This window comes from Pseudomonas sp. FW215-R2 (assembly GCF_058789255.1).
Genome location: NZ_JBYTBO010000006.1, coordinates 277,356 through 323,751 on the forward strand (window position 1 = coordinate 277,356; position 46,396 = coordinate 323,751).

43 protein-coding genes (1 of these 43 running past the window's edge) are annotated in these 46,396 nt (G+C 60.4%); 17 read left to right on the forward strand and 26 right to left on the reverse strand.

Features of this window, described 5'->3' with window-relative positions:
• The 5 genes in view from yacG to pilB are tightly spaced (at most 2 nt apart) and all read right to left on the reverse strand, a layout consistent with a single transcriptional unit that may run on beyond the window.
• A protein-coding gene (gene yacG / locus AC3WRD_RS11460) for a DNA gyrase inhibitor YacG (protein WP_096820889.1) crosses the window boundary here: on the reverse strand, positions 1–175 show its 5' portion. It extends 26 nt beyond the left edge of the window; only the first 175 of its 201 coding nucleotides appear in the window; its start codon is at positions 173–175; its stop codon lies beyond the left edge, outside the window.
• The gene (coaE, locus tag AC3WRD_RS11465) at positions 172–795 is read right to left on the reverse strand and encodes a dephospho-CoA kinase (RefSeq protein ID WP_102621090.1); all 624 of its coding nucleotides are present in this window, start codon (positions 793–795) and stop codon (positions 172–174) included. Before coaE ends, yacG begins: the two co-directional genes overlap by 4 nt.
• Positions 792–1,664 (reverse strand): prepilin peptidase, encoded by an 873-nt coding sequence (locus tag AC3WRD_RS11470; RefSeq protein WP_102621089.1) that lies wholly within the window; start codon positions 1,662–1,664, stop codon positions 792–794. Before AC3WRD_RS11470 ends, coaE begins: the two co-directional genes overlap by 4 nt.
• A gap of 1 nt (position 1,665) precedes the next feature.
• The gene (locus AC3WRD_RS11475) at positions 1,666–2,883 is read right to left on the reverse strand and encodes a type II secretion system F family protein (RefSeq protein ID WP_102621088.1); all 1,218 of its coding nucleotides are present in this window, start codon (positions 2,881–2,883) and stop codon (positions 1,666–1,668) included.
• 2 nt (positions 2,884–2,885) lie between these two features.
• Positions 2,886–4,586, reverse strand: a complete 1,701-nt coding sequence (gene pilB, locus AC3WRD_RS11480) for a type IV-A pilus assembly ATPase PilB (RefSeq protein ID WP_096820893.1) — start codon at positions 4,584–4,586, stop codon at positions 2,886–2,888.
• 226 nt (positions 4,587–4,812) lie between these two features.
• On the opposite strand from pilB, the gene AC3WRD_RS11485 reads away from it, so the two are divergent.
• Both AC3WRD_RS11485 and AC3WRD_RS11490 read left to right on the forward strand, forming a co-directional pair.
• A complete protein-coding gene (locus tag AC3WRD_RS11485; protein ID WP_096820894.1) occupies positions 4,813–5,253 on the forward strand; it encodes a pilin in 441 nt (146 codons plus the stop codon).
• Positions 5,254–5,551: 298 nt separating this feature from the next.
• Complete coding sequence (locus AC3WRD_RS11490) at positions 5,552–5,908, forward strand: BON domain-containing protein (RefSeq protein ID WP_096820895.1); 357 nt, start codon at positions 5,552–5,554, stop codon at positions 5,906–5,908.
• A gap of 168 nt (positions 5,909–6,076) precedes the next feature.
• Here AC3WRD_RS11490 and AC3WRD_RS11495 read toward each other — a convergent pair whose 3' ends face one another.
• The 15 genes from AC3WRD_RS11495 to dksA all read right to left on the reverse strand — a co-directional run bounded on the left by AC3WRD_RS11495 (position 6,077) and on the right by dksA (position 26,189).
• Entirely contained in the window at positions 6,077–6,373 is a 297-nt protein-coding gene (locus tag AC3WRD_RS11495; protein WP_102621087.1) for a DUF2845 domain-containing protein, read from the reverse strand.
• Positions 6,373–9,324, reverse strand: a complete 2,952-nt coding sequence (locus AC3WRD_RS11500; RefSeq protein ID WP_102621086.1) for a DUF748 domain-containing protein — start codon at positions 9,322–9,324, stop codon at positions 6,373–6,375. The genes AC3WRD_RS11495 and AC3WRD_RS11500 overlap by 1 nt, the downstream gene beginning before the upstream one ends.
• A gap of 122 nt (positions 9,325–9,446) precedes the next feature.
• On the reverse strand, positions 9,447–10,463 hold the full coding sequence (locus AC3WRD_RS11505) for a class I SAM-dependent rRNA methyltransferase (protein WP_102621085.1): 1,017 nt from the start codon (positions 10,461–10,463) through the stop codon (positions 9,447–9,449).
• A gap of 54 nt (positions 10,464–10,517) precedes the next feature.
• Positions 10,518–11,387: an oxygenase MpaB family protein gene (locus AC3WRD_RS11510; protein WP_102621084.1), complete on the reverse strand. Its 870-nt coding sequence runs from the start codon at positions 11,385–11,387 to the stop codon at positions 10,518–10,520.
• A gap of 50 nt (positions 11,388–11,437) precedes the next feature.
• On the reverse strand, positions 11,438–13,375 hold the full coding sequence (acs, locus tag AC3WRD_RS11515; RefSeq protein WP_102621083.1) for an acetate--CoA ligase: 1,938 nt from the start codon (positions 13,373–13,375) through the stop codon (positions 11,438–11,440).
• A 114-nt stretch (positions 13,376–13,489) separates the two neighbouring features.
• On the reverse strand, positions 13,490–15,154 hold the full coding sequence (pgi, locus tag AC3WRD_RS11520) for a glucose-6-phosphate isomerase (RefSeq protein WP_096820901.1): 1,665 nt from the start codon (positions 15,152–15,154) through the stop codon (positions 13,490–13,492).
• A gap of 358 nt (positions 15,155–15,512) precedes the next feature.
• Entirely contained in the window at positions 15,513–16,373 is an 861-nt protein-coding gene (gene panC / locus AC3WRD_RS11525; RefSeq protein ID WP_102621082.1) for a pantoate--beta-alanine ligase, read from the reverse strand.
• Positions 16,370–17,170 (reverse strand): 3-methyl-2-oxobutanoate hydroxymethyltransferase, encoded by an 801-nt coding sequence (gene panB / locus AC3WRD_RS11530; protein WP_096820903.1) that lies wholly within the window; start codon positions 17,168–17,170, stop codon positions 16,370–16,372. Before panB ends, panC begins: the two co-directional genes overlap by 4 nt.
• 320 nt (positions 17,171–17,490) lie before the next feature.
• Positions 17,491–17,976: a 2-amino-4-hydroxy-6-hydroxymethyldihydropteridine diphosphokinase gene (gene folK, locus AC3WRD_RS11535; protein ID WP_102621081.1), complete on the reverse strand. Its 486-nt coding sequence runs from the start codon at positions 17,974–17,976 to the stop codon at positions 17,491–17,493.
• A 3-nt stretch (positions 17,977–17,979) separates the two neighbouring features.
• On the reverse strand, positions 17,980–19,380 hold the full coding sequence (locus AC3WRD_RS11540) for a polynucleotide adenylyltransferase PcnB (protein ID WP_096820905.1): 1,401 nt from the start codon (positions 19,378–19,380) through the stop codon (positions 17,980–17,982).
• A 734-nt stretch (positions 19,381–20,114) separates the two neighbouring features.
• Complete coding sequence (locus AC3WRD_RS11545; RefSeq protein WP_096820907.1) at positions 20,115–21,551, reverse strand: sigma-54-dependent transcriptional regulator; 1,437 nt, start codon at positions 21,549–21,551, stop codon at positions 20,115–20,117.
• A 22-nt stretch (positions 21,552–21,573) separates the two neighbouring features.
• The gene (locus AC3WRD_RS11550; RefSeq protein ID WP_173861356.1) at positions 21,574–24,528 is read right to left on the reverse strand and encodes a sensor histidine kinase; all 2,955 of its coding nucleotides are present in this window, start codon (positions 24,526–24,528) and stop codon (positions 21,574–21,576) included.
• On the reverse strand, positions 24,512–24,688 hold the full coding sequence (locus AC3WRD_RS11555; protein ID WP_003176118.1) for a hypothetical protein: 177 nt from the start codon (positions 24,686–24,688) through the stop codon (positions 24,512–24,514). The genes AC3WRD_RS11550 and AC3WRD_RS11555 overlap by 17 nt, the downstream gene beginning before the upstream one ends.
• A gap of 77 nt (positions 24,689–24,765) precedes the next feature.
• Positions 24,766–25,662, reverse strand: coding sequence for a tRNA glutamyl-Q(34) synthetase GluQRS (gluQRS, locus tag AC3WRD_RS11560; RefSeq protein WP_096820909.1), 897 nt, complete (start codon positions 25,660–25,662; stop codon positions 24,766–24,768).
• 83 nt (positions 25,663–25,745) lie between these two features.
• Entirely contained in the window at positions 25,746–26,189 is a 444-nt protein-coding gene (gene dksA / locus AC3WRD_RS11565) for an RNA polymerase-binding protein DksA (protein ID WP_085712147.1), read from the reverse strand.
• Positions 26,190–26,522: 333 nt separating this feature from the next.
• On the opposite strand from dksA, the gene AC3WRD_RS11570 reads away from it, so the two are divergent.
• On the forward strand, positions 26,523–27,695 hold the full coding sequence (locus AC3WRD_RS11570; protein ID WP_102621080.1) for a pyridoxal phosphate-dependent aminotransferase: 1,173 nt from the start codon (positions 26,523–26,525) through the stop codon (positions 27,693–27,695).
• Positions 27,695–28,408, forward strand: coding sequence for a DNA/RNA nuclease SfsA (gene sfsA / locus AC3WRD_RS11575; RefSeq protein ID WP_096820911.1), 714 nt, complete (start codon positions 27,695–27,697; stop codon positions 28,406–28,408). Before AC3WRD_RS11570 ends, sfsA begins: the two co-directional genes overlap by 1 nt.
• Here the strand turns inward: sfsA and AC3WRD_RS11580 are convergent.
• Complete coding sequence (locus tag AC3WRD_RS11580; RefSeq protein ID WP_102621079.1) at positions 28,405–28,722, reverse strand: Rieske (2Fe-2S) protein; 318 nt, start codon at positions 28,720–28,722, stop codon at positions 28,405–28,407. The two genes, sfsA and AC3WRD_RS11580, sit on opposite strands and share 4 nt — an antisense overlap.
• A 162-nt stretch (positions 28,723–28,884) precedes the next feature.
• Here AC3WRD_RS11580 and AC3WRD_RS11585 point away from each other — a divergent pair, with 162 nt between their 5' ends.
• Genes AC3WRD_RS11585 through AC3WRD_RS11600 form a run of 4 tightly spaced genes read left to right on the forward strand, consistent with a single transcriptional unit; the run spans position 28,885 to position 32,428 of the window.
• Positions 28,885–29,757: a heme/hemin ABC transporter substrate-binding protein gene (locus AC3WRD_RS11585; RefSeq protein ID WP_102621078.1), complete on the forward strand. Its 873-nt coding sequence runs from the start codon at positions 28,885–28,887 to the stop codon at positions 29,755–29,757.
• Positions 29,758–29,807: 50 nt separating this feature from the next.
• Positions 29,808–30,791, forward strand: a complete 984-nt coding sequence (locus tag AC3WRD_RS11590) for a FecCD family ABC transporter permease (protein ID WP_173861358.1) — start codon at positions 29,808–29,810, stop codon at positions 30,789–30,791.
• Positions 30,791–31,558: a heme ABC transporter ATP-binding protein gene (locus AC3WRD_RS11595; protein WP_102621076.1), complete on the forward strand. Its 768-nt coding sequence runs from the start codon at positions 30,791–30,793 to the stop codon at positions 31,556–31,558. Before AC3WRD_RS11590 ends, AC3WRD_RS11595 begins: the two co-directional genes overlap by 1 nt.
• A gap of 21 nt (positions 31,559–31,579) precedes the next feature.
• A complete protein-coding gene (locus AC3WRD_RS11600) occupies positions 31,580–32,428 on the forward strand; it encodes a ChaN family lipoprotein (protein ID WP_102621075.1) in 849 nt (282 codons plus the stop codon).
• 228 nt (positions 32,429–32,656) lie between these two features.
• On the opposite strand, the gene AC3WRD_RS11605 is transcribed toward AC3WRD_RS11600, so the two are convergent.
• The 4 genes from AC3WRD_RS11605 to AC3WRD_RS11620 form a co-directional block, all read right to left on the reverse strand.
• Positions 32,657–33,448, reverse strand: coding sequence for a Crp/Fnr family transcriptional regulator (locus tag AC3WRD_RS11605; RefSeq protein ID WP_102621074.1), 792 nt, complete (start codon positions 33,446–33,448; stop codon positions 32,657–32,659).
• A gap of 15 nt (positions 33,449–33,463) precedes the next feature.
• Complete coding sequence (locus tag AC3WRD_RS11610) at positions 33,464–33,736, reverse strand: TfoX/Sxy family protein (RefSeq protein WP_003228231.1); 273 nt, start codon at positions 33,734–33,736, stop codon at positions 33,464–33,466.
• Positions 33,737–33,956: 220 nt separating this feature from the next.
• The gene (locus AC3WRD_RS11615) at positions 33,957–34,301 is read right to left on the reverse strand and encodes a pentapeptide repeat-containing protein (protein ID WP_096820917.1); all 345 of its coding nucleotides are present in this window, start codon (positions 34,299–34,301) and stop codon (positions 33,957–33,959) included.
• Positions 34,302–34,392: 91 nt separating this feature from the next.
• Complete coding sequence (locus tag AC3WRD_RS11620; RefSeq protein WP_102621073.1) at positions 34,393–35,949, reverse strand: bifunctional aminoglycoside phosphotransferase/ATP-binding protein; 1,557 nt, start codon at positions 35,947–35,949, stop codon at positions 34,393–34,395.
• Positions 35,950–36,066: 117 nt separating this feature from the next.
• Here AC3WRD_RS11620 and mrcB point away from each other — a divergent pair, with 117 nt between their 5' ends.
• The 3 genes from mrcB to AC3WRD_RS11635 are packed head-to-tail and all read left to right on the forward strand — an operon-like array spanning position 36,067 to position 39,492.
• Positions 36,067–38,391 carry a penicillin-binding protein 1B gene (mrcB, locus tag AC3WRD_RS11625; protein WP_102621072.1) on the forward strand — a complete coding sequence of 775 codons (2,325 nt, stop codon included), beginning with the start codon at positions 36,067–36,069 and terminating at the stop codon, positions 38,389–38,391.
• 16 nt (positions 38,392–38,407) lie between these two features.
• Positions 38,408–39,157 (forward strand): tetratricopeptide repeat protein, encoded by a 750-nt coding sequence (locus AC3WRD_RS11630; protein WP_102621071.1) that lies wholly within the window; start codon positions 38,408–38,410, stop codon positions 39,155–39,157.
• Positions 39,157–39,492 carry a YqcC family protein gene (locus tag AC3WRD_RS11635; RefSeq protein ID WP_102621070.1) on the forward strand — a complete coding sequence of 112 codons (336 nt, stop codon included), beginning with the start codon at positions 39,157–39,159 and terminating at the stop codon, positions 39,490–39,492. Before AC3WRD_RS11630 ends, AC3WRD_RS11635 begins: the two co-directional genes overlap by 1 nt.
• 18 nt (positions 39,493–39,510) lie before the next feature.
• Here AC3WRD_RS11635 and AC3WRD_RS11640 read toward each other — a convergent pair whose 3' ends face one another.
• On the reverse strand, positions 39,511–39,927 hold the full coding sequence (locus tag AC3WRD_RS11640; RefSeq protein WP_102621069.1) for a DUF4124 domain-containing protein: 417 nt from the start codon (positions 39,925–39,927) through the stop codon (positions 39,511–39,513).
• Positions 39,928–40,328: 401 nt separating this feature from the next.
• On the opposite strand from AC3WRD_RS11640, the gene AC3WRD_RS11645 reads away from it, so the two are divergent.
• The 6 genes from AC3WRD_RS11645 to msrQ all read left to right on the forward strand — a co-directional run bounded on the left by AC3WRD_RS11645 (position 40,329) and on the right by msrQ (position 46,317).
• Entirely contained in the window at positions 40,329–42,053 is a 1,725-nt protein-coding gene (locus tag AC3WRD_RS11645) for an acetolactate synthase 3 large subunit (RefSeq protein WP_102621134.1), read from the forward strand.
• A 2-nt stretch (positions 42,054–42,055) separates the two neighbouring features.
• On the forward strand, positions 42,056–42,547 hold the full coding sequence (gene ilvN / locus AC3WRD_RS11650) for an acetolactate synthase small subunit (RefSeq protein ID WP_003205610.1): 492 nt from the start codon (positions 42,056–42,058) through the stop codon (positions 42,545–42,547).
• A 48-nt stretch (positions 42,548–42,595) separates the two neighbouring features.
• Positions 42,596–43,612, forward strand: a complete 1,017-nt coding sequence (gene ilvC / locus AC3WRD_RS11655; protein WP_003228216.1) for a ketol-acid reductoisomerase — start codon at positions 42,596–42,598, stop codon at positions 43,610–43,612.
• Positions 43,613–43,759: 147 nt separating this feature from the next.
• Positions 43,760–44,617, forward strand: a complete 858-nt coding sequence (gene pssA / locus AC3WRD_RS11660; RefSeq protein ID WP_085712132.1) for a CDP-diacylglycerol--serine O-phosphatidyltransferase — start codon at positions 43,760–43,762, stop codon at positions 44,615–44,617.
• A gap of 63 nt (positions 44,618–44,680) precedes the next feature.
• A complete protein-coding gene (gene msrP / locus AC3WRD_RS11665) occupies positions 44,681–45,694 on the forward strand; it encodes a protein-methionine-sulfoxide reductase catalytic subunit MsrP (protein ID WP_102621068.1) in 1,014 nt (337 codons plus the stop codon).
• A complete protein-coding gene (gene msrQ, locus AC3WRD_RS11670; protein WP_102621067.1) occupies positions 45,694–46,317 on the forward strand; it encodes a protein-methionine-sulfoxide reductase heme-binding subunit MsrQ in 624 nt (207 codons plus the stop codon). Before msrP ends, msrQ begins: the two co-directional genes overlap by 1 nt.
• Positions 46,318–46,396: the final 79 nt, after the last annotated feature.

Consider the following 46,396-nt stretch of genomic DNA (forward strand, 5'->3'; position numbering starts at 1 on the left):
AAAACAGTTCGTCCTCGGCATCCGGGGCGACCGGGATCTTGTGTTCTTCCGACGCCCAGGCGCCCAGGTCGATCAGTTTGCAGCGGTCCGAGCAGAACGGCCGGAATTTGTTCTCGGGGGTGAATTCCACCGGGGCGCCGCAGGTCGGGCATTCAACGGTCGGGATCGGGCTCATGACTGGCCTCCAGATAAAGTCAGGTAAAAGTGATGCAGGCGCTCGACCTCGCTGTGCAGCCAGGCGAGGTCGCGGTCGTTGACCACCACATCGTCGGCGCGGCTGACGCGGTCTTCGCGGCTGGATTGAGCCTTGAGGATGGCCTGGACCTGCTGTTCGCTGGTCTGGTCACGCTGCAAGGTGCGTTCGATCTGCAGTTGCTGCGGAGCATCGATCACCAGGATCCGCTGGGTCATCGCGTACTGTCCGGACTCGATCAACAGCGGCGAAACCAGAATCGCGTAAGGCGATTTTGCCAGCGCCAGGTGATGGGCGATTTCCTCGGCGATCAGCGGATGCAACAGCGCTTCGAGCCAGCGGCGTTGCTCCGGTACTTCGAAGATCAGCTTGCGCAACGCCGCGCGATCCAGCGTGCCATCGGCCTGCAGGACATCCGGACCGAAGTGCTCGGCGATTTTTGCCAGCGCCGGGCGCCCCGGCTCAACCACCCAGCGTGCCGCATGATCGGCGTCCACCACATGGATGCCGAGGTCGATGAAGTGCTGGGCGGCTGCGCTTTTGCCGCTGCCGATGCCGCCGGTCAGGCCGAGAATCCAGGGTTTTTCCACAGGGGTATTCATTTCAAACCGACAAACTGCCAATAGAAGTCGGTTATTTGACCACCCCAGAGCAAGGCAATCCAGCCGGCAATTGCCAGGTACGGTCCGAAGGGGATCGGCGTCGAGGTTTTCCGGTCGCGCAGTTTGAGCAGAATCACCCCCAGCACCGCCCCTACCAACGAAGACAGGAGGATGGTCAGCGGCAGAATCTGCCAGCCACCCCAGGCCCCGAGCAACGCCAGCAACTTGAAATCACCGTGACCGATGCCGTCCTTGCCGGTGAGCAGCTTGAACAGCCAGAACACCGACCACAGCGCCATATAACCGGCCACTGCCCCCCACAACGCGTCGTGCAGCGAGACGAACAGGCCGAAGCTGTTGACGATCAACCCCAGCCACAGCAGCGGCAGCACCAGTATATCGGGCAACAGCTGATGCTCGGTGTCGATCAGACTCATCGCCAGCAAGCCCCAGGTCAGGACGATCATCAGACAGGCCGGCCAGCCAAAACCCAGATGCCAGGCGATGAACGCCGACAGCACGCCACAGGCCAGTTCGGTCAGTGGATAACGCTTGCTGATCGGCGCCGCGCATGACGAGCAGCGACCGCGCAAAAACAGGTAGCTGAGCAGCGGAATGTTTTCCCACGCACGAATGCGGTGGGCGCAATGCGGGCACTGCGAGTGCGGCAGCATCAGGTTGTAGACCGGCAGCGGCGTTTCGACGGGCAGCCCGAGCACGTCGTGGGCCTGCTGGCGCCATTCGCGTTCGAGCATTTTCGGCAGGCGCCAGATCACCACATTGAGGAAGCTGCCGACCACCAGCCCGAGTACAAGGGCGGTGAAGACAAAGGCCAGCGGATAGAGGGCGAAGAGTTCGTCGATGGGCATGTCAGATCGCTGAGCCGAGTTGGAAGATCGGCAGGTACATGGCCACGACCAGCCCGCCGACGATCACCCCGAGTACCACCATGACGAAAGGCTCCATCAGGCTGGTGAGGTTGTCGACCATGTTATCCACTTCTTCCTCGTAGAACCCGGCAACCTTGTCGAGCATATCGTCCAGGGCGCCGGACTCTTCGCCGATGGCGGTCATTTGCACGGCCATGTTCGGAAAGATTCCGGTGGTGCGCATCGAAAAGTTCAGTTGCATGCCGGTGGCCACGTCCTGGCGAATGCGCAGCACCGCGCGTTTGAACACCACATTGCCGGTGGCCCCGGCAACCGAGTCCAGCGCTTCGACCAGCGGCACGCCGGCGGCAAACGTGGTCGACAGGGTTCGGGCGAAACGGGCCACGGCGGACTTGTACATCATGGTGCCCACCAGCGGCAGTTTCAGCAGCCAGGCATCACGCCGGTCACGCAGGGCCTGGGATTTCTTCAGGGCATGGCGGGTGCCGAAAAACGCCGCGACCAGCACGCCGAGAATCGCCCACCACCATTGCTGCATGAACTCCGAGAGGCCGATCACCATCAGGGTGAACGCAGGCAGTTCGGCACCGAACCCGGAAAACACCGACTGGAACTGCGGCACCACTTTCACCAGCAGAATCCCGGTGACGACCGCCGCCACCAGGATCACGGCGGTGGGGTAGGTCATGGCTTTCTTGATCTTGGCCTTGAGGCTTTCGCTCTTTTCCTTGTAGGTCGCTACGCGTTCCAAAAGGGTATCGAGGGCGCCGGATTGCTCGCCGGCATCGACCAGGTTGCAGTACAACTCGTCGAAGTATTGCGGCTTCTTTCGCAGGGCCGCGGCGAAGCTGTTGCCGGCGGCGACTTCCTGTTTCACCTCGTCCACCAGTTTGCGCATCGCCGGGTTTTCAAAGCCTTCGCCGATGATGTCGAACGACTGCAGCAACGGCACGCCGGCTTTCATCATGGTTGCCATCTGCCGGGTGAAGAGGGCGATGTCCAGCGGCTTGATGCGTTTGCCGAAATTCAGCAACGACGCGGATTTCTTGCGCACCTTGCCGGGGTTGATGCCCTGCTTGCGCAACTGTGCCTTGATCAGTGCGGGGTTTTGCCCGCTCAACTCGCCGGTGATCCTGCTGCCTTTCTTGTCCGTGCCTTCCCAGGCATAGACGCTGATTTTCGCTGCCTTGACGGCCATGTTCAGTCCTTGGTGACCCGGTTGATTTCTTCAAGGCTGGTGATGCCTTGCATCGCCTTGATCAGTCCCGAGGTGCGCAGGTCGTTGAAGCCGTCCAGGCGCATCTGGCTGTCGATTTCCAATGAGTTGCCCTCGGCCATGATCAGCCGTTGCAGCTCGGGGGTGTTTTTCACCACTTCATAAATCCCGGTGCGTCCCTTGTAGCCGCCGTTGCATTGATCGCAACCGGCGGGCTCATAGATCGTGAAACTGCCGATGCGTTCCTCGGGAAAACCTTCCTTGAGCAAGGTTTCGCGGGGAATCTCGATGGGCTTTTTGCAGTGGCTGCAGAGTTTTCGCGCCAGACGCTGGGCGATGATCAGGCTGACCGACGTGGCGATGTTGAAGCCGGGAATGCCCATGTTGTGCAAGCGGGTGAGTGTCTCGGCGGCGCTGTTGGTGTGCAGCGTGGAGAGTACAAGGTGACCGGTCTGCGCTGCCTTGATGGCGATTTCCGCAGTCTCGAGATCGCGGATCTCACCGACCATGATCACGTCCGGGTCCTGGCGCAGGAACGAGCGCAGGGCCTGGGCGAAGTCCAGCCCCTGCTTAGGATTGACGTTGACCTGATTGATGCCTTCCATGTTGATCTCCACCGGGTCTTCGGCAGTGGAGATGTTGATGTCGACGGTATTGAGAATGTTGAGCCCGGTGTACAGCGACACGGTCTTGCCGGAACCGGTGGGACCGGTGACCAGGATCATGCCTTGTGGTTGCTTCAGGGCAGCGAGGTACAGGTCTTTCTGTTCCGGCTCGTAGCCGAGGGCGTCGATGCCTATCTGCGCGCTGGACGGGTCGAGGATCCGGATCACCACTTTCTCGCCCCACAGGGTTGGCAAGGTGTTGACCCGGAAATCGATCGACTTGCTCTTCGACAGGCGCATCTTCAGTCGCCCGTCCTGAGGTTTGCGGCGCTCCGAGATGTCGAGGCTGGCCATGACCTTCAGGCGTGCGGCGATGCGTCCGGCCAGTTGAATCGGCGGCTTGGCCACTTCGCGCAGGATGCCGTCGGTACGTACGCGCACCCGGTAGTTTTTTTCGTAGGGTTCAAAGTGCAGGTCGGAAGAACCGCTCTTGATCGCGTCCAGCAGCATCTTGTGGACGAAGCGCACCACCGGCGCGTCGTCGGCGTCCAGCCCACCGATGGCGTCCTGCTTGCTGTCATCGATGGACTCGACGTCCAGCCCGTCGAGGTCGACATCGGCCATGTCTTCCAGGCCGGAGGCGTGGGTGTCGAAGAACTTCTCGATGGCGTCGGTGAGCTTGTCGTCCTCCACCAGAATCGCTTCGGTGGTCAGCCCGGTGCTGAACTGAATATCGTTGATTGCCTGATGATTGCTCGGGTCGGAGATCCCCACGAACAACTTGTTGCCGCGCCGCCACAGGGGCAGGGCATGGTGCTGGCGCACCAGTTTTTCGCTGACCAGGCCCTTGGGCTGGGTTTCCTTGTCCAGGCAGTTGAGGTCGAGGAACGCCATGCCGAAATGTTCCGAGGCGATCTCGGCAACCTGCGAACTCTTCACCAGTTTGTTCTGTACCAGATAGCTGACCAGCGACAGACGATTGCGCTGGGCCTGCTGCCAGGCTTGCTGGGCGCTTTTTTCCGTGAGCAGTTCGGCCTGTACCAATTGCTTGGCCAGACCGCTCAGAGCGATGTCATTCATGGGAATCCCGGATGCAGACAGTTCATGACTTATAGCCTAGTCAAGTGACAGCGCCAAACCGCCTCGGTGCAGGTGACAAAAAGTGTCAGATAGTGCGGTTACAGGTTGTAGGAAACGCCGCGATAGCGTGATCGCGCCCAGCCTGCGCGGGTGCGGGCGCCTTGGCACGGGCTGTGCTGAGTCCTGTTCAGATCATGAGATTCCGACTCATGCATGGAGCGTGTCTATGAAGAAACAACAAGGTTTCACTCTGATCGAGCTGCTGATCGTCGTGGCGATCATCGGCATTCTGGCCACCATCGCGTTGCCGCAATACACCAAGTACCAGGCACGGTCGAAGGTGACGGCAGGGCTGGCGGAAATCAGCGCACTCAAAGTGCCGTTCGAGGACACCATTAATCAAGGTACCGACCCGACCCTGTTGCTGGTGGCCGGTAACGCGGCAGCCACCACCTCCAACTGCACGTTGGCGGCGTCGGGCACGGCTTCGACAGGGGCCGGCACGATTACCTGCACGCTGGTGAACGCACCAGGCCCGGTGCTGGGCAAGACCATCACGCTCTCCCGCACGGGTGCTGCTACCGGCAACACCGCCGGTGTCTGGAGTTGCGCATCCACGGTCAACCCGGACTACGCGCCTAAAGGTTGCCCGGGCAGCGGTGCCTGATCGGCTGGCCAGGTGTCATGAAATGCCCCGCTTCGCGGGGCATTTTCTTTTGCCCGGCACTTCACAAAAGCTTCAATCATTTCAGCGTGTTAGGAACTTTTCCAAAAGCCGCAACTTGCATGCAGATAATTCGAACGTCATGCAATTTGCATGATTCCGAAAATGTTCATGATTTATAACTTATTGATTTATAAAGAATTATTGTCTTTTGAAAACTTGGCACAGCGTTCGCAATATCTCCAGTAACCCTGCTGACAAGACACGCAGCAGACTTTCCAGAAAAACAGGAGTTACTCGTATGAAGAAGTTCGCTATCACTGCCGCTGCTGCTACCGCGCTGACCCTGACCATGGCCACCGGCGCATTCGCACAATCCACTCAGGCAACCCAGGCGCCAATGACCCTGGCCGCCGGTGAAATGACCAAGGCGAAAGAGGCCACTTCCGACACCTGGATCACCACTAAAGTCAAAAGCGACCTGGTCACCGAAAAAGGCATTCCAGGCACTGATATCAAAGTAGAAACCAACAAAGGCGTCGTTTCCCTGTCTTCGACCGTTGCCATCACCGAAGCTCAGAAAACCACCGCCGTGGCCATCGCCAAGAAAATCAAAGGCGTGAAAGCGGTCTCCGCTGACGGCCTGAAAGCCGAGTAAGGCAAGACTTCTCGCCTGGACCGGGAGAAGACGCGACAGGCGGGCCGAGTCATACGTCTGCCGCACTTTAGAGTTCATGCGAACGGCCACAGGGAGTGGCCATTACAGGCCCCGGCATTCGTGTCGGGGCCTGTTCTATTTCAGGGACGGGAAAACCAATGGGGGAGGTCAGTTGCCACGTTTGCTGTTGATCTGCCGCAGGCGATTACCTTCGAACCGCAGGTATTGGTACATGCCGTTGCTCGGGCCGTAGGTCCATTCCTCGACCTGAAACTCTTCCCGGCGATTGGCGCTGCGCTTGTAACCCAGTACGTCACGGCTGACCGGTTCACCGCACTTTTGCAGCACCTCGCTGGAACGGTCGCCAAGGCTGACCAACTGGCTGCCGCAGCGCAGCGTATCGGATGCTGACGCCTGGCTGGCGACGAGCGCCAGCACTATTGCCGCCAGCCATTGGCTGTTCATCACTCGGCGTCCAGATGCATTTGCGTCACCACGCGGCCGTCGCTCTCCGCTTCGCCGAGATTGGCGTCGATGAAGTACACGCGGTCGTCGGCCAGTTGGCCTTTGTCCACCAGGTAATCCTTGATGCTGCTGGCACGGTCCTGACCGAGCTGGCGCAGCAGCACATCGCTGGAGCTCCAGAACTTGATCACGTCCGCACGCATTTTCGCGGTGCGCTCTTCCTTGCCCAGATCTTTCCATTCAGCCGGCGGCTGGGTTTTCAGACGAGTGCGGTAGATGCCTTCGAGCAGCGGGCCTTTTTCGTTATCCGGGACCTGGATCAGTGATGCTTGGGCCGGCACCTTGTCGCCACGGCGCTGCAGCATCTTGTAGTAGTTGTACTGGTATTCACGTTCCAGACGCTGTTCGGCAATCAGCGGGCCGTCGCTGCTCTGGGCGGCGGTGCCTTCGATTTCCAGGCGCAGGGCCGGACGTTCCTTCAAGGCCTGGGACAGTTTGACCAGCGCGGCTTCGGCGTCCTTGTTCAGTTCGCTGGAACCCGGTGCGAATGACACGGTGCCGAGGTCTTCGGAACCGCCCCCGTTGATCAGCCCGCCAATCATCTTGAACGGTGCGGCGGCGGCTTTGACGACCAGATTGCGCAGGGTCTGCCAGATAATCGGCATCACACTGAATTGCGGGTTGTTCAGGTCGCCGGTAACCGGCAGCTCGATGGAAATCTTGCCGTCCACGTCCTTGAGCAACGCAATCGCCAGTTTCAGCGGCAGGCTCACGGCATCCGGGCTGTCGACTTTCTCACCCAGTTGCAACTGCTCGACCACCACTTTGTTCTCGGCCTTGAGCTGGCCCTTGGTGATCAGGTAGTGCAGGTCGAGATTGAGCCGGCCCTTGCGGATCCGGTAACCGGCGAACTTGCCGGAGTAGGGCGTCAGGGTGGTCAGTTCGACCCGTTTGAAGCTGGTGGCGATGTCGAGACTGGCCATCGGATCGAACGGGTTGACGGCGCCCTTGATGGTCACCGGCGCATAGCGGTCGACCTTGCCTTTGACGTCGACGCTGGCGGGTTTCGCCTGACGGCTGTCGATGGTGCCGATCTGGCCGTTGAGCTGCTGGACTGCGGTGGCGAAATTCGGGGTCAGGCTGAAGTCGGCGAAGTTGGCCGAGCCGTCATTGATCGCGATACCGCCGATATGAATGCCCAGCGGTTTCGAGTTGCCGGCTGGTTTGGCCGCTGCGGTTTTCGCCCCGGAATCGGCAGGTTGCGGAATCAGCAAGTCGTCGATGTTGGTGGTGCGGTCATCGTTGATCATGAATCGCACATAGGGCTGGAACAGGTTGATTCTGTCGATCGACAGGTTGTCGCCGTGCTGATAGTTCAGGCCTTCGACCACCACTTGCTGCCACTTGAGGAAGTCGCGGGTCTTCAGGGTGTCGAGGGTGTGCAACTGATCGACCTGGGCGCGACCGGTGACACTGAGTGCCAGAGGTGTGACGCTTTTCAGATTCACTTTCAGATCGCTGCCGAGCATGCCGCTGCGCAGTTCCAGGCGAATGAACGGGTTGATGTAGGACTGGGCGACGCGAAGGTCGATGTCCTGCGTCTTCACGTTGAGCTGGGCCGTGACCGGTGCCAGATTGACCACGCCGTCGGCGCTGATCTTGCCTTGCTTGCCCAGGCCGGTGTCCAGTTTGACGTTGAAGGGCGAGCCGTTGAGGCTGTCGAAATTCTGCAGGTCGAGGTTCAGCGGCGTGACATCCAGCGTGACTTCCGGCTTCGCCGAGCGGTCGGCCAGATGCACTTTGTAGTCACGCAGTTGCACGTCCTTGAGCAGCACCTGCCACGGTTTGCCCGGTGCGGCCGGTTCCGGTTTCGGTGAGTCGGCAGCCGCCGGAGTGCTTTTCGGTTCCGCCGCCGCTTTGGCGGCAGGTTTCGACGGCTGGCTGGCGAACAGTTTCTGCCAGTCCAGTTGCCCGTCCGCCTCAAGGGCGGCCCAGGTTTCGAGTTTCTGGCTGCGGATCTTGCCGACCACCACTTGCTGTTTGGCCAGGTCCACCGTGGTTTCGCTGACGTCGAGGCGGTCGAGTTTCGCCAGCGGGCGCCCGTCCGGGGCCTTGATCGCAAACGGCGCGACACTGACCGAGACGTTGCTCAACAGCAGTTCGGTTTCCTTGGACAGGTTGAGCTTGTAGTCGGTGCTCAGGCTGACTACGCCGTTTTCCAGTACCAATGGCACCGCATCGCGCACGTAGGGCCAGAAGGCTTTCATCTGGCCATCGGTGACTTTGAGCGTGCCTTCGGAGGCGATCGGGATCAGGCTGAAGTTGCCTTTCCAGTCGATCTGTCCACCGGCCGGGCCGATGGCGACAAGGGTCATGTCGGCGTTGTCGTCGGGCAGGGTGCTGAGGTTGTTCAGTTCGAAATCGAGCTTGTCGTAGAGGAACTCGATCGGTTCACTCGGGCGTGCATCCTCGAAATGCACGTTGCCGCCGGCCAGTTTGATCCGGTCGATGCGCAGCGGAAACGGTTTGGCATTCGGATCGGCCGGCGTCGGTTCACTGGCCGGCAACTTGAACAGACCCAGCAGATTGAGTTTGCCGTCTTGGGCGAACAGGACTTCGGTCTTGGGTTTGTCCAGTTCGATGTCGGACAGGTGCAGCGCTTTTGTCCACAGGCTGTCGAGTTGCAGGTTGGCGTACAGGCGTTCGAAACCGACCTGTTCCTTGCCCGGCTCGCCGATGACCAGGCCCCAAAGCGTGACTTCGAGGCTGAACGGATTGAGTTCGATACGCTGGATGTGCGCAGGCACCGTCGCGTAGTTGGCCAGTTGCTGGTTGGCCACGCGGAGCGCAATGCCCGGCAAAATCAGAAACCCCAGCAGGCTGTAGAGGGCCAGAGCGGTCAACAAGGCGCCAATCGCGCGAATCAATCCTTTGGGCATGTGCGGCTTCATCTGTCTGAATCGGAGTGCCTTGGAGTATGGCACGCGATTCCGGTTCCGAAGTAATAGCCTGTGATCAGGATTGTTCAGATTTTTCTGTGGGAAATTTCCTGCGCGACTTTAGAACCAGAAAATCAGAGCTGAAGAATCAGGGTCTTCAGCGGCGGTTGTTGATCCTGCGAAGGGAAGTCGGCACCCGGCGTCATCACACTCCACTCACGTACCGGGCGCCCGGCTTTCTCGGCGCAGCGCAGCACCTGTTCGCGCCAGTCGTCCATGCTGACTTTCGCCAGGTTGTTGCAGCAGATCAGCACGCCATTTTCGGCGGTGGTCAGCAGGGCTGGCTTGAGCAGGCTTTGATAATCGCGCAGCAGATCGACCGTGCCGAACGCACTTTTGGCCCACGCGGGAGGGTCGAGCAGCACCAGATCGTATTGGCGCTGTTCGAGGCGCTGATAGCTCGGCAGTTTCTGCCCGCGACGCTGACTGATCGGCAGACCGGCCAACTGGCGAATCGCCGGGAAGTAGTCGGACTGGATGAACTCCATGGTCGGCAGTTGCGGATTGAGCAAACCGTTCGCGCGCCCGACCGCCAGATTGCCCTCGGCGAAGTCCAGGTTGCATACCTCGCGGGCACCGCCGGCGGCCGCACTGAGACCGACGCCGCAGGTGTAGGCGAACAGGTTGAGCACGCTTTTGCCCTTGGCGTGATCCTTGACCCAGCCGCGGGCGTTGCGCAGGTCGAGGAACAGCAGAGGATCCTGACCGGCGTGGCGCCCGCGCACACGGTAGTTCAGGCCCCATTCGTGGCCGACCAGATCAACCAGCGCAGCATCGTCGGCGCGGTACACGCTGTCTTCACGATCGATGCGCGAGTTGCCACGGGAGCGGTCGTTGTAAACCAGCAAGGTTTGCAATCCCAACGTTTCATTCACCGTGGCGTGCAGTTGCAGCAGGTCGGCGAGTTCCAGCGTCTGGTGGAAGCTCTGCACCATCAGTTGCGGGCCGTAGCGATCGATAGTCAGGCCGCCGGCGCCTTCCTGGCTGCCGTGGAACAGGCGATAGCAGTCGGTGCCCTGGCGGTGCAGCTCGGCGAGCAGATCCTGGCGTTGATCGAGGGCGGCGCGCAGCGCCTGATTCAGGGAAGACATGCTTGCGCCTTGCTGGAGGGAATCGGGGCGCGGGAGTTTAGCAGTTACTGAGCTTCAGCTCAGCCCCATCCGCCGCTGGGCCCGCTGAACCGATCCATTGCGCATCGCCCAGCGCAGCATTGGCGCGCTGCGTTTGACACTGGCGCGGATCAACTGGCGTTGCAGCGGGTTCTGGCGGGCATCCAGCATGTCGCTGGCCCAGTCCGGCAGCAGGTCGATGCCGGCCTTCATCATCAGGTCGCCAAACGGCCGCGCCAGAACGCTGGGCGCCGGGGCATCGAGCAGCAGGCGCAAGACTTCGCGGCTGCGTTCGTCACACAGCAACTGCGGGCGCATCCGTTGCAGGTAATCGGCCACGGCCTGGCGTGATTTCGGTACATCCCGGGCACCCAGTCGTTCAGCGACCACGGCGATTTCCGCGTAGTAACGATCCTGGTCCACCGGCGACAACTGCGGGTTGCGGTAACGCAAATGAGCGGCGAGAAAGTTGCTGACTTCGGCCACGTGCACCCAGGTCAGCAGATCCGGATCGCTGGCCGCATAGGGCCGGCCATCCGGCGCGGTGCCGACGACTTGCAGGTGAATGGTGCGGACTTTTTCGATCAGCCATTCGGCGTCCCGTTTCGAGCCGAACGTAGTGCCGGAGACAAACTGGCTGGTACGGCGCAAGCGGCCGAGCATGTCCTGGCGAAAGTTCGAGTGGTCCCAGACGCCGGCCAGTGCCAGTGGGTGCAAGGCTTGCAGCAACAAGGCACTGATGCCGCCGATCAACATGCTGCTGAAGTCGCCGTGCACTTGCCAACTGATCGAGTCCGGGCCGAACAGGCCGGGATCGCCCTTGGGGTTTTCCAGATCGAGCTGGCCGAGGGACAGACCGGTCAGGCTCATGAGTTGGTTTTCGATACGGCTGCGGATGAATTCCATGGCAACTCAGTGATGAAGGGCGGCGCGGCCGGTTGACCGCGCCCGTGATTCTACTGGTTAAGGCGTTTGTCGATCAGCCCCTGCACCACGCTCGGGTCAGCCAGGGTCGAGGTGTCGCCGAGGCTGTCGAGTTCGTTGCAGGCAATCTTGCGCAGGATCCGCCGCATGATCTTGCCCGAACGGGTTTTCGGCAGGGCCGGGGCCCACTGGATCAGGTCCGGTTTGGCAAAACTGCCGATCTCCTTGCTGACGTGGGCCAGCAGTTCCTTTTTCAGATCGTCGTTGGGTTCGGCACCGTTCATGGGCGTGACGAAGGCATAGATGCCCTGGCCTTTGACGTCATGGGGATAACCGACCACGGCGGCCTCGGCAATGCTGTCGTGCAGCACCAGGGCGCTCTCGACCTCGGCGGTGCCGATGCGGTGGCCGGAGACATTGATCACGTCGTCGATGCGCCCGGTGATCCAGTAGTCGCCGTCCTCGTCGCGGCGGGCGCCGTCGCCGGTGAAGTAGTAGCCGGGGTAGGGCTTGAAGTAAGTGTCGACCATGCGCTGCGGATCACCGTAGACGCTGCGGATCTGCGCCGGCCAACTGGACTTGATCGCCAGCACGCCGCTGCCGGCGCCTTTGATTTCCTTGCCGTGCTCATCGAGCAGCACCGGTTGCACGCCGAACATCGGTTGGGTGGCGCAGCCCGGTTTTATCCGCTGGGCGCTGACCAGCGGGCTGAGCATGATGCCGCCGGTTTCGGTCTGCCACCAGGTATCGACTATCGGGCAGCGCTGTTCGCCTACGACGTTGAAATACCATTCCCACGCTTCCGGGTTGATCGGCTCACCGACGCTGCCGAGCAATCTGAGGCTCTGTCGCGACGTTTCCTGCAAGGGACCTGCTCCTTCGCGCATCAGTGCGCGCAGGGCAGTGGGGGCGGTGTAGAAGATGTTGACCTTGTGTTTGTCGATCACCTGCCAGAACCGCGAAGTGCTTGGGTAGCTTGGTACGCCTTCGAAGATCAGCGTAGTCGCGCCGTTGGCCAGCGGGCCATAGACGATGTAACTGTGGCCGGTGACCCAGCCGACGTCGGCGGTACACCAGAACACTTCGCCTTCGCGGTAGTCGAGGACGTACTTGAAGGTCATCGCCGCTTGCAGCAGGTAACCGCCGGTGGTGTGCAGCACGCCCTTGGGTTTGCCGGTGCTGCCGGAGGTGTAGAGGATGAACAGCGGATCTTCGGCGTCCATCGGTTCCGGAGGGCAATCGTCGCTGACGTCCCGTACGGCCTGGTGATACCAGAGGTCGCGGCCTTCGACCCAGTCGATCTTGTTCTGGGTGCGTTCGACCACCACGACGGTGCTGACGTCCGGGCAACTCTGCAGGGCCTTGTCGACATTCTGTTTCAGCGGCACGAACTTGCCACCGCGCACGCCCTCGTCGGCGGTGATCACGGTGCGGCAGTCGGCGTCGAGAATGCGGTCGCGCAACGAGTCCGGGGAGAAACCGCCAAACACCACCGAGTGAATCGCGCCGATCCGAGTGCAGGCGAGCATGGCGTAGGCCGCTTCGGGGATCATCGGCATGTAGATGCACACCCGGTCGCCTTTCTTCACGCCACGGCTTTTCAGCACGTTGGCCAGGCGGCAGACGTGGTGATGGAGTTTGTTGTAGGTGATTTGCGTCGATTCGGCAGGGTCGTCACCTTCCCAGAGGATGGCGATCTGATCGCCGCGCTTTTCCAGGTGACGGTCGATGCAGTTGTAGCTGACGTTCAGTTTCGCCCCGGCAAACCAGGAAGCCTCGCCGGTCTTCAGGTCATAGCGCTGGACGGTCTGCCACGGTGTGCTCCAGTCGAGGAAGCGCGTGGCCTGTTCGGCCCAGAAGGTGCTGGGGTGTTCAATGGATTCGCGGTACAGGCGATGGTAGTCGTCCTGACTCAACTGGGCAGCCCGGCGGACGGCATCGGCTTTGGGGAACGTGCTGATATCGAACATGACGGTTCCTTATTCTTGTTATGCGACAAGGATAAAGATGCGCCGAGAGCGGGGAGGGTTCAAGACCCGTAAACAAACACCCCCTCATGGCGAGGGGGTGTGTTCAGTGCAGGATCAGCCGCGGTGACGGCCGCGGAAGTAGTTGATCAGGCCCTGGGTGGAAGCATCTTCGGCGGCGGTTTCTTCGCTGCCGACCAGGCGGTTGTAGACGCCCTTGCCCAGTTCCTTGCCCAGTTCCACGCCCCACTGGTCGAAGGCGTTGATGCCCCAGACCACGCTTTGCACGAAGACTTTGTGTTCGTACATCGCCACCAGTGCGCCGAGACGACGCGGGCTGATGCGCTCGACCACGATGGTGTTGCTCGGACGGTTGCCCGGGATCACCTTGTGCGGTGCCAGTTTCTGTACTTCGGCTTCGCTCATGCCCTTGTCGCGTAGTTCGGCTTCGGCTTCCGGCAGGGTCTTGCCGAGCATCAGCGCCTGGCTCTGGGACAGGCAGTTGGCGTACAGCCACTGATGGTGGTCGGACACCGGGTTGAAGCTGACGATCGGCACGATGAAGTCGGCCGGGATCAGTTGGGTGCCTTGGTGCAGCAACTGGTGGTAAGCATGCTGACCGTTGCAACCTACGCCACCCCAGATCACCGGACCGGTATCGGTCGATACAGGGGTGCCGTCCTGACGCACGCTCTTGCCGTTGGATTCCATGTCCAGCTGTTGCAAGTGCTTGGTGATGTTACGCAGGTAGTGGTCGTACGGCAGGATCGCGTGACTCTGCGCGCCCCAGAAGTTGCCGTACCACACACCGAGCAGGGCCAGCAGCACCGGCATGTTCTGTTCGAACGGCGCGCTCTGGAAATGCTGGTCCATGGTGTAGGCACCGGACAGCAGTTCCTTGAAGTTGGACATGCCGATGGCCAGGGCGATTGGCAGACCGATGGCCGACCACAGCGAATAACGACCGCCGACCCAGTCCCACATCGGGAAGATGTTTTCTTCGCGGATACCGAAGGCCACGGCTGCCGCGTTGTTGCTCGATACGGCGATGAAGTGACGATACAGCTCGGCTTCCGAACCGCCCTGAGCCAGGTACCAGGCGCGCGCGGCCTGGGCGTTTTTCAGGGTTTCGAGGGTGTTGAACGACTTCGAAGAAACGATGAACAGCGTGGTCTCTGCGCGCAGTTTTTGCGTCAGCTCGTGGAATTCGCTGCCGTCGATGTTTGCCAGGTAATGGCAACGCACGCCTTTCTGGGCGTAGGACAGCAGGGCTTCGGAGACCAGCTCAGGGCCGAGGAACGAACCACCGATGCCGATGTTCACCACGTCAGTGATCGGCTTCTCGGTGTAACCGCGCCACAGACCGTCGTGGATACGGCCCACGAGATCGGTGATCTGGTTCAGCACCTTGTGTACTTCAGGCATCACGTTGACGCCGTTGACCGACAGCTTGTCGCCGACCGGGCGACGCAGGGCGGTGTGCAGCGCCGGGCGGCCTTCGGAGGAGTTGACGATTTCGCCGTCGAACAGCGCCTTGATCGCGCCCTTGAGATCGACTTCATTGGCCAGGCCCACCAGCAGGTTGCGGGTCTCGGCGTTGATCAGATTCTTCGAATAGTCGAGAAACAGTCCGCAGCTGCTGAGGGTGAACTGATTGAAGCGCTGCGGATCGGCGTTGAAGGCTTCGCGCATGCTGAAATCCTGCATGGCTTGGCGGTGGTCTTTCAACGCTTGCCAGGCAGGCAGAGCGGTAACGTCATGAGGAGTGCGGTAGTACGCCATCGCTGCGGTTTTCCTTTTTACTTGAACGGCCTTTTGAACACTGAAAAGACCTCCCCGCCATGTTTGGGCGAGGGGGCAACTGCGTCGACACGATTACACGGGCGCAGGGCGAATACAGTAAACCTAGCGCTGCGATCTGTCTTGGCTTCTTCTGACCTGTTACCTGTACTTTTTTAACATCGATAACAGCAGACGCCGACAGACGGCGGGTAATACGAGCAAGTCCCTGCTTTTCGCGCGCAGTGGATCGGCGGGCAGTTTGCCCGATGGTCTGGTGGTCAGCAATACGGTTTGGAAGAGGAGGTGACACGAATGTGAGAGCGAGCAGGCTCACTCTCACATTCTGATATTGCGGTGCTCAGGCGGGGGTATCGAGATTCAGGTGCAGGTTGTCGATCAACCGGGTAGTGCCGAGGAACGCAGCCACCAGAATCACCAGGTCACGATCTTCCGCCGTCGCCGGACGCAGGGTCAGGGCGTGGCGGATTTCCAGGTAGTCCGGACGCAGGCCGGCGGCTTCCAGCTGTTGCCGCTGTGCCTGGATCAGGGCCGGGAAGTCGCGCTCGCCCTGCTTGATCGACTCGGCGATGCTGCTCAGGGCGCGATAGACCACGGGCGCCACGGCACGTTGTTCCTCGCTGAGGAAACCGTTGCGCGACGACAGCGCCAAGCCGTCGGCGGCACGCACGGTCGGCTCGCCAATGATCTGGATCGGCATGTTCAGGTCATGCACCAGCGCACGGATCACCGCCAGTTGCTGGTAGTCCTTCTGACCGAAGATCGCCAGATCCGGCTGAACCATGTTGAACAGTTTGCTGACCACGGTCGCCACGCCTTCGAAGTGCCCCGGACGGCTGGCGCCGCACAGGCCTTCGGACAAGTGCGGCACGCTGACCCGGGTCTGGCCGGCCATGCCGTCGGGGTACATCTCTTCGACGGTCGGGGCGAACAGCAGGGAGCAGCCGGCGTCCAGCAGTTTTTCCTGATCCGCCGCCAGGGTGCGCGGGTATTTGTCGAGGTCTTCGCCGGCGCCGAATTGCAGCGGGTTGACGAAAATGCTCGCGACCACGAAGTCCACTCGCTGCCTGGCCTTGGTGATCAGTGCGATGTGGCCGCTGTGCAGGTTGCCCATGGTCGGCACGAAGCCGATGCGCTTGCCTTCGCTGCGGGCGCGCGCCACGGCAGCGCGCAGTTCACGTACGGTTTTAACGGTGTTCATGCAGAGAATCCGTGTTCGATCCCAGGGAAAGTGGCGGCTTTGACTTCGCTGACGTACGCCTTCAATGCGGACTGGATGCTGTCCTGACCCTGCATGAAGTTCTTCACGAATTTCGGTACGCGGCCGCTGATCGACAGGCCGAGCATGTCGTGCAGCACCAGGACCTGACCGTCGGTGTCGGCGCCGGCGCCGATGCCGATCACCGGGATTTTTACTGCGCTGGTGATTTCGGCAGCCAGTTCGCTCGGCACGCATTCCAGCAGCAGCATGGCCGCGCCGGCCTGCTCCAGGGAAATCGCGTCGGCGCGCATCTGGCGTGCCTGGTTTTCGTTGCGACCCTGCACTTTATAGCCGCCGAGAATGTTCACGGCTTGCGGGGTCAGGCCCATGTGGGCGCAGACCGGAACGCCGCGTTCGGCCAGCAGGCGGATCGACTCCGCCAGCCACAGCGCGCCTTCGACCTTGACCATGTGTGCGCCGGCCTGCATCAGCATGGCGCTGTTGGTCATGGTTTGTTCAAGGGTGGCGTTGGCCATGAAAGGCAGGTCGGCCAGGATCAGGGCGTCGGTGTTGCCGCGCTTGACGCTGGCGGTGTGGTAGGCCATTTCCGCAATGGTCACCGGCAGGGTGCTGTCGTGACCTTGCAGGACCATGCCGAGGGAGTCGCCCACCAGCAGCACTTCGACACCGGCCTCGTTGCAGGCGTGGGCGAAGGTCGCGTCATAGCAGGTCAGCATGGTGATCTTTTCACCTTTCTGCTTGAGGCTCTGGAGCGTGGTCAGGGTGATGGCTGGCATGTAAGAAATCCTCGTTCAGGCGCTTTGGAAACTACTGCGAGTAACGCGCGTGATTCGTCATCTACTCAGGCGCACGCTCTTTTGTCGTGCTTATAAGGCCTGGATTGCGCCCTTGTATGCCGGGTTGGCGGCAGCGGGACGCCTATAGTCGTGATGAGGCCTCAGGAAGTCAATTGCATGTGTTACCGCATTGTTACGACGGGAGTGTTACCGGCGTTACTGATGCGATTCAGCGGGCCGGCGGGCCTGATCTGCGGAGTTTTTGTCCTACAAGAACGCAAAATGCGGGAGTCAGTTTGCTCCCGCATCAGCGGTTTGTGTCAGGCGTGGGCGAGGCGTTCGAGGCCGACGAACGGGCAGGCTTTCAGAAGATCGGCAAGGGTGCGGCCATCAGCCAGGTGCAGATCTTCGGGGGCCAGTTCGGCCAGGGGATACAGAACGAAGGCGCGTTCCTGCATGTGGTAATGCGGGACTTTGAGGCGCGGCTCGTCGATCAGTCGGTCACCGAACAACAGGATGTCCAGGTCCAGCGTGCGCGGGCCCCAGCGCTCCAGGCGTTCGCGGCCCTGACCGTTTTCGATGGCTTGTAGGGCATCGAGCAGTTCCAGCGGGGCGAGTGTGCTGTCGAGCGCCGCGACCGCGTTGGTGTAACGCGGTTGGCCCGGCAGCAACGAATCGCTCTGGTAAAAGGCCGAGACGCCGACCAGCGCGCTGTCTGGCAATTGCCCCAGCGCGTCGACCGCGCTGCGCAGTTGTTCGGCGGGGTCAGCCAGATTGCTGCCCATGCCGATGTAGATGCGTTCCATGCCTTATTCGCCCGTGGCGCTCGGTGCGCCTGCGCGCTTGCGCTTGGAACCGCTGCTGCGGCGACGCTTGCGCGGAGCACCGCTGGCGCCGTCATCCTTGCCGCTGAGGTCGCGGATCATGTCGCGGCGCTCGCTGTCATTGGCGTCTTGATAATCGGTCCACCATTCGCCCAGGCCATCGGTCTGCTCGCCGGCGCTTTCACGCAGCAGCAGGAAGTCGTAGCCGGCGCGGAAGCGCGGATTGTCCAGCAACAGGTCGGCGCGTTTGCCGCTGCGGCGCGGCAGGCGTTCCTGCATGTCCCAGATCTCGCGGATCGGCATGGTGAAGCGTTTTGGAATCGCAATGCGCTGGCACTGTTCGGCGATCAGCTCGTGGGCGGCTTCCTGCATCGCCGGAATCGGCGGCATGCCACGCTCTTGCAGACGCAACACGCGGGCCGGCAGGGCAGGCCACAGCAATGCGGCAAACAGGAACGCCGGGGTCACCGGTTTGTTCTGCTTGATCCGCAGATCGGTGTTGGTCAGCGCTTCGCTGATCAGCGTGTGGGTGTATTCCGGGTTGTATTCCAGCGCATCGGCACTGGCCGGGAACAACGGCGCGAACAGTTGCAGGTCGACCAGCATTTCGAAGGTGATGGCGCCATGTCCGGAGAGGAACAGCTTGAGCACTTCCTCGAACAGCCGGGCCGACGGAATCTCGCGCAGCATCGGTGCCAGCTCGCGGATCGGCTGGACGGTGTGCTTTTCGATGCCGAAGTTGAGCTTGGCGGCGAAACGCACGGCTCGCAGCATCCGCACCGGGTCTTCCTGGTAACGCTGCTTCGGGTCGCCGATCAGGCGGATCAGATGATTGCGGATGTCGTGCACGCCGTTGGCGTAATCGAGAATGCGCTCGCTGACCGGATCGTAATACAGGGCGTTGATGGTGAAGTCGCGGCGTTGCGCGTCTTCTTCCAGCGTGCCGTAGACGTTGTCGCGCAGAATGCGCCCGCTCTCGTTGCGCGAAGACTGGTTGCTGTCTTCGTCATCTTCGTTTTGCGGGTGATTGGCGCGGAAGGTCGCGACCTCGATGATTTCGCGACCGAAATGGATGTGCACCAGCTTGAAGCGGCGGCCGATGATCCGCGCATTGCGGAATTCGGCGCGGACCTGCTCGGGAGTGGCGCTGGTGGCGACGTCAAAGTCTTTGGGCGTGATGCCCAGCAGCATGTCGCGCACGCAACCGCCGACCAGATAAGCCTGGTAACCGGCGCCTTGCAGACGTTCGACGATATTGACCGCGTAACGGCTGAATTGGCCTTTTTGCAGCGAATGTTGGCCGCTGTTGAGGACTTCAGGCGTGCTACGGATGTGTTGAGTACGACGAACGGGAGTTCGGAATGACTGGAACAACTTCTTCAGCATGGGATGCACTGTTTGAAGGAATGTTCGGCCAGACCAAAGAATGACCGCATGATGGGCCGGGATTCTAGCATTTAGTCGAGTGATGGTGTAGGACGCAGGCATTTTGCGCTGCAAGCCGCAGGCTAAAGGCGTCGAAAAGGATGAGTGAGGGGGATTTTGCTGCGGGGGAGAAACTACAAGGGGAGCCGAAGCTCCCCAAGAAGTAGTTGCGTGCTCTTTTTATTATTGATTCGGGCTTCTTGTTTTTGTTGAGTGCCCTCGCCATGAAGCTTTTCCTTCATGACCCTCCCAATCGGGAGCCAAGAGCAAACGGATTGCTTTGGTCGCTGAATTGCAGTGATCTCTCGATCCAACCAGTACAGGCTCTGTCTTAAGACAGTTTTTGTTGTTCTCGGCCTGGTCGTGGGGCAAGCCCCAAATACAACGCCTCTCCAAAAGAATCAGTTAGCTGCGCCTCTCGCCGTCTTGTTTTTATTGTGCGTGAGTCGATTCGTCTTATTTTTATTGTCTTGTGCATTGCTTGTTATTGTTCTTGTACCAAACATATAGCAGGTGCCGTGCCAACTTTTGCGAACCCCAATAAAACAAGGGGTTAGGTCGATATAACCGTTTTCGCAGGGCGAAAAAAAGCCGGGGTTTCGTTACCGATAACCCCGGCTTCTGTTACGTGAAAAGACTGAGGTAACAGTTTTTTCACATCCTCAACCGTTACCCGCACACTCGACAGGTAACGTTCAGCTCTCGCTGGCGACCCCGGTCTTGCGCCGTGGAATGCCCAGACGCTGACGGCGCTCCCACAGGCATTTGCGGCTGACGCCCAGTTTGCGCGCCAGTTCGGTCTCGGTCATGTGGTCCTGATGCTCGAGCACGAAATGCTGGAAATAGTCTTCCAGCGACAGATCTTCGGTCGGCTCGTGGCTGCTGTTGCTGGCGTTACCGGCCGGTTGCGCCGGCAGACCGATGAACTCATCGTCCTCCAGGTCACCCAGCTCGATGTCGATGCCCAGCAGGTCGGCAGAGATTTCCGGGCTTTCGCTCAGAATCACGGCGCGCTCGACGGCGTTTTCCAGCTCCCGCACGTTGCCCGGCCAGGAATAGTGCCGGATGGCCTGTTCGGCATCGGCGGCAAATTTCAGGTCGGTGCGGTTGATGCGTGCGCTCTGGCGAGCGAGGAACGCATTGGCGATTTCGTTGACGTCGGCGCCACGCTCGCGCAGGGCCGGCAGTTTCAACGCGATCACGTGGAGGCGGTAGTACAAGTCCTCACGGAACTGGCCGATTTTCGCCAGGCTCTTGAGGTCGCGGTGGGTTGCGGCGATCAGTCGGACATCGACCTTCTGCGACTGGACCGAGCCAACCCGGCGAATTTCGCCTTCCTGCAATACGCGCAGCAGGCGGGCCTGTGCTTCCAGTGGCAATTCGCCGATCTCGTCGAGGAACAGCGTGCCGCCGTCCGCCGCTTCCACCAGGCCGGCGCGACCGGCGCTGGCACCGGTGAACGCGCCTTTCTCGTGACCGAACAGTTCGGACTCGATCAGGCTTTCCGGAATGGCGGCGCAGTTCACCGAGATCATCGGCGCCTTGGCGCGTTTCGAAAGGTTGTGCAGGGCGCGGGCCACCAGCTCTTTACCGGTGCCGGACTCACCCTGGATCAATACATTGGAATCCGTCGGGGCGACTTTACGGATCTTGCCGTAAAGGTCCTGCATGGGTGGGCAGGAGCCGATGATGCCGATCTCGCCATTGCTGTTGTCGACGGCGGATTTGCCGTTACCGTTGGCAGTTTTGCCGGTAACAACTTCGCCGGCAGCCGGCGCCGACTGGCGATCACGCAGGATCCGCGCGACAGCTTGAAGCATCTCGTCGTGGTCGAAAGGCTTGGCGATGTAGTCCACCGCGCCCATCTTCATCGAGTCGACCGCCGAGCGCAGGCTGGCGTAGCTGGTCATGATCAGCACCGGCGTGCCCTGGCCGAGCTTGATCAGCTCGGTGCCCGGAGCACCCGGCAGGCGCAGGTCGCTGACGATCAGATCGAAAGTGGGAATACTGAAGCGTTCTTGTGCTTCCTGCACTGAACCGGCTTCGCTGACCTGGTACTGGTTGCGTTCCAGCAGGCGGCGCAAGGCGGAGCGGATAATGGTTTCGTCTTCGACGATCAAAATGTGCGGCATTGATTCGATACTCTCGACGGTCTCAGTTCACAGCGGACGTCGCTTCGACATGACGCGGCAATGTCACCCGGATACGGGTGCCGCGCTGGCTCTGAACATCAGCCGGGCTGTCGATGGTGATTTGTCCATAATGCTCTTCAACGATGGAATAGACCAGTGCAAGGCCCAGACCGGTGCCTTCGCCAGGATCCTTGGTGGTGAAGAAGGGTTCGAACAATCGATCCATGATGCTCGATGGAATACCGCTGCCTTCGTCCTCGACGATCAGATCGACCGTGTGTTCGCCGGCTTCGCTCTTGACCCGCACCGCACTGCCGGCAGGCGAGGCGTCACGGGCGTTGGAGAGCAGATTGATCAGAACCTGGGCGAGCCGCTGCGGGTCGCCTTCGACCCAGTGATCAGGGTCGCACAGGTTGTAGAACTGGACTTCGAAGTTGCGTCGGTTCAGGGCCAGCAGACCGATGGCGTCCTGAGCCACTTCCGCCAGACAGACGGGCTCGTCGCTGTGCTGATGGCTGCCGGCGTGGGCGAAGCTCATCAGCGACTGCACGATGCGCGACACGCGTTTGGTCTGCTCGAGGATCTGGCCGCTGATTTCCGTCAGTTCGCCGTCGTCCTCGCGCTCCTCGCGCAGGTTTTGCGCAAGACAGGCGATACCGGTGATCGGGTTGCCGATTTCATGGGCCACGCCGGCCGCGAGTCGGCCAATGCTGGCCAGGCGCTCGGAGTGCACCAGTTTGTCTTCGAGCATCTGGGTTTCGGTCAGGTCTTCCACCAGCAGCACGAGGCCGCTGTTACCCGGCGCCAGGGGCTCGTCGATGGCCGCTTTGTGCAGGTTTAGCCAGCGGGTCTGGCCGTCGAGGGCCAGGTGCTGTTTGTGCAAATGTTCGTCGGGCAGGTTGATGAAGCCTTGCAGCAATTCTTTCCACGGATTAGCGATGGTGCTCAGGCGCGATCCGACGACCCGTTGCGCGGCAATCCCGGTCAGCTCTTCCATGGCCTTGTTCCACATCAGGATCTCTTGATCCTTGGCCAGCGAGCAGACGCCCATCGGCAGTTCCTGCAGGGTCTGGCGGTGGTAGCGGCGCAGGGCATCGAGTTCGGCGGCGAGGCCAGTGAGGCGCGAGTGGTAGTCCTCAAGGCGACTTTCAATGAAGTGAATGTCTTCGGTGACGTAGTTTTCACCGCCCGCCTTGTACGGCAGGAAGGTTTCCACCATGTCCTGGGCGACGCTCGGGCCCATCAGGCCGGAGAGGTTGGCTTCGATCCGGTCACGCAAACGGCGCAAGGCATAAGGGCGGCGCTCGTCGAAAGGCAGATAAAGGTCGCGCAGGGCCTGTTCGACTTCCTTTTGCGCCGCTTTGGCGCCCAATGGTTTGGCCAGTTGCGTGGCGAATTCCTGCGGCGAGGCGGCGTGCAGCTCCCGGCGTTGCGGGCGACGCACGTTGTCCACCGCGCAGGCTTCGGCGGCGCTGGCCTCTTCCGGGCTGGCATTGGTGAACAGCGAAATCAAAGTGAACATCAAGACGTTGGCCGCCAGCGAGGCGATGGCCGCCATGTGCCAGCTGGTGTCGTCCAGCACGTAGATCATGTTCAGCAGCGGGATATAGAAACCCTGCAGATTGCCGACCAGCGGCAGCAGCATGGTCACCACCCACACCAGAATCCCCGCCAGCAGACCGGCGATGAAACCGCGGCGGTTAGCGGTCGGCCAGTACAGCACCGACAACACGCCCGGCAGGAATTGCAGGGTGGCCACGAACGCGACGATGCCGAGGTTGGCCAGATCCTGTTCGGCACCGAGCATCAGGTAGAAGCAGAAGCCGGCCATGATGATCGCGACGATCAGTGCCCGGCGGGTCCATTTCAACCAGCGGTAGATGTTGCCTTCGGCCGGTGGCTGATAAAGCGGCAGCACCAGATGGTTCAGGGCCATGCCCGACAGCGCCAGCGTGGTGACGATGATCAGGCCGCTGGCCGCCGACAGACCGCCGACGTACGCCAGCAGCGCCAGCGCCTTGCTGTTGGCAGCAATGCCGATGCCGAGGGTGAAGTATTCCGGATTGGTGGTGGCGCCGAGTTTCAGGCCGGCCCAGAGAATCAGCGGCACGGCCAGACTCATCAGCAACAGGAACAGCGGCAGGCCCCAGCTCGCACTCACCAGCGAACGCGGGTTGAGGTTCTCGGTGAAGGTCATGTGATACATGTGCGGCATCACGATCGCCGAGGCGAAAAACACCAGCAGCAACGTGCGCCACGGGCCTTCCTGCAAAGGGGTGTGCAGGGCGGCGAGGGCGGTCTGGTTCTGCAGCAGCCACAGTTCGAGCTGTTGCGGGCCGTCGAACACACCATACAAGGCGTAGAGGCCGACGCCGCCGAGAGCGGCCAGTTTGATCACCGATTCGAAGGCGATCGCAAACACCAGCCCTTCGTGCTTTTCACGGGTGGCGATATGGCGGGAGCCGAAGAAGATCGTGAACAGAATGATCAGCGCACAAAACGCCAGGGCTACGCGATTCTGCACCGGTTCGCCGGTAAGAATGCCGATGGAATCGGCCACGGCCTGGATCTGCAACGCCAGCAACGGCAATACACCGATCAGCATGAAAATCGTGGTCAGCGCGCCGGCCCAGGTGCTGCGGAAGCGGAACGCGAACAAGTCCGCCAGCGACGACAGTTGATAAGTGCGAGTGATCTTCAGGATCGGATACAGCAGCACCGGCGCCAGCAGGAACGCACCGGACACCCCGAGATAACTCGACAGAAAGCCGTAGCCGTACTGATAAGCCAGACCGACCGTACCGTAGAACGCCCACGCACTGGCGTAGACCCCCAGCGACAGGGTGTAGGTCAGCGGATGGCGAATGATCGCCCGCGGGATCATGCCCCGTTCACTGATCCACGCCACCCCGAACAGCGCAGCCAGGTAGGCGGCGCTGATCAGCAGCATCTGGGTCAGGCTAAAGCTCATCGGCATCTTTTTGGCTCTGAAGGATGAAGGTCACGACGATCAGGATCAGCCAGAGCAGATAAGGGCGATACCAGGCGCCCGTGGCGTCGATCCACCAATCCATGATGGCGGGAGAAAACAGGTAGATCCCCACGACCAGAAGCAGGACCAAGCGATAGATGTACATCCCGGCCTCTCTTTTTTATGCGCGTGCCCGAAAACGTGCGGCGATGGTAACGGATGGGCGCGCCACTGCAAGTGTCGTCACAGCAGTTGCGCTTCAGGCAGGGTCAGTGTGCGCGGGATTTTCGAGGCATCCCAGTGGGCGCTGCCCCAGTTCAACAATTCTTGCGGCGAGGCGTGGGCCAGTTCGGCGCCGGGATTTTGCCCCAGCGCGCGCAAGGCGCGCAGCAGCAGTGGCGTGGCCTGATCGGCTTCCAGCGGTGGCGAGCGGTAGGACTTGCCGAGTTTGTTGCCGTCGGGCTGGGTAATCAGCGGCAGATGCAGATAACGCGGCTGGCGCAGGCCCAGCAGTTCTTGCAGGTAGAGTTGGCGCGGCGTCGAGTCGAGCAGATCGGCGCCGCGCACGATGTCGGTGATGCCCTGCCAGGCGTCGTCCAGCACCACCGCCAGTTGATAGGCGTACAGGCCGTCGCGGCGGCGGATCACGAAATCACCCACGTCACGGCCCAGGTGCTGACGGTATTCGCCCTGCACCCGGTCGATGAAGTGATATTCCAGCTCGGGCACGCGCAGGCGGATCGCGGCGTCTTCCTGACCATGGCCGGCATTGCGGCACAGTCCTGGATAAATGCCGTGATAGGGCTCCAGTTGTTTGCGCGAGCAGGTGCAGGCGTACGCCAGACCGTGATTGAACAGACTGTCGAGCACTTGCGCGTAGGCGTCATGCCGGTCGCTCTGGCGGACCATTTCGCCGTCCCATTCGAAGCCGTAGCTTTCCAGCGCCTTGAGAATCGCGGCTTGCGCCCCCGGCTCTTCCCGGGGCGGATCGAGATCTTCCATGCGCACCAGCCAGCGGCCGTTCACCGAGCGGGCGTCCAGATAAGAAGCCAGTGCAGCCACCAGCGAACCGAAGTGCAGGTGTCCACTGGGTGTAGGCGCAAAGCGGCCGATGTAGGCGGGGGAGGTGTTGGCAGTCATGAGAGCGATGCTACTAGAGAGTCAAAAAACAGCAGAAACAAAAACGGAGCGTTCGCACGCTCCGTTTCTCGTTCAGGTCGGGATTACTTGCCGACCTGCTTTTCCTTGATTTCCGCAAGGTTCTTGCAGTCGACGCACATGTCGGCAGTCGGGCGGGCTTCGAGGCGCTTGACGCCGATCTCGATGCCGCAGGAATCACACCAGCCGTACTCTTCGTCTTCGATCAGTTGCAGCGTCTTGTCGATCTTCTTGATCAATTTGCGCTCGCGGTCGCGGGCACGCAGCTCAAGGGCGAATTCTTCTTCCTGGCTGGCACGGTCGGCCGGATCAGGGAAGTTGGCTGCTTCGTCTTTCATGTGATCAACAGTGCGGTCGACTTCCTGCATCAAGTCCAGTTTCCACTTGGTCAGGATCTTGGTGAAGTGCGCGCGCATGGGCTTGCCCATGTACTCTTCGCCTTCGGCCGGAACGTAAGGTTCGAAACCGCTGATCGCCTGTTGCTGCTGTTGCTTTGCTTGGGTGGGCATGAAATGGACCGCCTCTACTCTTGTAATCCATTGCGCAGGATTGCTCCATCACCGACACCTGCCGGCCCTGCGGCTGCAAGCGGGCGAACTTACCAGATCAATTCGGCCCGCGCTACTCCCGGATGTCGAGCCCGCGGCCGGTGGTGCTTGCAAATGTTTGCCAAGCCATGTCTGGTGGTGCTGGAGACCTGACAATCAATCATTTTAGTCAATCCTGGAGCGTACGCTCGGGTCGTTACAGTCCAGTGTTCTTGAGGCTGTGACCGCTACGGGTTCTCGCTCGTTCCGGCAGATGGGTAGAATCGTTTCTTTTCCCTCGTTGAAGGAAGGCCAATGGCTCAGCCCTACAGTGCGCGCAGTCGTGCGATCGAACCGTTCCATGTGATGGCGTTGCTGGCGCGGGCCAATGAATTGCAGGCTGACGGCCACGACGTGATCCACCTGGAAATCGGCGAACCGGACTTCACGACCGCCGAACCGATCATCCGCGCCGGCCAGGCCGCGCTGACGGCGGGGAAAACCCGTTACACCGCCGCCCGCGGCATTCCTGAGCTGCGCGAGGCGATTTCCGGTTTCTACCAGACCCGCTATGGCCTGAATATTGATCCGCGACGGATTCTGATCACGCCGGGCGGCTCCGGGGCGCTGCTGCTGGCCAGCGCGTTGCTGGTGGATCCGGGCAAGCACTGGTTGCTGGCCGATCCCGGTTATCCGTGCAACCGGCACTTTCTGCGCCTGGTTGAAGGCGCGGCGCAACTGGTTCCTGTCGGGCCGGATGTACGCTATCAACTGACGCCTGATCTGGTGGAACGCCACTGGGATCACGACAGTGTCGGCGCACTGGTCGCCTCGCCGGCCAACCCGACCGGCACGATTCTGACCCGCGATGAGCTTTCGGGGTTATCCACAGCCATCAAGGCGCGGCACGGGCATCTGGTGGTGGACGAGATCTACCACGGCCTGACTTACGGCACCGATGCCGCCAGCGTGCTGGAAGTCGACGACAGTGCGTTTGTCCTCAACAGTTTCTCCAAATATTTCGGCATGACCGGATGGCGCCTCGGCTGGCTGGTGGCGCCGGATGCGGCGGTCAGTGAGCTGGAAAAACTCGCGCAGAACCTCTACATCAGTGCGCCGAGCATGGCCCAATATGCGGCGCTGGCCTGTTTCGAGCCGGAGACCATTGCGATCCTCGAGGAGCGCCGCGCCGAATTCGGCCGTCGTCGCGATTTCCTGCTGCCCGCACTGCGGGAGCTGGGCTTCAATATCGCCGTGGAGCCGGAAGGCGCGTTCTACTTGTATGCCGATATCAGCCAGTTCGGCGGTGATGCCTTCGCGTTCTGCCGTCACTTCCTTGAAACCGAACATGTGGCGTTCACCCCGGGCCTGGATTTCGGTCGCTATCAGGCCAGTCATCACGTGCGCTTTGCCTACACGCAAAACCTTCCTCGCCTACAGGAGGCGGTGGAGCGCATCGCCCGTGGCTTGAAGAGCTGGCAAGGCTGATGCGCTTTCATCCTCCTCTTGAAGAAGGCCGGTTGATCCGCCGTTACAAGCGCTTTCTCGCCGACATCGAAACCGTTGGCGGCGAATTGCTGACGATTCATTGCCCGAACACCGGTTCGATGCTCAATTGTCAGGTCGAGGGAGGTCAGGTCTGGTTCAGCCGCTCCAATGACCCCAAGCGCAAGCTGCCCGGCACCTGGGAAATTGGCGAAACCCCGCAGGGCCGGTTGTTCTGTGTGAACACCGGGCGCGCCAACACGCTGGTCGAAGAAGCGTTGCAGGCCGGTGTCATCAGCGAGTTGAACGGTTTTACCGCGCTGAAACGCGAAGTGGCCTACGGACAGGAAAAAAGCCGTATCGACTTTCGCCTCGAATACCCGACAGGGCCGGCGTACGTGGAAGTGAAAAGTGTCACGCTGGGTTTTGACGGTACGGCGGTGGCGGCCTTTCCCGATGCGGTGACAGAGCGCGGCGCCAAACACTTGCGTGAACTTGCGCATCTGGCCCGCGACGGGATTCGGGCGGTGCAGTTGTACTGCGTGAACCTGACCGGCATCGAGGCGGTGCGCCCAGCCGTGGAAATCGATTCGGCCTACGCCGATGCCTTGCGTGAGGCGGTGGCGTCCGGGGTCGAGGTGCTGGCTTATGGTGTGCGGTTAAATCATGAGGAAATGTTGATCGATCGTCGGCTGGACGTATTGCTCGACGGTTAAACGTCGACCCACAGCCCTTGTGCGTCCTCACGGCAATCGATGACCGTCAGCGATTGCCCGGCGCAGGGGCCCGCCACGCATTCACCGTCCTCGATCAGAAACAGTGCGCCATGAGTGGCGCACTGGATCAGGCTGTTGCTCGGGTCGAGAAACTGGTCGGGTTGCCATTCGAGCCCGACGCCCCGGTGCGGGCAACGGTTGAGGTAGACGTACGCCTGGCCGGCCCGGCGTACGGCGAACAGTTTTTTACCATCGATCTCGAAACCGCGGCTGGCGGCCTCGGCCAGATCGGCGCCCGTGCACAGAAACTTCATGGCTATCCTCAAGTGTCAGCTCATGTCCGGATATGTCCGAGCTTGACGTTTAAATGCAAACAATTATCAAATGGCCGCCTTCGCCCGCTGCGCGGTGACCGCTGCCGAGGATACTTGGCCTGCCGTCCCGATGCCCGGGAAAATCCTTCAAGGAAGCTGTCTATGCGCCTGAGTACCCGCGTTGCCGTGCTGTGTGTCGGACTTTTTGTCAGCCACCAGGCTGCAGCGGCCCAATTGCCGCAACGTTGGGTCAGTGCCGGCGGTGCCTTGTCGGAGTGGGTGAGTGCGTTGGGCGGCGAGGCGAAACTGGTGGGCGTCGACACCACCAGCCAGCATCCCGAATCCCTCAAGTCGCTGCCGAGCATTGGTTACCAGCGCAGTCTGTCGGCGGAAGGCATCCTCAGCCTGCGTCCGGACATCCTGATCGGCACTGAGGAAATGGGCCCGCCTCCGGTGATCACGCAGGTTCGCGGTGCCAAGGTGCAGGTGGAATTGTTTTCCGCTCAGCCGGACCTGCCGACGCTGGAGAAAAACGTCACCCATCTGGGTCAGTTGCTGGGCGCCGAGACTCAGGCGACGCAACTGCTGCAAAGTTATCAACAGCAACTTGATGCACAGAAGGCGCGGGTGGTTGCGGTGCAGTCAAAACACAAGGCTCCCGGTGTGTTGTTGCTGCTCGGGCATGCCGGCGGCAAACCATTGATTGCCGGCAAGGACACCGCCGCCGATTGGCTGCTGCAACAGGCGGGCGGGCACAACCTGGCCACTCACACCGGTTACAAACCGTTTTCCGTGGAGTCCCTGGCCGGGCTCGACCCCGAAGTGTTGGTGTTTGCTGACCGCGCACTGACCGGCGAAGCGGCGAAAGCGGCGCTGTTCAAGGAGAACCCGATCCTCAATTCCAGCCGTGCGGCCAAGTCCGGACGCGTGCTGGAGCTGGACCCGACGCTGCTGGTCGGCGGGCTCGGGCCGCGTTTGCCGGGAGCGCTGAAAACCCTGTCTGACGGTTTCTACCCGACCCAGAGCGGCCAATGACCACGCTGGTCAAACCCCGTGGCTTGTTCATCGGCCTGATCCTGCTGTGTCTGTTGGCGATCTGGCTGTCGCTGGCCTTGGGGCCGGTCAGCCTGCCGCTGTTCGATACCTTGCGGGCTGCCTTGCGCATGATCGGCGTGCCGCTGGCGCCGGACGGGCTGGAGCAGGCTGAACTGATTCTCGGGCAGATTCGCCTGCCGAGGACTTTGCTCGGACTGGCCGTCGGCGGCGTACTGGCGTTGTCCGGCGTGGCGATGCAGGGGTTGTTTCGTAATCCGTTGGCCGATCCTGGGTTGGTCGGTGTGTCCAGCGGTGCTGCGCTGGGCGCGGCAGTGGCGATTGTCGGCGGTTCGCTTTTCGGCGGTTTGCCGGAGTGGTTCGGGCCGTATCTGCTGTCTGTGTGTGCATTTCTCGGTGGTCTTGGTGTGACGGCGCTGGTCTACCGGCTCGGCCGTCGCAACGGGCAGACCAATGTCGCGACCATGTTGCTGGCAGGCATCGCCCTGACTGCGCTCGCCAGTTCTGCTGTGGGGCTTTTTACCTATCTGGCGGACGACGCGACCCTGCGAACCCTGACTTTCTGGAACCTTGGCAGCCTCAACGGCGCGAGTTATGCGCGGTTGTGGCCGTTGCTGATCATCAGCGCCGGTGTCGCACTTTGGCTTCCTCGCCGGGCGAAGGCACTCAATGCGTTGTTGCTCGGGGAGTCGGAAGCCGGACATCTGGGGATCGATGTCGAGCGACTCAAGCGTGAGCTGGTGTTCTGCACCGCGCTGGGTGTCGGGGCTGCAGTGGCGGCGGCCGGGATGATCGGATTTGTCGGGCTGGTGGTGCCGCATCTGGTGCGTTTGCTCGCCGGGCCAGATCATCGCGTGCTGTTGCCGGCTTCGGTGCTGGCCGGTGCCAGTCTGTTGTTGCTGGCGGATCTGGTGGCGCGGCTGGCGCTGGCGCCGGCAGAGTTGCCGATTGGCATTGTCACTGCATTTATCGGCGCGCCGTTCTTCCTTTATCTGCTGCTGCGAGGACGTGCCTGATGTTGCGTGCGCACAATCTGCACATCCGTCGTGGCCGCAAGACGGTATTGGCTGACGTCAATCTGCAACTGGAGTCGGGTGAAGTGCTCGGTGTACTCGGCCCCAATGGCGCCGGCAAAAGCACTTTGCTCGGGGCATTGTGCGGGGAACTGACGGCCAGTGAAGGCAGCGTTTCTCTCGACGGCGAAGCCTTGAGCCATTGGAGTGGCAGTCAGCGCGCTCAGCGGCTGGCGGTATTGCCCCAGGTGTCGACGCTGGATTTTGCCTTTCGCGTCGAAGAAGTGGTCGGGATGGGGCGTTTGCCGTATCAGACCGGCAGAGTGCGCGACGACGAGATTGTTACCGCCGCGTTGCTGGCAGCGGATGCCGGTCATCTGAGCGGACGCAGTTATCTGGCGTTGTCCGGTGGCGAGCGCCAGCGGGTGCATCTGGCCCGCGTGCTGGCGCAGTTGTGGCCGGGGCAGGCCGGGCAGACCTTGTTGCTGGATGAGCCGACTTCGATGCTCGATCCACTGCATCAACACACCACCCTTCAAGCCGTGCGTGAGTTTGCCGATCGTGGCGCTGCAGTGATGGTGATCCTGCATGATCTGAACCTGGCGGCGCGCTATTGTGATCGCATCCTGCTGCTTGAAGGGGGGCGCCCGGTGGCGCTGGACACGCCGCAGCAGGTGTTGCGTCCTGAATCGCTCAAGGCCGTTTTCGGTCTGGAGGTTCTGGTGCAGTCGCACCCGGAGCGCGGGCATCCGCTGATCATCGCCCGCTGATTTCGTCATCGAGGTGAAAGCATGCGTGGGATTTTGCTGTTTGCGGTGTTGTTGCTTGGCGGTTGCCAACATGTCGCTCCGCCACCGGTCACTGGCGAGATTCGCGACCTGCGCAGCGGAACACTGATTACCCCGCACGAATTGCTGACGCGTCTGGGCAAGCCGGCACGGGTGATCGTCGGTGAGCAACATGACAACGCCGATCATCATGCCGTGCAATTGTGGCTGTTGCAGACGCTGGGCGAAGCGCGTCCCCAGGGCAGTCTCCTGCTTGAAATGCTGACACCCGATCAACAATCGCGGGTTGATGACGTACACCATTCCGCAAAGCCTCCTATTGATCTCCCGGTCGAGCTGGCGTGGCAGGACGGTTGGGACTGGAAACTCTACGGACCGATTGTGCGGTTTGCTTTCACGCAACCGTATCCACTGTTGGCGGCCAATCTCGATAACATTGAAATTCGTGCGTTCTATCGCGACCCTCCGGTATTGAAGGGGGATCGCAGCAACGCCGAGTCGGTGAAAAACGAGCTGGCCGGGCAGATCAACGATTCTCACTGCGGCTTGCTGCCCCAATCGCAAATGCCGGCGATGCTGGCGGTGCAGCAGCAACGGGATCGGCGGATGGCCTCACGGTTGATGGCGGCGCCTGCGCCGGCATTGTTGTTCGCTGGTGCGTTCCATGCGCGCAAGGATGTTGGTGTGCCGCTGCATGTGCTGGATCTGGGCGCGCCCGAAGCGCCGACGGTGCTGATGCTGGCGGAGCAGGGCAGCGAGGTCACGGCGGCCATGGCCGATTATGTCTGGTTCACGCCGGCCACACCGAAACCGGATTACTGCGCCGAGATGCGTAAACAGTTCGGCCAATGACTTTCTTGCAGGCAAAAAAAGACCCGGTAAAAAACCGGGTCAAATAACCGTGATTAGCCTGATGAGGAGATAATCTGAGAGTCCGAACCAAGGGCTTTTCAGAATATCGACTGATCTCGCGACCAGTTGTGATAATCATAGCGATTCTCATTAACAAGTCAACGTGTGTTTTTCCATTTCTTCGGTTTTGTTTGGGGAATGGCTGAAAAGCCCTGCAAACACTGGGCTTCAGACTGGACGGTCAAGTGCCGTGAGCTGCTTGTTGAGCTGGTCGATGCGTCGCGCCATGCTTTCGATCAGGCTGTGGGCGATTTTCGGATTGCTGCGGGTCATGCTCAAAAACTGATCGCCTGGAATCAGCATCACCGTGCTCGGCTCGCAGGTAACGACGGTAGCGTTGCGCGGTTCGCCGGTGAATATCGCCATGGCGCCGAAAATCTCGTCCTTTGGCACTTCCCCAACCTTGTGCCCGTCGACGAATGCCTGCGCGTGTCCCTCGATGATCACGAACACGTGATCGGCGGGATCGCCCTCGCGGATCAACACTTCTCCGGCCTCGACCCGTTTGAAGCCATTGGTGCTGCGAAACTCCCGTGGCTTCAGCTCGGCAACCGCATGGGCCAGGAGCGCCATTTGCCCGAGCAGATAGTGCAGAAATTGCTCCGAACGGGCCGGTTCTGAATACACATGCTGAAATAAATCGCGTCGACGGTAGGGCAGCAGGCTCAACGGTCCTTCCGAACGCAGGATGCAATCCGTCCAGTCCGGGCTTTGCTGCAGACCGATCAGATCACCTTCCTGCCAGTAGAAAAGCGCCCGGCCACCGAACTGGCCGTTGATGATGCCCTCTGTCAGTAAAAACAGCTGATCACCCGGCAACTGCGCCTTCAGATCATCCGTGGCCTCCAGTTCCAGCACGGGCCCGCACGGTTCAAGGTCTCGCAGAAATTGACCGGGCAGACTCTGCAAGCAGTTGATCATTGCTTCGGCCGGCGCCGATTGTTCCCCGAGCAGATACATGAAGGTGGGTGCCCGTCAGTTCTTGTGGCGAGAGGAAATGGCTTCGAGCTGTTTGTTCAGAGCGTCCTTGCGTTCGGCGGGGATGTCGTTCCAGTGCACATCCATCAGCGCCCCTTCGATCGCATACAACAACACCTTCGACGCCCGGAACCCGCGCGTGCGCACGGCCCGATAGGCATCCACGGCGCCCAGGCGACGCAGATCCGAGGCGCTGTGGATGCCCACGGCATGCAGCCATTGCGCCGACGTCTTGCCAAGATTCTTCAGGTGTTGCAGTTCATCATTCATCAAGCCTCCTTGCGACGGCCGAATGGTGCGTGGGCGAGCTTCTCAGGAGTGTAGCCATCAGTAGGAAAAGCGTGGTTGTTTGGTCGGATTCGACGCAAACGCTTCTAAGAAAGGTCAGATTTTCGCTGATGGATCAGGACGGGGAGGGCGTGGGAAAAGCACGAATAGCACGCAGTCCAGCGCAAAGCGGGGGCGCTGGACGGGTCAGCCTCTCGGTGGCTTAGCGAGTGCGATAGCGCAGGCGTGTACCGAAGTTCATCGACATCAGGATTTCGTCTGCACTCAGTTCCGGCGGGAAGTAAGCGCCGGAAATCTGCGCGTGGGCCAGGCTCGCACCTTCCAGCGCCGCATTGCGAAAGTCGATGCCGCGCAGATCAGCGGAACGGAAGTAGGCGTCCCGGAAATCCACGCCATCGGCGTTCAGTTCACGCAGGTCGAGGCCGCGAAAATCACCGCCGACCATATCGATCGGACCGTCTTTCGGACGTTCTTTGTTGAAACCGGTTATGTCGTCTTTGTGCAGCAAGGCATAAAGCGGGGTGTCGAGAAGTTTCGGCTGGCTCATGTCAGATCACCTGTTGGTTTTATGACGCCAGTATAGTGCCACTATTTGACGGCCGTGAAGCGAGCGAGGGCTTCACGGCCGAAATAGTTTCTTACAGACCTGGCAGGCGCTGGCGGATTTGCGCCACGACAGTATCCAGGGTTCCGGACTCATTGGTCTGCACGCGCTTGCTGCGCAGAATTTCGTCCGGGGTCAGCGCTTCACGATTGGCTTGTTGCGCTTCGATCACAGCCAGCGTGGCGTCGGACGGATCCTTTTTGTCTGCCTGACGCAGGGCCAGCCAGCTCTCGATAACCGCTTGTGGTGCGTTGCAGTCGAGGATCAGGAACGGCGCGCCAGTGGCCTCGGCGACCTTGGCTGCGCTGTCACGTTGTTCGCGCTTGAGGTAAGTGGCATCGATCACCACCGGGAAACCGGCGTGCAGGATCACTTCGGCGATTTCATGCAGGCGCGCATAAGTCGCTGTGCTGGCGTCGGCGCTATAAATGCCGGCCTGAACATCGTTGGCGACGGTTTGTTCGCCGAACAGACGCTTGCGCTCCACATCGGAACGCAGGCGAATTGCGCCCAGCGCCTCGACCAGACGCATGGCTACGTGGCTTTTGCCTACAGCGGATACGCCGTGGGTGATTGCCATGAAGCGCGAAGGAATGGTGCTGTAACTTTCCGCCAGGTTGGCGTAGTTGCGGTACTGGCGCAGGGTGGTGGCGCGCTGCACCGGGGTTGCGTCGGCCGGCATGCTGAACAGCGCAACTTTCGCGCGAACCAATGCGCGGTAAGCCTTGTAGAAGTTCAGTACTTCCAGGCCCTGATAGTCGCCGGTCAGCTCCAGGTATTGGCTGATGAAACGACGGGCCAGGGATTTCAGGCCGCGGTCTTCCAGGTCCATCGCCAGGAAACCGGTGTCGGCCCAAACGTCGGTGAAACGGAACGGTTCGTTGAATTCGATGCAGTCGAAGATCACCACTTTGCCGTCGATCAGCGTGGCGTTGCCCAGGTGAATGTCACCGTGGCATTCGCGGGTGAAACCTTGTGCCTTGCGCTGGGCGAACAGTGGCTTCAAGCGTTCGAAGCTGCTTTCGGCCCAGGCTTGCAGGGCATCCAGTTGCAGCAGATCGGCCTTGTCACTGAGGAACGGCAGGATTTGTTCGAAGTTCTGGCGAACCGGCGCCATCACGCTTTCAGGCGTGCCGGCATCGTGCTCGGCCGGGACTATCGGCGCGCTGAGGTGGAAACGAGCGATCTGCTCGGCCATTTCGTCGATGTGTGTGGTGGTCAGCTCGCCATTGGCTTGCAGGGTGCTCAACAGGCCGGTCTGCGGGAACTGGCGCATTTTCAGCACGTATTCGATGGCCGGGCCTTCGCCACCCAGTTGCGGGGCTTCGACAGTGCCGGTGACTGGAATCACTTCCAGATACAAATCGTCGGTCAGGCGCTGGTTGAGGCGCAGCTCTTCGCCGCAGAAATGCTCGCGGGATTCGAGGCTGGTGAAGTCGAGAAAGCCGAAGTTCACCGGCTTCTTCACTTTATAAGCGTAAGGACCAGTGAGCAGGACCCACGAGATATGGGTTTCGATGACCTGAAACCCTTCGACAGGGTGCGCAAACAGGGCCGGGTTTTGCAGGGCGGCGATCAGGGACTGGCTCACAGGCGATCCTTCAGAGACTGGGGAAATTCGAGGTCGCCATTATGGCCGCTCGCCAGCCCGACGCAAACCTCGGAGCGCTCCTGTTGAGTATGAATAAAGTGCGTATAATCCGCCGCCATGACTCGTACTCGATCCCCCCGCACCCCTAAAAAACCACCTTCCCGGGGCCTGCGCCCATGGTTGGGCTGGGCCCTTAAACTCAGTCTGGTCGGCCTTGTGGTGCTGGCTGGCTTCGCCGTTTACCTCGATGCCGTGGTGCAGGAGAAATTCTCCGGCAAGCGCTGGACCATCCCGGCCAAGGTATACGCGCGTCCGCTCGAGCTGTTCGTCGGACAGAAACTGAGCAAGGACGATTTCCTCACCGAACTCGACGCCCTGGGCTATCGCCGCGAGGCCGTGAGCAATGGCCCCGGCGCTGCAGCCGTCAACGGCAATACCGTCGATCTGAACACCCGTGGCTTCCAGTTCTATGAAGGCCTCGAGAAACCGCAGCCGGTGCGCGTGCGTTTCTCCGGTGATTACGTGGCCGAGCTTTCGGCGACGAACGGTTCGAAGTTGTCGGTGGTGCGCCTGGAGCCGCTGATGATCGGCGGGATCTACCCGAAAAACCTTGAAGACCGGATTCTGATCAAGCTCGATCAGGTGCCGCCGTACCTGCTGGAAACCCTGGTCGCTGTGGAAGACCGGGATTACTACAGTCACTGGGGTGTGTCGCCGAAGTCGATTGCCCGGGCGATCTGGGTCAACACCTCTGGCGGCAAGATGACTCAGGGCGGCAGTACGCTGACCCAGCAACTGGTCAAGAACTTCTACCTCACCAACGAACGCAGCCTGACCCGCAAGCTCACCGAAGCGATGATGGCGCTGTTGCTCGAGGTGCATTACGACAAGAAGGAAATTCTAGAGGCCTACCTCAACGAAGTCTTCGTCGGTCAGGACGGTCAGCGTGCGGTACACGGTTTCGGCCTGGCCAGCCAGTTCTTCTTCGGCCAGCCATTGTCCGAGCTGAAACTGCATCAGGTCGCGCTGTTGGTCGGCATGGTCAAGGGCCCTTCCTATTACAACCCGCGTCGCAACCCGGAGCGGGCGCTGGAGCGACGCAACCTGGTGCTCGACGTGCTTGAGCAACAGGGCGTCGCCACTGCCGAGCAGGTCGAAGCCGCGAAGAAAATGCCGCTGGGCGTGACCTCGCGCGGCAAGCTGGCCGACAGCTCGTTCCCGGGCTTCATCGATCTGGTCAAACGCCAGTTGCGTGAAGACTACCGCGACGAAGACTTGACCGAGGAAGGTCTGCGGATCTTCACCAGTTTCGACCCGATCCTGCAGATGAAAGCCGAAGCTTCGGTCAATGACACCTTCAAGCGTCTTTCCGGCCGCAAGGGTTCCGATGACGTGGAAGCGGCGATGGTCGTGACCAATCCGGAAACCGGCGAAGTCCAGGCGATGATCGGCAGCCGTCAGGCCAGTTACGCCGGGTTCAACCGGGCACTGGATGCGGTGCGACCGATCGGCTCGCTGGTCAAACCTGCGGTTTATCTGACGGCACTGGAGAAACCGAGCCAGTACACGCTGACCAGTTGGCTGTCGGACGATCCGCTTTCCATCAAGGGCGCGGATGGCCAGGTCTGGAAACCGCAGAACTATGATCGTCGCTCCCACGGTACGGTGTTCCTCTATCAAGGGCTGGCACACTCCTACAACCTGTCGACCTCGCGTCTCGGGCTGGCGGTGGGTGTTCCGAATGTCCTCAAGACCATCGGGCGTCTGGGCGTAACCCGTGAGTTCCCGGCCTTCCCGTCGATGCTGCTGGGTGCCGGTGGCATGACGCCGATCGAAGTCGCGACCATGTACCAGACCCTCGCCAACGGTGGTTTCAACACGCCGATGCGCGGGATTCGCAGCGTGCTGACCGCCGAGGGCGAGCCGCTCAAGCGTTATCCGTTCCAGATCGAGCAGCGTTTCGATCCGGCCTCGATCTACCTGATCCAGAACGCCATGCAGCGCGTCATGCGTGAAGGTACCGGCAGCTCGGTCTATAACGTGCTGCCCAAGACCCTGACACTGGCGGGCAAGACCGGTACCAGTAACGATTCACGGGACAGCTGGTTCGCCGGATTCAGTCAGGATCTGCTGGCAGTGGTCTGGCTCGGTCGGGACGACAACGGCAAGACGCCGTTCACCGGTGCCACCGGTGCGTTGCAGGTCTGGACCAGTTTCATGCGCAAGGCCGATCCGCTGCCGCTGGACATGCCGCAGCCGGACAACGTGGTTCAGGCGTGGGTTGATTCGCGTACCGGCCAAGGCTCTGATGCCAACTGTCCGGGCGCCGTGCAGATGCCGTATATTCGCGGCAGCGAACCGCCACCCGGCGCCTCCTGCGCGGGCGAAAGCCCGGCGTCGAGCGAGTCGGTGATGGATTGGGTCAAGGGCTGGATGAATTAAGCGAAGAGGGTTTCAAGTGAACAAGTGGTTGATTCCAGCGGTGACCGCCGTGGCTTTGCTCAGCGGCTGCTCCACCGTACAGCGTGGTTCGATCCCGGTTGTCGATTCGGGCACGGCTGTGTCCAACAGTGAACGCATTTCGGCCAATGGTGGCTTCCGGCAGACGACGGTGAAACGTCCTGTGCAGGGCCAGACTCAGGCTATCCCGCAGGGCGATACCGGTGTGGTGGTGATGGTGCCGGGTGGCGCTGCGACGTCGACGCCGATCAGCAGCTCGCCGATCGTGCCGGGCCCGGCGTCCGGTGGTATCACTGCGGGGCCATACAACCCTTCGCCGGTCGAATCGGCACCGATCAGCTCCGGCAGTTACAGCATGCCTTCGACGCCTAGCGGCATTCCATCGGCCAGCAGCAGCGGCGGCGGTCTGTCTGCCGACGAGCAACTGGACGGTCCGGTGCTCGCCTTGTTGACTACCGCGCAGCAACAGCAGGCCGGTGGCGATCTGAACGGTGCGTCCTCCAGCCTTGAGCGCGCTCAGCGTGTTGCCCCGCGTGAGCCACAAGTGCTTTACCGTCTGGCGCAGGTGCGCATGGCTCAGGGCGATGCCCCGCAAGCCGAGCAAACTGCCCGCCGCGCGCTGACCATGGCCAACGGTCGTCCGGACTTGCAGGCCAGCCTGTGGGAACTGATTGCCCAGGCTCGCGAAAAACAGGGTGATTCCGCCGGCGCCGCACTGGCCCGTCAGAAGGCCAAGGTTTCGCTGTGATGGACGCGCGTTTCTCGAAAGTTGCCGATCAATTGTTGTTGATCGAGCGCGAACTGCGCACCCAGGGCTGGTGGGATGACGTCCAGCCTTCGGTTGAAGCCTTGAGCAGTGTCGAGCCATTCTCGGTCGACACGCTCGATTTCGAGCAGTGGCTGCAATGGATCTTCCTGCCGCGGATGAAGATGATCCTCGAGCAGGACCTGCCATTGCCCAACGCCTCGGGCATTCAGGAAATGGCCGAAATGGTCTTCGCCCAACGCAATCTGCAGGGCAAGGATCGGCAGTTGCAGGTATTGCTCAAAGAGTTCGACCTGCTGATCACTGCTTCGCGCTGAACGGCCGACTGCCAGTGATCACTGGCAGTTCTCGGCAATCTGCTTCTGCGTCTCTGCGATACGCTCCTGACGTTGCGTATCGCTCAGCCGCCGCAATTCCCCCTCGGTCTCTTCCCTCAAGCGCGGATTGTTCTGTAACTGCGCCAGGTTCGTGCGAGCCTGTTCGCAGAAGGTCTTGAGCTGAGCCTGTTGCTCGGCGACCTGTTTCCTGACCTTGTCGTCGATGGCTTTCTGATCGCCCAACGCGCCGCTGCCGGGCATCGCGGTGGGGCGCGGAGCAGGCGAGGGAGGCGTTTGCACTGTGGTCGCCGTTTGACCTTGTGGCGGCTGCGCATCGAAATGCGTGACACCTTGAGCATCGACCCATTTGTAGATCTGACCGGCCATGCACCAGGGGCTGAGGCCGATCAGCAGGATGACGAGGAGCGTTCGCATGCTGATTCCTTGGCAAAATTGCGCAATTGACGCTAACAGAGTAGCGCTTTTCAGGTTTTTTCTTGCGTTCTCATGTGCTTACCCACAATTAAGCACATTGACGGCTTGACTTGGAGAGGGCGAAACAGAAGAATCCAAAGTCCGCTGTACAGGGACTGCCAGAAGCAGACCCTCTCGGCAGATCATGAGGCGCATATCCGCGTCGACCTGTTACACCCGCAACGCGTTACCTCGCGCTGGGTGGGAAAGGCCCGCAACACTTGGGACGATCCCAATACTTGCTCAGTCAGTGCTGACGTAGTCGGCGACCACCGTCGCTCATGCTCTGCCGAGAAGTAAACCTATTAAGACCCGTTCGCTTTTTTTGTGGACGGTATTCTGGCGTTTTAGAGGTGAACAACGTGGAGCTTTTATCTGGCGGTGAGATGCTCGTCCGCTTCTTGCGTGACGAAGGCGTCAAATATATCTACGGGTACCCGGGTGGTGCTCTTCTTCATGTTTACGATGCCCTGTTCAAAGAACCGGAAGTGACCCACATCCTGGTTCGTCACGAACAAGCGGCTACCCATATGGCTGACGGCTACGCCCGTGCCACCGGTAAAGCCGGTGTGGTACTGGTGACTTCCGGTCCAGGCGCCACAAACGCCATCACCGGTATTGCCACGGCCTACATGGACTCGATTCCGATGGTGATCATTTCCGGTCAGGTGCCAAGCACCATGGTCGGCACCGACGCGTTCCAGGAAACCGACATGATCGGTATCTCCCGGCCGATCGTGAAGCACAGCTTCATGATCAAGCACGCGTCCGAAATCCCGGAAGTCATGAAGAAAGCCTTCTACCTGGCGCAATCCGGTCGTCCGGGCCCGGTCGTGGTCGATATCCCGAAAGACATGACCAATCCGGCCGAGAAGTTCGAATACATCTTCCCGAAGAAAGCCAAACTGCGTTCCTACAGCCCGGCCGTTCGCGGTCACTCCGGGCAAATCCGCAAGGCAGCAGAAATGCTCCTGGCGGCCAAGCGTCCCGTGCTGTACTCCGGCGGTGGCGTGATTCTCGGCAACGGCTCCGCGCCGCTGACCGAACTGGCGCAAATGCTCAACCTGCCGGTCACCAATACCTTGATGGGCCTCGGTGGCTACCCTGGCACTGACCGTCAGTTCATCGGCATGCTCGGCATGCACGGCAGCTACACCGCGAACCTGGCGATGCACCATGCTGATGTGATCCTGGCGGTCGGTGCGCGTTTCGACGATCGCGTGATCAACGGCGCGCCGAAGTTCTGCCCGAACGCCAAGATCATCCACATCGACATCGACCCGGCTTCGATTTCCAAGACCATCAAGGCTGACGTGCCAATCGTTGGCCCGGTGGAGAGCGTCCTGACCGAAATGGTCACGATCCTCAAGGAAATCGGCGAAACCCCGAACAAGGAAGCGGTCGCCAGCTGGTGGAAGCAAGTTGACGAGTGGCGCGGTGATCGCGGCCTGTTCCCTTACGACAAGGGCGACGGCAGCAAGATCAAGCCGCAGACCGTGATCGAAACTCTGTGCGAAGTGACCAAGGGCGATGCCTTTGTGACCTCCGACGTGGGCCAGCACCAGATGTTTGCTGCGCAGTACTACAAGTTCAACAAGCCGAACCGCTGGATCAACTCCGGTGGTCTGGGCACGATGGGCTTCGGTCTGCCGGCCGCGATGGGTATCGCCTTGAGCTTCCCTGAGTCTGACGTTGCGTGCGTCACCGGTGAAGGCAGCATCCAGATGAACATCCAGGAGCTGTCGACCTGCCTGCAATACGGTTTGCCGGTCAAGATCGTGATCTTGAACAACGGTGTACTGGGCATGGTTCGTCAGTGGCAAGACATGAGTTACGGCAGCCGTCACTCGCACTCCTACATGGAATCGCTGCCTGATTTCGTCAAGCTGGCCGAGGCCTATGGTCACGTCGGCGTGCGCATCACCGAATCGAAAGATTTGAAGTCGAAGATGGAAGAAGCGTTCGCCCTGAAGGATCGCCTGGTGGTGCTCGACATTTCGGTCGACACCAGCGAGCACGTCTACCCGATGCAGATCAAAGACGGCTCCATGCGCGATATGTGGCTGAGCAAGACGGAGCGTACCTAATCATGCGGCACATTATTTCCTTGCTTCTGGAAAACGAACCCGGTGCTTTGTCTCGCGTAGTCGGCCTGTTCTCGCAGCGCAACTACAACATTGAAAGCCTGACCGTGGCGCCGACCGAAGACCCGACTCTGTCGCGTCTGACGCTGACCACTGTCGGCCACGATGAAATCATCGAGCAGATCACCAAAAACCTGAACAAGCTGATCGAAGTGGTCAAGCTGGTGGACCTGTCGGAAAGTGCTCACATCGAGCGCGAACTGATGCTGGTCAAGGTCAAGGCCACTGGCGCCCAGCGCGCCGAGATCAAACGCACCACCGATATTTACCGTGGACAGATCGTCGACGTCAGCGCCAGCGTGTATACCGTTCAACTGACCGGTACCAGCGACAAGCTCGACAGCTTCATTCAGTCCATCGGCACCGCATCGATTCTGGAAACCGTCCGTAGTGGCGTCACCGGTATTGCCCGCGGCGACAAAGTACTCAGCATCTAAACCAAATTAGCGAATGGCCTGAACGGCCTGGATATAAAGGGGAAATTCATGAAAGTTTTCTACGATAAAGACTGCGACCTGTCGATCATCCAGGGCAAGAAAGTTGCCATCATCGGTTACGGCTCCCAGGGCCACGCTCAAGCGTGCAACCTGAAAGACTCCGGTGTCGACGTTACCGTCGGTCTGCGTAAAGGTTCGGCTACCGTTGCCAAGGCTGAAGCCCACGGCCTGAAAGTGACTGATGTTGCTTCCGCCGTTGCTGCTGCCGACTTGGTCATGATCCTGACCCCGGACGAGTTCCAGTCTTCCCTGTACAAGAACGAAATCGAGCCGAACATCAAGAAAGGCGCCACCCTGGCCTTCTCCCACGGCTTCGCGATCCACTACAACCAGGTTGTTCCGCGTGCCGACCTCGACGTGATCATGATCGCGCCGAAAGCCCCGGGCCACACCGTACGTTCCGAGTTCGTGAAAGGCGGCGGTATCCCTGACCTGATCGCGATCTACCAGGACGCCTCGGGCAACGCCAAGAACGTTGCACTGTCCTACGCCGCCGGCGTTGGTGGCGGTCGTACCGGCATCATCGAAACCACCTTCAAGGACGAGACCGAAACCGACCTGTTCGGCGAACAAGCCGTTCTGTGCGGCGGTACCGTTGAACTGGTAAAAGCCGGTTTCGAAACTCTGGTTGAAGCTGGCTACGCGCCGGAAATGGCCTACTTCGAGTGCCTGCACGAACTGAAACTGATCGTTGACCTCATGTACGAAGGCGGTATCGCCAACATGAACTACTCGATCTCCAACAACGCTGAGTACGGCGAGTACGTGACTGGCCCGGAAGTGATCAACGCCGAGTCCCGTCAGGCCATGCGCAACGCCCTGAAACGTATTCAGGACGGCGAATACGCCAAAATGTTCATCAGCGAAGGCGCAACCGGCTACCCTTCGATGACCGCCAAGCGTCGTAACAACGCCGCTCACGGTATCGAAATCATCGGCGAGCAACTGCGCTCCATGATGCCGTGGATCGGTGCCAACAAGATCGTCGACAAAGCCAAAAACTAAGTCGTCGACCCTTGTATGAAAAAACGCGGCCTCGGCCGCGTTTTTTCGTATGGGCGGGCGGTTCTGGTATAAAGCTGCATCGTTTGTGGCCGAACCGTCGTCCCAGACACCTGTCGAAAATGTCCAATCCGTTGCAAGGTAATGTCCATGAGCGAACGTCCCGAAGAGCCGAACCAGGCTTCAGACGCCGAAAGCCTGCTGCCCATCGATGAGCATGTCGAAGAAGGGCATGACGCAGAAGGTCGTAAAGTCCGGCATCGTGGTATCTATCTTTTGCCGAATCTGTTCACCACTGCGAACCTGTTTGCAGGGTTCTATTCCATCATCAATTCGATGAGCGCCCAGGCTGCGTTGAGCGCCGGGGACTCGGCGAATGCGAGCAAGTACTTCGCCTTCGCGGCTATCGCGATTTTTGTCGCCATGGTGCTCGATGGTCTCGACGGCCGTGTGGCACGCATGACCAATACCCAAAGTGCATTCGGTGCCGAGTACGACTCGCTGTCGGACATGGTTGCGTTTGGCGTCGCGCCGGCATTGCTGGCATTCGGTTGGGCCTTGGGTGACATGGGCAAGGTCGGCTGGATGGTCGCCTTCATCTATGTGGCCGGCGCAGCGTTGCGTCTGGCGCGCTTCAATACTCAGGTGGGCACCGCAGACAAGCGCTACTTCATCGGTCTGGCCAGTCCGGCAGCTGCCGGTGTGGTCGCGGGGATTGTCTGGGCGTTCAGCGATTACGGGATCCAGGGTTCGAAGATGTCGTTCCTGGTTGCACTGATGGTCGCGGCCGCCGGTATGCTGATGGTCAGCAACATCAAGTACAACAGCTTCAAGGAGCTGGACCTGAAAGGGCGCGTACCATTCGTGGCGATCCTGGCGGTGGTGCTGGTGTTCGCCGTGGTGTTCAGTGATCCTCCGCGTATTCTGCTGTTGGTGTTCCTTGCCTATGCGGCCTCGGGCCCTGTGCAGTACCTGTTGCATCTTCGTCGCCACAAAAACGTCGAGTGATGTAATTTCCCTCATACTCCGCAGTCTATGGGTGCATCTGTCCTCCAAAACTGCGGAGTTGTCATGCTGATCAAAATCCCCAAAGCGTCCGACTGCCACGAGTCGGACGTCACGCCTGAATCCATTTATCTCTCTCGCCGGCAATTGCTCGGAGCGACTGCGGCCGGTCTGGCCATGAGCAGTCTGCCGCGCTGGGCCAGTGCTGAAGAGGCTGCCCGTTATGCCGATGTCGAGTCTGGCAATGCGCCCGCCTGGTTTACCGAGAAGCAGCCTTCTATTAAATGGGGCGCCGTGAACGTCAAGGATGAGGCGATCACGCCCTATAAGGACGCGACCCACTACAACAACTTCTATGAGTTCGGTACCGACAAGGGGGATCCGGCGGCGAATGCCGGATCGCTGAAGACCGAACCCTGGAGTGTGGTGGTGGACGGGGAGGTGGGGAAACCGGGGCGCTATGCACTGGAAGACTTCATGAAGCCTTATCAGTTGGAGGAGCGAATCTATCGCCTGCGTTGTGTCGAGGCATGGTCGATGGTCATCCCTTGGATCGGTTTCCCTGTTTCGGCGCTGCTCAAGCAGGTGGAGCCGACGTCCAACGCCAAATACATTCGTTTTGAAACCTTGCAGGATCCGAAGAGTATGCCCGGACAGCGGTCGGGATTTGCCCTGATCGACTGGCCTTATGTAGAAGGTTTGCGTCTGGATGAGGCGATGAATCCATTGGCGATCCTGGCAGTGGGCATGTACGGCCGTGAATTGCCGAATCAGAACGGCGCGCCGTTGCGTCTGGTGGTGCCATGGAAGTATGGCTTCAAGAGTGTCAAATCCATCGTGCGGATCAGTCTGGTCAGTGAGCAGCCAAAGACGACCTGGCAAAGCATTGCAGCGGACGAGTATGGGTTTTATGCCAATGTGAACCCGACGGTTGATCACCCTCGCTGGACTCAGGCTCGGGAGCGACGCCTTCCTAATAGTCTGTTCAAGCCAAATGTGCGTGATACGCAGATGTTCAACGGCTACTCGGACGAAGTCGCTTCTTTATATACAGGGCTCGATCTGCGGAAGAATTACTGATGCGATATCCGTTCTGGCGTGTGGGCGTTTTTATTGCGGCGGCTATCTGGCCGTTGTGGTGGTTCTATCAGGCCTTTGAGGATCTGCTCGGGCCAGACCCCGGAAAAGTCCTGGTTGATCGACTTGGGCTCGGGACGCTGGTGTTGCTACTGGTCACGTTGAGCCTGACGCCGCTGCAGAAGTTTACGGGGTGGGGAGGGTGGATCGCTGTGCGCCGGCAGTTGGGGCTCTGGTGTTTTGCGTATGTGGTTTTGCATTTATGCAGCTATATGGCATTCATTCTGGGTTTCGACTGGTCGCAGCTGGGAGTGGAGTTGCGCAAGCGCCCGTACATTATTGTCGGTACGCTTGGATTCCTGGGGTTGCTGGCGTTGGCGGTGACGTCCAATCGTTATAGCCAGCGTCGTTTGGGCGCGCGCTGGAAGAAGTTGCACCGGCTGGCGTATGTCATTCTCGGGTTGGGATTGCTGCATATGTTGTGGATTGTGCGCGCCGATCTTAAAGAGTGGGCGGTCTATGCCTCTATAGGTGGGCTGCTTCTTGTGCTGCGACTGCCGCCGGTAGCCCGCCGAATCCCGCGTTTGCTGGGTAAAAGGCAGGTTTTGCAAGAAAAGCGCAATTAAGAGTTGACGGCAGATTCTGGAGGCCTATAATTCGCCCCACTTCCGGCGCAGTCGAAACGGAAAACTCCTTGAAACTCAA

Excerpts from the sequence above, each read along its gene's own strand:
- coaE (WP_102621090.1), bottom strand. The coding sequence starts at position 795 with ATGAATACCCCTGTGGAAAAACCCTGGATTCTCGGCCTGACCGGCGGC.
- AC3WRD_RS11470 (WP_102621089.1), bottom strand. The coding sequence starts at position 1,664 with ATGCCCATCGACGAACTCTTCGCCCTCTATCCGCTGGCCTTTGTCTTC.
- AC3WRD_RS11475 (WP_102621088.1), bottom strand. The coding sequence starts at position 2,883 with ATGGCCGTCAAGGCAGCGAAAATCAGCGTCTATGCCTGGGAAGGCACG.
- pilB (WP_096820893.1), bottom strand. The coding sequence starts at position 4,586 with ATGAATGACATCGCTCTGAGCGGTCTGGCCAAGCAATTGGTACAGGCC.
- AC3WRD_RS11485 (WP_096820894.1), top strand. The coding sequence starts at position 4,813 with ATGAAGAAACAACAAGGTTTCACTCTGATCGAGCTGCTGATCGTCGTG.
- AC3WRD_RS11490 (WP_096820895.1), top strand. The coding sequence starts at position 5,552 with ATGAAGAAGTTCGCTATCACTGCCGCTGCTGCTACCGCGCTGACCCTG.
- AC3WRD_RS11495 (WP_102621087.1), bottom strand. The coding sequence starts at position 6,373 with ATGAACAGCCAATGGCTGGCGGCAATAGTGCTGGCGCTCGTCGCCAGC.
- AC3WRD_RS11500 (WP_102621086.1), bottom strand. The coding sequence starts at position 9,324 with ATGAAGCCGCACATGCCCAAAGGATTGATTCGCGCGATTGGCGCCTTG.
- AC3WRD_RS11505 (WP_102621085.1), bottom strand. The coding sequence starts at position 10,463 with ATGTCTTCCCTGAATCAGGCGCTGCGCGCCGCCCTCGATCAACGCCAG.
- AC3WRD_RS11510 (WP_102621084.1), bottom strand. The coding sequence starts at position 11,387 with ATGGAATTCATCCGCAGCCGTATCGAAAACCAACTCATGAGCCTGACC.
- acs (WP_102621083.1), bottom strand. The coding sequence starts at position 13,375 with ATGTTCGATATCAGCACGTTCCCCAAAGCCGATGCCGTCCGCCGGGCT.
- pgi (WP_096820901.1), bottom strand. The coding sequence starts at position 15,154 with ATGGCGTACTACCGCACTCCTCATGACGTTACCGCTCTGCCTGCCTGG.
- panC (WP_102621082.1), bottom strand. The coding sequence starts at position 16,373 with ATGAACACCGTTAAAACCGTACGTGAACTGCGCGCTGCCGTGGCGCGC.
- panB (WP_096820903.1), bottom strand. The coding sequence starts at position 17,170 with ATGCCAGCCATCACCCTGACCACGCTCCAGAGCCTCAAGCAGAAAGGT.
- folK (WP_102621081.1), bottom strand. The coding sequence starts at position 17,976 with ATGGAACGCATCTACATCGGCATGGGCAGCAATCTGGCTGACCCCGCC.
- AC3WRD_RS11540 (WP_096820905.1), bottom strand. The coding sequence starts at position 19,380 with ATGCTGAAGAAGTTGTTCCAGTCATTCCGAACTCCCGTTCGTCGTACT.
- AC3WRD_RS11545 (WP_096820907.1), bottom strand. The coding sequence starts at position 21,551 with ATGCCGCACATTTTGATCGTCGAAGACGAAACCATTATCCGCTCCGCC.
- AC3WRD_RS11550 (WP_173861356.1), bottom strand. The coding sequence starts at position 24,528 with ATGCCGATGAGCTTTAGCCTGACCCAGATGCTGCTGATCAGCGCCGCC.
- AC3WRD_RS11555 (WP_003176118.1), bottom strand. The coding sequence starts at position 24,688 with ATGTACATCTATCGCTTGGTCCTGCTTCTGGTCGTGGGGATCTACCTG.
- gluQRS (WP_096820909.1), bottom strand. The coding sequence starts at position 25,662 with ATGACTGCCAACACCTCCCCCGCCTACATCGGCCGCTTTGCGCCTACA.
- dksA (WP_085712147.1), bottom strand. The coding sequence starts at position 26,189 with ATGCCCACCCAAGCAAAGCAACAGCAGCAACAGGCGATCAGCGGTTTC.
- AC3WRD_RS11570 (WP_102621080.1), top strand. The coding sequence starts at position 26,523 with ATGGCTCAGCCCTACAGTGCGCGCAGTCGTGCGATCGAACCGTTCCAT.
- sfsA (WP_096820911.1), top strand. The coding sequence starts at position 27,695 with ATGCGCTTTCATCCTCCTCTTGAAGAAGGCCGGTTGATCCGCCGTTAC.
- AC3WRD_RS11580 (WP_102621079.1), bottom strand. The coding sequence starts at position 28,722 with ATGAAGTTTCTGTGCACGGGCGCCGATCTGGCCGAGGCCGCCAGCCGC.
- AC3WRD_RS11585 (WP_102621078.1), top strand. The coding sequence starts at position 28,885 with ATGCGCCTGAGTACCCGCGTTGCCGTGCTGTGTGTCGGACTTTTTGTC.
- AC3WRD_RS11595 (WP_102621076.1), top strand. The coding sequence starts at position 30,791 with ATGTTGCGTGCGCACAATCTGCACATCCGTCGTGGCCGCAAGACGGTA.
- AC3WRD_RS11600 (WP_102621075.1), top strand. The coding sequence starts at position 31,580 with ATGCGTGGGATTTTGCTGTTTGCGGTGTTGTTGCTTGGCGGTTGCCAA.
- AC3WRD_RS11605 (WP_102621074.1), bottom strand. The coding sequence starts at position 33,448 with ATGTATCTGCTCGGGGAACAATCGGCGCCGGCCGAAGCAATGATCAAC.
- AC3WRD_RS11610 (WP_003228231.1), bottom strand. The coding sequence starts at position 33,736 with ATGAATGATGAACTGCAACACCTGAAGAATCTTGGCAAGACGTCGGCG.
- AC3WRD_RS11615 (WP_096820917.1), bottom strand. The coding sequence starts at position 34,301 with ATGAGCCAGCCGAAACTTCTCGACACCCCGCTTTATGCCTTGCTGCAC.
- mrcB (WP_102621072.1), top strand. The coding sequence starts at position 36,067 with ATGACTCGTACTCGATCCCCCCGCACCCCTAAAAAACCACCTTCCCGG.
- AC3WRD_RS11635 (WP_102621070.1), top strand. The coding sequence starts at position 39,157 with ATGGACGCGCGTTTCTCGAAAGTTGCCGATCAATTGTTGTTGATCGAG.
- AC3WRD_RS11640 (WP_102621069.1), bottom strand. The coding sequence starts at position 39,927 with ATGCGAACGCTCCTCGTCATCCTGCTGATCGGCCTCAGCCCCTGGTGC.
- ilvN (WP_003205610.1), top strand. The coding sequence starts at position 42,056 with ATGCGGCACATTATTTCCTTGCTTCTGGAAAACGAACCCGGTGCTTTG.
- ilvC (WP_003228216.1), top strand. The coding sequence starts at position 42,596 with ATGAAAGTTTTCTACGATAAAGACTGCGACCTGTCGATCATCCAGGGC.
- pssA (WP_085712132.1), top strand. The coding sequence starts at position 43,760 with ATGAGCGAACGTCCCGAAGAGCCGAACCAGGCTTCAGACGCCGAAAGC.
- msrP (WP_102621068.1), top strand. The coding sequence starts at position 44,681 with ATGCTGATCAAAATCCCCAAAGCGTCCGACTGCCACGAGTCGGACGTC.
- msrQ (WP_102621067.1), top strand. The coding sequence starts at position 45,694 with ATGCGATATCCGTTCTGGCGTGTGGGCGTTTTTATTGCGGCGGCTATC.